Here is a 45,832-nt window from a genome sequence, read left to right as displayed (position 1 = left end):
ACACCTTCAATTGGCTGGACTTGGTTGGGGATAGTCCTGCTCCAATTGATTTACATGGACATGGTACACATGTGACAGGGACCATGGTTGGTTATGACCCGGAAACAGGCACGCGTACCGGAGTGGCTCCGGGGGCACGCTGGATCGCAGTTAACGCATTTTCAGAAAACGGCGCGCTGGATACAGACTTGCTAAAAGCAGGAGAATGGCTTCTCGCCCCACGGGATGAAAAGGGAACTCCTCATCCAGAGATGGCACCGGACATTATTAATAACTCATGGAGTAGCAGTTCTACCTTGAATGACTGGTTTCGATCGGTTGTGAAGGCATGGGAGGCTGCCGGCATTACACCGGTTTTTGCCGCAGGAAACGACAGCGAATGGACGCCCGTCGGGCCAGGTTCTATAACCAATCCAGCTAATTACCCTGAAGCCATTGCAGTTGGCTCAACGGATACAGCCAACCGAATCTCATGGTTTTCCTTAAGGGGGCCTTCTCCGTATGGCGGCAGTGAAATAAAGCCGGATTTGGTCGCACCGGGGGAAGCGATTCTGTCAACCCTCCCAAATAACGAATACGGGTTGTCATCGGGGACCTCCATGGCTGCACCACATGTATCAGGCGCCATTGCCATCTTAAAGCAAATGCAGCCAAACATGCCGATCGACAAGCTGAAAGAAAAATTATATGCCGGATTGATTCCGTTATCTGATTCAGAGTATCCATCTTCCCCAAATGACGCTTATGGGAGAGGGATTCTTGACCTGACAGGTATGGTTAAGAGCGGTTCTAACGGCGTCGGCAGTCTAGCAGGAACAGTAGGTTATAAAGCTGTCGATAAAAAGAAACCAGCAGCCAGCCATGAGCCTCTTCCCTATGCTTATGCGAATGCGCCTTTAAAACTCTCTGTACAAGCCTCTGACGATTTTGCCGTTTCCGCGGTGGAACTTCATTACCAAATCGACAGAGCACCCGCGCAAACATCAACAGGCACACTTTTTCAAGGCACCTTTAAAAGCGGTTCCTATTCAAGTGAACTCCCTTTAGAACAAGTAAGGGGGAAAGAAATGACGTATTACTGGAAAATTACGGACTATGCCGGAAACAGTACGAAAACCGTCCCTGTTCGTCTACCCCTGAAGGAAGGGCTGTCGGTCGGGTATGCAACAGACTTTGAAACAACACCTGTAGGATGGTACAGTACCGGTAGAAGCAGTTCGTGGAATTGGGGGAAGGTCATGACACCAGTCCTGAAAGTGCCTTCCGGGACCAAAGCGTACGCTACCTCGATCCCGGACTGGAGAGATAGCATCGATAATTACTGGAGTTATAACTATAACGAGGAATCCATGCTAACTATGCCTCCGATCCAAGTCAAGGAAGGAGAAGCGGTATTCCTTAACTTTAAACAGACCTTTGGATTTCCATCATGGCCCGTTCGAGGGACGGATGATTGGGGCCAAATTCTCGTTTCTGAAGACATGAAGAACTGGCATGTGGTGAAAACAAACGAAGGACATTTAGAGACAAAATGGGAAGCCATTTCTGTCGACTTGTCTTCCTTCTCAGGGAAAACTGTTTATGTAGCTTACCGTTTCCATTCCGACAGTAGTGGAAAAAATTTAGGGTGGTACTTAGATGATGTGGCCGTAGAAGCCAAGCCTTCCGGCGACGTCTATCAACCCTCCCAATCAACGACTGCATTTGAACCATTAGGGGAGGCTTCAAGGGTACAAGGCACCCATGAAAAACAAGTTCTCATCCCACTTAGCGCGCACATACAGATTGTTGAAAATGGAAGGCTTTTAGCGACTGATCCAACGGATGGCAGCTTCCGCATGAAACTGCCAGCAGATGAATACCACCTACAAGCCGAGGCCTATGGCTTTAAGCAAAAGATTCAAATGGCGAGAGTAACGAAAGATGCATCGACCAACGTAGATATACAGTTATCCCCATTAGAAAAAGGCATCGTCAAGGGAACAGTCAAGAACATCGAATCCAAAAAAACGATTAAGGGAGCCACGGTGAAACTCACTGAAGACGCCGCTGTCGCCCCGGTAAAAACAGGTGCAAACGGCAAATACTCGCTTAACCCTTTTATAGGAACATATACGCTTGAAGTGAGTGCCCCCTATTTTCATACCTACCGGGAACGGATTGAAATTAAGGGCAATTCCATCCATTCAATTGATATACACTTAAAGCCTTATATCGGTACAGAAGGTGAAATCAGCTATGATGATGGCTCGGCTGAAAATGTCTTGTTGATCTCTGGTGCGGACGAGGCCGCAGTAAAAATGTCTTTGAAGGATGGACAGGAACAAGCATTACTGACTGCCGGCCTGTTTTATATCGACCCACGCTGGTGGAATCCGGGCGGGGAAAATTTTCAAGTGGATGTATATGATGCGACTGGGCCTGAAGGAGGGCCTGGAAAGAAATTAACGGAATCCATTCCTGCAAAATCGGATGTCGTTCCTGGCTGGGTCAGAGTAGATCTTAGCCCTTACTCCATTTATGTACCGAAGGAATATTTCCTTGTATACAGCACCCAAGGTCCAGACCCATATGTGCCGACCCTTGGTTTTGATCTGAGCAGCCAGTTCTCAGACCGCTTTTGGAAGCTTTACAAAGGCGAGTGGTTAAAAGTAGAGGGAGGGTCGGTGATTGGACCATTTGCAGCAGGTTTAGATGCAGCCAATCCGATGATTCGCTCCGTCGTTTCATATGAAAACAAATAAAAATCTATAAAGGGGGAAACATGGAAAGAAAAACGATTCACTTTCAAATCAAATAGATTGTTGTGCAGTTTGAAATTTATTAAGTCAAAAGGAAAGTTATAGTTTGATTTGGGACAGTTCACGTATTTAAGAATAGGTGAACTGTCTCTTTAATTAGAAATCAGATTGTTAGTTTTTGTTTAAACTTTTCTATTATCTTCTTTACTATCAATGAGCTCTTTAAATCCTTGTTATGGAATATAAAAAGAATTTAATAGAAGTTTTGTAAAATATTTTTAATAGTATATTATATGAGTTTAATTTTAAAATGGATTTACAGATATCTAAGGGGTGTGTGGGGAATATTGGAATTGAGACAATTAGAACATTTTATGGCTCTTTGTGAAGAAATGCAATTTACAAAGACTGCTGAAAAATTAAGAATTGGGCAACCTACTTTAAGCTACCAAATGAAAGCATTAGAAGTCGAACTTGGTGTTCGTTTATTTGATCGTTTAGGGAAGAAAATAGCAATTACAGAAGCTGGAAAAATCCTTCATGAACACTGCAAAAAGGTATTCGCTAATTTAGAAAGTGCTAAAGAACAGATAGAAGAACTTCAAAATGTAAAAAGAGGAAAACTAGTAATAGGAGCCTTGTCAGGAGATTTAAATCATATTGCATCCACAGTATTATTGGAATTCCATTCCAAATATCCAGATGTACAAATACAGATTTTCTCTTTAGATGATGTGGTTGAAAAGGTTATACAGAATGAATTTAATTTAGCCTTGACGCTTATGCCAGGAAAAGATGAAAGGTTAACAAATATTTCATTATACGAAGAAGAATTTTTCTTAGCTGTACCAAGGGATCATGTTTGGTCAGATAGAAATGCTATAGATTTTAAAGAGATTCAGCACATACCCTTAATATTAAATCCTAAAGGTCACTGTTTTAGGAAATCACTTGATGCTGCATGTAGTGCTGCAGGAATTCATATTCAACCAATCATTGAATCAACTGATTCAAAGTCAATATTGAATCTAGTAAAGAAAGGGATAGGTGCTACTATTATATCTAGTACACTTTTTACTCTGGAAAATGAAGGGGTATTGAAGGCAATAAAGATTAAAAATCCAGCTATTATTAGGGAAGTCACCATTGTGCACCATAAACAAAAATACATTGGGACAGCCGCAAAAGGTTTTATTGAATTATTGATTGCTCATGTGAATAAATGCAATGTGGGTGTCTTTAATGAATTATTAGGTATTAAATAATGAAATGTTGTTATCCAACATAATCTCTTATAATGAAAATTGGTTATCTTCTTTTTTTCGGAACTAAATAAATTATTTCAGCTCACCTGCGAACTTTTACCTTGACACTTACCTATTAGTAAGTTAATATGTGGATATGGAAAATAGAAAAAATCAAATCTTAGACTTAGCAATAAAGTTAGTACAACAAAAAGGATATGTAGGGTTTAGCTATGATGATATATCTAAACAATTAGGCGTGACCAAGGCAAGTATCCATTATCATTTTGAGAAAAAGGAGGATTTAGGGGTTGCCATTACCGAACGGATTACTATTCGCTTGCAAAACTCCTTGTTGTCAATTAAAAATTCTTCCGTTTCAGCAGAAGAGAAGTTGAAAAAATTCATTCTACAACAGGCTGAACGGTTCGAGTGGACTGAAATATGTCCGATTTCATCTTTACAGACTGATTATGAATCTCTGCCATATATTGTTCAAAATAAAATTAAGGAAGTCAGTAAATTAGAACTCTCAATTCTTAAAGAAATTGTTGCAGAGGCGCAAAAAGAAAAAAGCATAAATGATTCTGAAGACCTTCAGTTTTTAGCTGTAACTATATTATCCAGCATTAAGGGAGCATTATTATATCGGCGTGTTCTGGGCGAGGATGTATTAGCCGATGTACTAAACCAGTTAAACCGTTTCTTAAGAAAATCATAAGAACGGTTTATTTTATAAATAAAACTTACCTTCTAGTAAGTAAGTAAAACGAACTTTAATTTTTATGAAGCCTATTCGGTGAGCAAAAGCCGTATGGCTAGAGTATAAAAAAATCCAATATTAAGAGGAGTGTCCTAAAAATGATTAAAATGGAAAAGAAATTGTATACAGCTCTAGTAAACGTTCAAGGCGGAAGAGATGGCAAAGCAGTTTCCAGCGATCAGAATCTTAATGTGGACTTGAGATATCCCAAGGAATTAGGTGGTGACGGAGCTGGAACGAATCCGGAGCAATTGTTCGCTGCAGGATTTGCGGCATGCTTCGAAGGTGCGATGGGTACTATTCTTAGAAAAAGGAATATAAAAACCGAAGGTGTAAAAATTGCTTCTCAAGTTACGCTCGGCAAGGATGCGGACGACGGCTATGTCCTAGCAATTACTATGGACATCACTATTAAAGGCGTAGAAACTAGCGTAGCTGAGGAAATCGTTGCGGAAGCTCATAGAGTTTGTCCATATGCCAAAGCAACTCGTGGCAATATCGAAGTAATATCGAACGTTGTTGGTTAATCAGGACACAAAGCGTATAAAATAATCCAATATTAAAAGGAGAGTCCAAAAAATGATTAAGTTGGAAAAGAAATTGAACACGGCTACTGTTCGAGGAAGCCCATCAGGTTTGCCCTTATGCGAATGCAACTCGTGGCAATATCGAACGTTGTTGGTTAATCAGCGCACAAAGAGTACAAAATAATCCAGTATTAAAAGGAGAGTTCTAAAAATGATAAAAATGGAAAAGAAATTGTACACGGCTACTGTAAACGTTCAAGGCGGAAGAGAAGGCAAAGCGGTTTCCAGCGATGAAAATCTTAATGTGGACTTGAGATATCCCAAGGAATTAGGTGGTAACGGAGCTGGAACCAATCCGGAGCAACTGTTCGCTGCAGGATTTGCCGCATGCTTCGAAGGTGCGATGGGTACTATTCTTAGAAAAAGGAATATTAAAACCGAAGGTATAAAAATTGCTTCTCAAGTTACGCTCGGCAAGGATGCGGACGACGGCTATGTCCTAGCAATTACTATGGACATCACTATTAAAGGAGTAGAAACTAGCGTGGCTGAGGAAATCGTTGCAGAAGCTCATAAAGTTTGCCCATATGCCAAAGCAACTCATGGCAATATCGAAGTAATATCGAACGTTGTTGGTTAATTAACTCACAAAGAGTATAAAATAATCCAGTATAAAAAGGAGAGTTCCAAAAATGATTAAAATGGAAAAGAAATTGTATACAGCTCTAGTAAACGTTCAAGGAGGAAGAGAAGGCAAAGCGGTTTCCAGCGATGAAAATCTTAATGTGGACTTGAGATATCCCAAGGTATTAGGTGGTAACGGAGCTGGAACCAATCCGGAGCAACTGTTCGCTGCAGGATTTGCCGCATGCTTCGAAGGTGCGATGGGTACTATTCTTAGAAAAAGAAATATTAAAACCGAAGGTATAAAAATTGCTTCTCAAGTTACGCTCGGCAAGGATGCGGACGACGGCTATGTCCTAGCAATTACTATGGACATCACTATTAAAGGCGTAGAAACTAGCGTGGCTGAGGAAATCGTTGCAGAAGCTCATAAAGTTTGCCCATATGCCAAAGCAACTCGTGGCAATATCGAAGTAATATCGAACGTTGTTGGTTAATCAGCGCACAAAGAGTATAAAATAATCCAGTATAAAAAGGAGAGTTCTAAAAATGATTAAAATGGAAAAGAAATTATACACGGCTACTGTAAACGTTCAAGGCGGAAGAGAAGGCAAAGCGGTTTCCAGTGATGAGAATCTTAATGTGGACTTGAGATATCCCAAGGAATTAGGTGGTAACGGAGCTGGAACGAATCCCGAGCAATTGTTCGCTGCAGGATTTGCGGCATGCTTCGAAGGTGCGATGGGTACTATTCTTAGAAAAAGGAATATTAAAACCGAAGGTATAAAAATTGCTTCTCAAGTTACGCTCGGCAAGGATGCGGACGACGGCTATGTCCTAGCAATTACTATGGACATCACTATTAAAGGAGTAGAAACTAGCGTGGCTGAGGAAATCGTTGCAGAAGCTCATAAAGTTTGCCCATATGCCAAAGCAACTCATGGCAATATCGAAGTAATATCGAACGTTGTTGGTTAATTAGCGCATAGGATTCTTGATCATGCGTGAGTTTCTCTGTGATAAAACTCTTGCATGGTTAGATAAGGGGCTTAACCTTGTTTTACCTGAAAAACTAAGAATAGATACTTGAGAATACTTCAAAAAAAAAAGCTCTAACTAAATCGCCTTGACGAATTTGTTAGAGCTTTTTAGTGATTCTCAAAATAGACTATCGGAGTTTTGTATCGGCTTTACCGTTTAAAAAAGCTAATTTACTCCTTCTTAAATATCCATTAACATCCATTAGTCGCTAAGGTAGCTTAGAATTATGATATAAGTGTTATATAAAAAAGTAAGTAGATAACCTATATTAAGCTACTTACTAAAAGGGGAGAAGGGACCTTGATTAAATCAGCTGTGCTTTTAATACTTCTTACATTTAGTTTCATTTCTTTTCATCCGAAATGGGTAAATGGAGCTGAATTAAAAGTAGCTAATGACTTAATAATCATCAATACAAATAGCAATGAATTAGGCTTTATTAAAAGAGGGGTTTTAGAGAGAACGTTTAAAGTAGCAACAGGGTCTCCTGAAAACCAAACACCCACAGGTACATTTAAAATTGTAAATAAGATAAAGGATAGACCTTATTATAAAAAGAATATTCCTGGAGGATCACCGGATAATCCTTTAGGGGATAGATGGCTCGGTCTTAATATTAATGGTACCTGGGGAACCACATATGCTATTCATGGAAATAATAATGAAAAATCAATAGGTCAGCATATCTCTGAAGGTTGCATTCGGATGTACAACCGAGAAATTCGTTGGCTATTTGACCATATAAGCACAGATACTATTGTAATCATAACGAAAACATCAAAAAGCTTTGCCCAAGTGGCAAATCAAGAAGGTTATCAAATAACAGAATCTGTTAAATCTATGAATGTTTCAAAAAAGAAAGAGCATCATAAGCCGGCCCAGATTAATTCAGAAAAACCAAAAAAGAAGTTGTTTCAAGGACAAATTGTGATAATTAATACCTTTAATCACTCCATAGGTTTCATAAGTGATGCTAAGTTATTGTATAGGGACTATGGTACCCAATGGAATATAATGAGAAATCTTCCCAATGATCGATACCTTTTAAAAACATTGAAGAGAAATGAATATTCTCTTTATTCTTTTAATGAGACGCCATTAATTGTGAGTGCAAGTACCACACTTAATAAAATATCAAATGATGAATTCAAACAACTTTCTGTCATTGAAGTTAGTTTCAGTAATCCATATAACAAGTCTGGTGGAAATAACACATTCAACTGGAAACGAAGTGCAACACAGTTTAATACGAGAATTTTTAGTCAAAAATAATCCTTTGTCTTTTGTTCTTGAAAGGGGGACAGAGAAGGGCGAATTCACAAATGCTCGTACTCCAGAAGATCTCGGGGAGAATATTCATAATACGATGCGGGACTGACGGTCCTTGCACGAACGTCGACTGACAGAGAAAAGCTTCACTGTATAGCCAATTCCGCCGTAACCACGCTTGAATTTTAATTGGAATGGAAATTTATAAATATTTTAGAACAATCGTTCTTTATTGGAGAATAAATGATTGGAAGGAGGTACTGCCTATGAGTATAGGTTAGGATGCTGAGCCCCTTTTCTTGAAGCTTTTTGCACAGCTGCAACCGGTCCAATCCCCATAATGCTCGGATCTACGCCAGCGTTGCCGTTGGCTGTAATTTTAACTAGCGGCTGAATGCCAAGCTCTTCCGCTTTTTTCCAGCTTTCCTTGTATTTCTATTATTCGTAAGCCATCATCAAGGAGCATTGTGACACATTGGGGAGATTCAAGAATTATCATTTATAATTATACTTCTACTATACAAAACCTAGTACTAATCTTCTTGGAGAAAGAAATAAAATAATGATGAACGTAGAGAACCCCTTATAAGTATGAGGGGTTCTTTATATATTGCCTATTTGGAAGTTCAGGATGTGTATTTATAGTTATACTTTTCCTGTAACATTTGGAGCTTGTGGAAGATGTTCAGGTTTTATACAACCGAAGCTTACTGTTACAGAAGCTGAATGGGGAGATATAGTTCAACTTGTAAAAAAATTTTTAATTAACTCATTTGGCTGCGGAGACGGTTAAAGAACAGGTTTTCAGAAGTGTATTATCCTTCTCCACTATAGATAGTCTGCGTTAAATTTATTAAAATTCATATAGAACTTTCATCCTTATGTGTTATTGCAAGGAGAAAACATGAGATTCATTTGTAGGTGACCCAAACAATTGTTATATATATAAAGAAAATAAATAATGACTTCGGAAGAAGTACCGAAGTCATTTAGTGATATTAGGAGAGTGATAAAAAACTTTTAGTTTATTGGTTTGCTTTTTTAACCCATTCGGCAACAGTTGCTGTACGTTTAGCTTGATGTTTAACCGCAGCCTGTACATCTTCAACCATTTTTCCGTTTTGATCAACGGTTACACTTGTTCCATATGGATTTCCACCTGCTGAAAATGCTACGGGATCAGTGTAGCCTGGTGAAGCAACTATAGCTCCCCAATGATACATGGTTGTATATAAGGATAATATAGTCGCTTCTTGTCCTCCATGTGGATTTTGTGCAGAAGTCATTGCACTCACTACCTTATTCGCAAGCTTTCCACTAAACCAGAGTCCGCCAGTTGTATCCAAAAATTGCTTAACCTGACCTGGTACATTCCCAAATCGTGTTGGAACACTGAATATAATGGCATCTGCCCACTCCAAATCAACTAATGAAACAGGCGGAACACAGGTGGCTTCCTCTACATGAGCTGCCCAAGCAGGATTTGAGGCAATTGCCGATTCAGAGGCAAGTTCTGGTATTTTTAATATTTTTACATCTGCTCCTGCTTCTTTGCCACCTTCAGCTGCCCATTTTGCCAGCTGGTAATTTGTTCCGGTGGAACTATAATAGATTACGGCAAGATTAACGTTTGACATATTGCAACTCCTTAATTATCAAATTTGTTTTAATAATTAAAACTAAAATTCCTTATACCATTTATAAGAATCTCCAACACAGCGTCGGTTTATTCTTACTAGGCAGGAAGGCGCATTGGCCAGTAAACAAATAGAATTATCTTAATTTCTTATCGGGAATGAAAGCTAAACATCGAAATTTGTGATCTTACATTTGAGAATTCTTATTCGGTTGTTAAAATATCCCTTGTAGAAAACTCCTTATTTTGTTGATACTAATCACTAATTGGAAAAGGAGGGGTAATGGAATGTTTAATAAGTATGGTCTTGTTATTTTATTTATATTGATTTCACTGTGTTTAGTACTTCCGCAAAAGTTAAATGCTCAAGTTATCCATGAAGTAAAATATGGAGATAGCCTATCCAAAATTTCCTCAAAATATAAAGTTAAAAGCGAGTATCTTGCTAAACTGAACGGTCTTGCAAAAAATTCACAATTAGTAATTGGCCAATCCATTTTAATTCCTGGAACTTCGTATATAGTTCAACCAGGAGAGAGCTTATGGGAGATAGCAAATCGACATTCTATAAAAATAAAATTCATTAATGAACGTGAATCACTTGAAAAATCGCGTCTTATACCCTGGTCAAAAAATTCACATATCTCGACCGCAAAAAATGAATATCTGGACAGGTACTTACTTTGTTCCAAAAGATAAACATACTAATGATTGGATGCTTTCAAATTATAAAAGGACCCTCACTGGAATTTTCGTTTTTGAATATCGATCTGATAACAATGGAAATTTAATAGAAGGCGAAGAGAATCAGGCACATAAGATAGCTTGGAAAGAAAACCTTGCTCCATATGCAACACTTACTAATCTAAGTGAAAAAGGATTTGATCCAGATTTAACACATCGATTGATAAACACTCCTTGGCTACGAAAAAAACTGATAAATAATATCTACTCTCTTTTAGATAGTCATGATTATAAAGGTGTAGTAATTGATTTTGAGCAAGTTAAAAAAGCAGATAGATTAAATCTCAACATGTTTATAAAAGAGTTGTCCGAGAAATTACATCCATCTGGTATGGAAGTATTGATGGCTGTTCCTCCTAAAGAGGGAGCTTCTAACCCAGTTCATTCAATAGCTTATGATTATGCCACACTCGGTAAATATTTAGACAAAATGTTTTTGATGACATATGACTGGCATTGGCCCGGCGGACCTTCTGGACCGATTGCTCCAATTAATAGAGTCCGGGCCACATTAGATTATGCAGTCTCTGTCGTACCAAAATCTAAACTCATGCTTGGAATTCCTCAGTATGCTTATGATTGGACAATTACTGGCGAGAAAAGATCAGGGAAAGCTTATTCCACACAACGTGCTATTGATATTTATACAGGCTACCGAAGTGAAGTTCATTATGATGAAATAGCTGCAGCACCGTGGTTCAGATATGTTGATAAAGATGGAATCCAGCACGAAGTGTGGTTTGAAGATCCTAGGAGTCTTATTAGGAAATTCAAGCTTGTGAGAGAATATGGGTTAGCTGGAATGGGGTGCTGGCATTTAGGTTTAACTATGCCACAGACCGAAGAACTTCTATTAGAAGAGTTTAATGTTCGATAAAACACACTTTTCGATTATGATGAGTAGCAAACAGATGATTGGAATAAGCTTGTCAATATTAATTTAGCATTTCAAAAGCGCAGGAACAGTAGTTACAATAACAGGAGAAGGGTGCAAAAAGCTCTAACTTTTTGGCACCCTGTTTAAAATAAAGGTAGATATAAAAATGGGGTCAATACACCATCCGTTGCAGCATGCTAATAATGGAGATATCTCTCTTTTTGTGTTTAAAAAAGAAGTAAGATTTAATCCAGATAGTTCTTTCTCATATTAAGTGATCCAATAATCTTTTAATTTCATCAGTACAAAAGCATTGCTCTTTCCTGTTCAGAGCTTAGCTGTTTCTTGTTCTCCTTTTTCTTATGATCATATTTTTAATCGTTATCTCAATACTAACTCGTTTTAATATTAACAATAAATCTAGTGTCGTTAATGATTACATCTACTATCTCTGCTGTATTTCTTAGCGTATTATCGTATATAAATTTTTTATTTGAGGGTGCTGATTCCAGTTTGTTTAATAAAAACAAAGAGCGTTCTAATGAATCGTAATCTCCCCTTATACGTAAACGTTCTCTTAGTTTTTCTTTATCTGCTCTTAATACGATATATTTCAATGTTACCTGTAAATCTGATATATGTTTACAAAACCACTCAAGTTCATCTTCTACAACAAAGTCAATCACGACATTGAAGTCATGTTGAATAAAATTCCTCGTTAAAGCAAGGATATTCTCCCAAGTGAGACTTAACCGGTCCTCCCATGATGCTCTTGATCCGTGTTCAAACATATGTAGTATACAGTCACCCTCAAGAAGGACGCACTTTTTAACAGTTTGAGCAAGTTTTTTTGAAGTTGTTGATTTCCCAACCCCGAGCGGACCTGATAAGAGATAAATTATATTTTTTTTGTTTTCGTCTGACAATGGTAACATCCTTCCCAATCCCAAATATTGATTAAAAAATCTTATCGTATATCCCACATAATTATATTACCTCGTTAGATGTTAAATTAACGTATGTTTGACTAACGAGTGCGATTGCTTAACGATGTGTAGCTCTTCCTTTTAAAGTAAAAGGAAGTCTTGTGGAATAAGGATTCAATGTTTAAACTTTTTATTCAGCTATTCAGCAAAAATTATTGTTGGACGATCTTCAATTAAATGGCGGCTTATCTTTAAGTTAAGCGTCTTTACAGCGTTAGCTAAAAAAATTATATAGGTGCGAGCAGCTTTATTTATTTTTCTATACTATAGTATGGGACAAACTTGGCTCGGGGAAGGATAGGAGTAAGGAGGCGATTGATAAATGGCTACTTTCGAAGTTCTGTCCTTGATGCTTAGTTTTGGCATGTTTGTAATCGCTGTTTTGAAATTTCACGATCAAGATAAGGATTCTTGAACACGCTGAAAATGCGTGTTGTTTTTTGTCCAATAAAGGGAGTTGAGAACGAGATTGTGAATTGAGAGTAGAAGGGGTTTGATTATGAAACTACTTTCAGCCATCAGCAACTTCTGAATGACAAGGCCTTAAGGGCAAAGTTTTTCTAAAGGGTGTGTCTTCAAATAATTATATTAAACGTCCTTGCAATTCTTAACATAGGTCATTTTTTTATTAATACGCACTAAGTAAAAGATGGAAAAATAACAGGCTCACTTAGAAACATTACAGCTTAGTTATCAATAGATTCGAACAAGAATCATATTAAAGAAATGCCGCGCATAAAATATATAAACCAATAAGAAAGTGCGGTGTTTTTGTGTTTACTAATGCTGAAATGGTTAAGAGCGAAATAATGCACGGTCAGCTGTATTTGACTATTAAAGGCATATTCCATGCTGTTATGGACGTTGAATGTTATAACTGTAAACTAATCATTCATTTGGATAACAAAAATAATAGAAAAAATTTAACTGATATGATTCTTATTAATGATATTACAGGGTTATATGAATCAGTTAAAGGAATGTATGATGCGGAATTTGAGGAAGCAATAATGGATATTGCTATAAATCACGTATATCTTAAGAAAATTGCTTAACTATACTCATAAACATAGGTACAAATACTTTCATAAGTACTTGTGCATTTTTTTTGCTTTTTTAGTGATTAATAATGGACATGTATCTAACCAAATTCGTTTTAGAGACATGGTAATTGCTGCAAGGCAACAGGAAAAAAGCATACTGAAACTAACAGAAGAAGAACTTGATAATTTTAGAATTGAGTAAATTAGAAAAGAGCAGATCTTTTAAATACTACTCGAATAATGGACACTTAATAAAAAGTGCCCATTATTCGAATTTTTTTATTTTTTCCAATAATCAAGTCAAACTCTCCGATGAGGATTTAATATATAGAAAAAAGTAAACATTATTTTTAAAAATAGGCTTACTTTTTTCAATTTTTATCGTTTTTCCGAAGTAGACTCTCTAATAATTAACTTCGTTGGTAACAAGATCTCCTGAATCGGATCCTCTTTGTTTTCCATTCTCCAACAAAGCTGTTCCACTGCCTTTTTACCATAGTAACTTAAATCAATATCCATTGTTGTAATCTTTGGGGTTAAAATTTGTGATAATTGTCCATTGTCAAAGCTGCATATAGATACATTCTCAGGTATTTTGAATCCTCTTTGCTGTAAAACGGATGAAACAAGAAAACCAAGACCATCGTTCACACAAAACCATGCTGAAGGCTGGTCCTGAAGGTTATCCAGGAATAAACTGATTTCATCTTGATTTTCCTGTACGTTTGTTAACATTAAGTTTTCATTAGGTTTTATCCCATGCTTTTTTAAAGCAAGTAAGTATCCTTCAAATCTTTCTTGATAGCTTGGAGAAATGTCAACATTGCCCACAAACGCTATATCAAGATGTCCTAAATGGATTAAATGTTCTACAGCTGTAAACGCCCCAAAGCGATTGTTTGTTAAAATTGAATCAGCCTTTAGATATGGTGAGTGATGATCAATTAAAACAGTAGGGATGCCTGTACTAATAATTTTCGAAATATATTCTGTACTAATATGAGATAAAATTAAAATTCCATCAATATCGTGATTCGATAATACGGAAGGTAAAGTTAGATTCTTTTTAGATTCATTATCAATCGGTTCAATAAATAAATTCATGCCACGAGCCCGAACTTCTTTTTCACTACTTAGGTATATTTCACCAAAAAAGCTTTTAAGTGAAAAAGCATAATCAGAAGCGATTAACGCGATATTGCTGGACATCTTTTTATCCGCTAGTTTTTGTTTTCGACTATTTGGATAGTCATAACCTAATTCATTTGCTGTATTTTGTACAAGCGTTCTTGTCACTTCGCTAACTCCGGGTTTTCCAGTTAAAGCTTGAGAAACAGAGTTTTTCGAGATGTTTAGGCGATCCGCTATATCCTGCATCGTCACTTTTTTTTTCATATATATTAACGTTCTCCTTTGGACTATTTTCGTACTTATTAAGCAACATTAAGTAGTTTTAGTAATTTTATTGTAACGTTACAAATCAGGAAATGCAATAGCGTCATTTCAAAATATAACAGAAAAATTATATAAATTTGTCGACTTAGTAATTGACATTACCGATATTAGGTGTGATAATCATTTTACAAGGTTAATATAACGTTATTTAACGATTATTATTTGTTTTTGTAATTGTATCTATCATTGTTGAGAGACGGGGGATTAGTAAAAACAACTTTTTTTACATTTAGTTAGATGCATAAATACAATTTTGAAAAGAAATGACAGCGTTACCATTTTTTTTATTAGATTTATATAGTGTTACCCTTTAGGGAAATACTATTTGTTGTGAAGTATGGAAAAGATAATTAGTAATTGGAGGAATTTGGAATGAAGATGAAAAAAGTAGCATCGATCTTGTTTGCAGCTTCACTTACTGTTTCCGGGCTTGCTGCCTGTAGTACAGGTAATAAAGAACAAAACAGCGGCACCAAAGATGGGGTAACAACGATTGAATTTTGGGCTGCTCCAAACCCAACACAGCAAGTGTATTGGAAGGAAGTAGCGGAAGAATTTACAAAAGAAAATCCTGAAATAAAAGTGAATGTTAGTCCAATGAAGGAAAGCCCAACTTCTGAAGCAGGTATTCAATCTGCGATTGCTGGTGATAGTGCACCTACAATGTCGGAAAACATTAACCGTGGTTTTGCAGCTCAGTTAGCAGATAGTAAAGCCCTTGTACCTTTAGATGAATTAGATGGATGGGATAAAGTAAAAGAAAGCCGTAAGATGGATAATACAATGAAGGGCTGGGAATTTGCAGACGGCCACCAATATGTATTACCAATTTACTCAAATGCGATGTTGTTTGGTTGGAGATTAGACATTTTAAAAGAACTTGGATATAACGAACCGCCAAAAACTTACAGTGAAATGTTAGATGTGGCTAAGAAATTAAAAGAAAAATATCCTGATAAGTATGTGTGGGCAAAAGCAGACCTTGCTGATCCAACAGCTTGGAAGAGATGGTTCGACTTCTTCATGTTGTATAATGCGGCATCAGATGGTAACAAGTTTGTTGAAGGTACTAAATTTACAGGCGATGAAAAAGCGGGTATGCAAGTACTAGGATTTATGGATGATTTAAATCAAGCAGACGCTTTATTAACAAGGCAGTCAAAAGACCCGTTTGAATCTGGTTTAGGGATTTTCGTAGATGTTGGTCCTTGGACTATTCCATACTGGGCAGAAAAATTTCCAGAAATGAAATATAACGAAACTTATACATTAACCCCACCTCCTGTTCCAGATGACATGGATCCAAAAGAAGTTAAAACATTTGCTGATACAAAAGGATTAGTTGTTTACGCTTCAGCAACGAAAGAGCAACAAAAGGCAGCTATGAAATTCATTAACTGGGTTTACTCAAACCCTGAAAATGATTTGAAATGGCTTGAAAAGACGAACTTACCGCCAGCACGTGACGATTTAACAACAAATGAAACATTTAAGGCGTTCCTTGATAAAAATCCAGCATTACAACCATATGCAGCAGCCGTTCCAAATGCGATACCGCCAATGGATAACGCTAAATATAATGATATTCAAACGTTTATTGGTCAACATGCTTTCAATCCAGTTGTAAAAGGTGAGAAAGATCCAAAAACTGCTTGGAAGGATATGAAAGAGGCCATTGAGGGGGCTCTGAAATAATGAGCACAAAACAAGGAAGGATGGGCTGGCTTTTTGCCAGTCCTTATCTTTTATATGCAATCGTTTTCTTTCTAATACCTCTCGTGTGGTCACTGTTTTTATCTGTGACTGATTGGAATTTAATTGCACCAACTTTTAGTTTTGTTGGCTTAGAAAATTATGAAGAGGCTTTTCGAAGTGCTGGTGTCCAAAGTGCATTTTTCGTAACCTTTAAATTTATGGCTGTTTTTGTGCCATTAGTTATTGCTTCTTCAATCATTGTTGCCCTTATCGTTCAGGGATTACCTAAATTCAAAGGACTGTTTTTAATTGGATTTTTCCTGCCTTACTTAGCATCAGGGGTTGTTTCCTCACTCATCATAAAAGGTTTATTATCTTACAACAGTCCGATTAATGAATTTTTACGAAACGCCTTTGGCTTAGATATTAACTGGCTTGGTTCACCATTTGGAGCACTCTTTGTTGTAGCGGTGATTATCGCCTGGAAATTTACAGGGTACTATGCACTGATTTTGACTTCCGGGTTTGAGAGCATTAATAAGGAAGTATATGAAGCGGCGATGATTGATGGGGTAAATGGTTGGCAGCGTTTTTGGAAAATTACCTTTCCGCTCCTTTATCCTGCTTTATTTACGGTTTTAATTTTATCGATTGGTGTTACGTTTGGCATTTTCACTGAGGTTTACCAATTAACAGGCGGGGGACCAAATTTTGCAACCAATACATGGCAAATGGAGATTTTTACAAGAGCGTTCTCAAATCTTCAAGCAGGTTATGCTTCAGCGATTGCGATTATTGCTTCCGTTGTAACGTTTATTTCGATTTTTATCATTCGAAAACTCTTAGAAATGTGGGGAAAACGATATGGGTGGAGCTAAGAAGAATGGATTATGGTCACGTTATCTAATTGCCATTGTTCTCTTACTGATTATGATCTTTCCGTATATTTATATGGTGCTAAATTCTTTTGCTGATTGGAATCAAGTAGATAAGAAGCTGATTCCGACAGAATACTCTTTGAAATCGTATCAATGGCTGTTAGGCGGAGGAGAAGCATTAATTCCAAGACCATGGATCAATGCGTTTTTTAACAGTTTTATCGTCTCTACTGGTTCTACTTTGTTAATGATGGTCTCTGCGGTAATGGTTGCATATGCACTAGCGAAAATTCCGTTTAAAGGGAGAGACACCATTAATAACTTTATTTTATTTCAAATGTTCTTTCCGGCGATTATATTGCTAATCCCAACGTTCCTTGTCATTCAAAGAATCGGAATGTATGACTCATATTGGGGAATGATTTTGCCGAAAGCAATGAGTCTATGGGCTGTATTTATGTATACGAACTTTTTCAAGGCGATTCCAGACACGTTTATTGAAGCCGCAAAATTAGATGGTGCAAACGAATGGCAAATTATGTTCAAAGTCGTCCTGCCAATGTCAAAATCGATTACTACTGTTATTTTCTTATTCCTGTTTATGGAAAGATGGACAGAGCTATTGTGGGATATGTTAGTTGCGAAGAGTGACGACATGCTAACGCTGAATGTCCTTTTATCTCAAATGTTCGGTCCATATGGCGGTTATCCAGGCCCGTTGTATGCCGCATCTGTTATATTAACAATGCCAATCTTAATTATTTTCTTGCTTTTCGCGAAAAAGTTCCAAGAAGGTATGCAATTTACACTTAAGTAATCCAAGACTGGAGTTCTTACACAATGGTTAATTGGTGGAAACAATCGACTTTTTATGAAATCTACTTGCCAAGCTTTAAAGATGGAAATGGCGATGGAATTGGTGATTTTGTTGGAATCACCTCCAAACTTGACTATCTAAAAGAGTTAGGGATTGATGGACTGTGGCTCACTCCCTTTTATCCTTCACCAAAGGTCGATAACGGTTATGACATTTCGGAATACAAATCTATTGATCCTGATTATGGAACGATGGAGGATTTTGAGGCCTTCATTAAGGAAGCACATCAGCGTGGTATCCGTGTGATTGCCGATTTAGTTTTGAACCATACCTCAACTGATCATAAATGGTTCCAAGAGTCAAAATCGTCAAAGGATCATCCGAAACGTGAGTGGTATATTTGGAGAGATGAGCCGAACAATTGGGAATCGTTCTTTGGAGGCTCTGCATGGGAATATAATGAAGCGACAAACCAATATTATTACCACGCGTTTGCGAAGGAGCAGGTTGATTTAAATTGGGCCAATCCTGAAGTGAAACAAGCTATGTTTGATGTGATGAAATTTTGGCTTGAAAAGGGAGTCGATGGTTTCCGGCTTGATGTCATCAATTTCTTAAAGGTCAATGATTCTTTCAAAGACAATCCATATGACGTTGAAAAGAATGAACAAAATCACTTATATGATAAAGACCAAGAAGGAATTTTTCCGGTTATTACTGAAATAGCTGAGTTTGTGCATCAGTATCCCGATAAATTCCTTGTTGGTGAGGTTGGTTCCGAGGACCTGAAGATTCTAAAACAATATTCTGGTCTTAACAAATTAGATGTTGTGTTTAATTTTAATATCGGGAGTATTGGGGCGTTTGATTCGGATAAAATTTTTAATCAATTAGCGGAAACGGAGCAAGTTTATCATCCAACTCAAATTCCAACCTTGTTCTTTTCAAGTCATGATATGTCTCGGCATATTTCAAGGTTTGGTGGAGATGAGGACCGAGCCAAACTAGTTGCTGCTTTGATGCTTACGGCGAAGGGTGTTCCTTTCATTTATTATGGAGATGAAATCGGGATGAGGGATTGGGTTACCGATGACATCGCGAAAATGAAGGATGTCCAAGGATTAATGGCTTATGAGCTAGAAATTCAGTCGAAACAGTCGCATGAGAAGGCGTTAGCTGTAGCTAATGAGAAATCGAGGGATAAGTCACGTACCCCGATGCAATGGAATTCACATTCTAATGTAGGGTTTTCAGAGACTCTGCCCTGGATTACGATTCCGACTCATGCTTACAAAATTAATGTTGAAAACCAGCAAAATGATCTGAATTCAATGCTTTCTTTTTATAAAAGGCTGCTGAAGCTGCGAAAAGTACATTCTTCATTAGGTTTAGGGAATTATGAATTTTTACGTAATGAAAACGGAATGATCTACTTCGTCAGAAAAGATCAATTTGAAAAAATATTAGTTATTTTGAATTTTTCTGATCAATCAAAATCTCTCAATATAGCTGCTTGCTTTGCCTCGGATACAGAAATGCTGCTTTCATCAAAGCGAACGAGCTTAGAAGGCGGGAACTTGGTAACAATTTTAGCAAATGAAGCAATGATACTAAAGGGGGATATAGGAGATGAACATGTTAAGTAAAGGGAATGCTCAAACTTGTGAACAGCTATTAGAGGAATTCACTTCAAAAGCTCAACCAACCAATCCTGAAAAAATTGTATTCTCGGGTATTGGTGTAAATGATGTCTATAATATTAGCGCACCGTTTGAAGATGAAGGAGAGCTTGTGATTGCAGGACGAGTTGAATCACGTGACAGTGAACACTCTAATGTTTATTTTTTTGTCAAGAGAAACGGTGAGTGGGTGCCAAGAGAAAATGCACCTGTTCTTGAATTGCAAGATCCTTTTTTCACTAAAATAGCAGGAGAGCTTGTAGTGGGAGGGGTTCAAATTTTCCCTCATCCAACACTAGAAGGAAAACTTGGCTGGCGAACAGTTTTTTATAAAGGTCGATCGATTGCTAACTTAAAACAGTTTGCTAAAGGCCCAGATGGAATGAAAGACCTTCGACTTGTTGAGCTTAAGGATGGAAGTATTGGGATATTAACAAGACCTCAAGGAGAAAAAGGCGGAAGAGGAAAAATTGGCTGGACCCGTATCTCTTCATTATCGGAATTGACAACTGAAGTAATCGACGAAGCGCCTTTACTTGATGACCAGTTTATTGACGAGCAATGGGGCGGTGGGAACGAAGCGCACCTTTTAGCTAATGGTCTCATAGGCGTACTTGGGCATATTGCATCTTTTGATGAGCAAGGAAGCCGCCACTACTATCCAATGGTATTTGTAATTGATCCGGAAACAGGTGCATTTTCTGATATGGAGCTAATCGCAACAAGAAGGCATTTCCTTCCTGGTCCATCGAAGCGCCCAGACTTAGCAGATGTTGTGTTTAGTGGTGGTTTAGTTCGAAAATCAGATGGCACGGCTGATCTTTATGCAGGTATTAGTGATGCTGAAGCTCAAAAAATCACCATAACCGATCCGTTTTTATCATACGAGCAAAAATTCAGCATTAAGGAGAAATCAAAATGAACGTATATAGATATGAAGAGAACCCATTGGTCACACCAGCACATGTAAAACCGCATCGACCTGATTTTGAAGTGATTGGTGCCTTTAATGCAGGGATTGCAACATATAATGATGAAATTATTATGCTGCTTCGTGTTGCTGAACGCCCAATTAGTGAAGACTTAAATATTGTAAAAGCGCCTATATATCGTCCACAAACGAATGAACTAGAGATTTTAGATTTTAATTTAAATGATCCTGCTTATGATTTCTCTGATCCGCGAGTCATTCGGGAAAATGGCGATAAACAAGGTTTTAAGTACTTAACTTCTTTGTCGTATTTACGTATTGCACGAAGCAAAGATGGTCATCAGTTCACCATTGATGATACCCCATTTGTTTACCCATCCAATGAATTAGAAACCTTTGGAATTGAAGACCCGCGGATTACACAAATAGAAGATACCTATTATATTTATTTTAGTGCTATTTCACCAGTTGGCGTTGGAGAATCAATGGTTTCCACTAAAGATTTTGTAACTACTGAACATCATGGGATGATTTTTGCGCCGGAAAACAAAGATGTTTTAATCTTCCCTGAAAAAATAAACGGAAAATATTATGCCATTCATCGTCCAGTACCGAAAAGTGTCGGAGAGCCAGAGATGTGGATTGCTGAATCGACCAATCTCCTACACTGGGGTAATCACAAGCATTTGCTAGGATTACGTGAAGGTATGTGGGATAGCGCACGTATGGGCGGAGGAGCTGTTCCTTTTAAAACGCAAAAGGGCTGGCTTGAGCTTTACCATGGAGCAACCAAAGACCATCGCTATTGTATGGGAGCTGTTTTACTTGATTTAGAAGATCCGACAAAGGTCATTGCTCGCTCCGATCAACCGATTCTAGAACCTGAAGCTGATTATGAAGTAGAAGGGTTCTTTGGAAATGTAGTCTTTTCATGTGGGGCTATCGTTGAAGGGGATGTTGTCAAAATGTTTTACGGTGTTGCAGACACATCGATGGCTTGTGCTGAATTAAGCTTACAGGAAATTCTTGATTCAATGACTTATATTAAATAGTGAGCTTTTGTTGTGAGGATGACTCAAAGCAAAGGGACATACCCCTCAACACACAATATACTGAAATACCACTATATTGTGAATGGTGAGGAGTTGTGCCTTATTGAGACATCCTCCTTTTATTTTAGATGTAAATTAACAAGGCAGGTGACGTTCCTATGAAAATAAATGAAAACTGGAAAATAAGACAATTTGATGTGGGGACTTTTCGTGACCTGGAAGTGGCTTCTCCTGAATATATTGATTATTTTTGGATGACAGCATCTGTACCTGGTGATGTTCATTCAACCTTAATAGACCGAAAATTGATTGAGGACCCTTTTTACGGACATAATGATCTCAAATGTCAGTGGGTAGAAGAAAAGGTGTGGTGGTATCGCAACACTTTTGAGTTCTATGATGATGTTTCGAAAGACGACCGCTATGAGTTGATTTTCGATGGACTTGATACGTTTGCTACGGTTTATTTAAACGGTGTGGAGCTAGGTTCAACAGAAAATATGTTTATTAGTCACACCTTTGAAGTGGCAAGGGAACTAAAGAGAGGGAAAAATTTTCTGGCCATAAAATTTGATCCAGTACATGTTCATGTAAAAGATAAGGTCCAATATTACTGGTCAGGATTTAGCAAGAAACGGATATGGACACGAAAAGCTCAAAGCCACTATGGCTGGGACTGGGGCCCGCGCTTGGTTGCTGCAGGGATTTGGAAAGATGTTCATTTAAAGAAAAGACCCTTTGCCAAAATCGATAATGTGTTTGCGAAAACGAAATTTATATCACAAGACAGAGCGATTGTCGAAGTGGATCTAGAAATCAATTCATTTAGGAGAGAAAAAGATTATGAAGTCTATGTAAACCTTTCGTATGGGGATGAAAGGTTTGCAACTAAAGTTAGAGTGGATCGCAAAAAAGCAACAGCTGTATTGGAAGTGGAAAATCCTAAGCTATGGTGGACACATGACATTGGGACGCCTCATCTTTATCTACTAACTGTTGAGTTGTTTGCAGATGGTGTGAAAGTTGATGATAGACAAGAAGAGTTCGGCATTAGAACCATTGAAGTGCTTCGTAAAGATGAAGAAGGAAATCATTGTTTTACCTTTGTTTTAAATGGAGAAAAGGTATTTGCTAAAGGCGCTAATTGGATTCCGATTGATAGTTTTATTGGAGCAGTCCCGGATTCTCGTTATAAGCATTTAATCAAGATGTCCAAAGACGCGAATATGAATATGCTTCGCGTATGGGGCGGCGGCATCTATGAAAAAGATGTGTTTTATAACGAGTGTAATCGACTTGGCATTTTAGTCTGGCAGGATTTTATGTTTTCATGTGCTCTTTATCCCGATTACAACATGAACTTTATGGCTAATGTCAAAGAGGAAATTATTCATGTTGTTAAAAAGCTTCGGAATCATCCTAGCTTGGCTTTATGGTGCGGTAACAATGAAAATGACTGGCTGTATGAAGCGTTGTTTTCGTCAGGGGAAATTCAACATCCTTTTTACGGTGAAAAAATCTATCATGAATTAATGCCGGAATTGTTAGAAGAACTCGATCCAACTCGCTTGTTTTGGCCAAGTTCCCCATTTGGAGGAAATGACCACAACTCTAGAGACCAGGGAGATACCCATAATTGGCAAGTTTGGCATGGTAATATTGAGCCGAGAACATTTGGTGAGCCGCAGACGGTGGATTACAGTATCGAAGGGTTGTCGTTTAAACATTTTAAAAATGATACCACAACCTTTGCAAGTGAATTTGGTATGCACGCTTCTTCCAATCGCTATACATTAGAGCGAAACATCCCTAAGGATCAATTTTTCTGGGGAAGCGAAGAAATGGCGTACCGCAATAAAGATATCCATCATCCAAAAGGAATTTTGTTAATGGAAGGATATACAGGAGCTCCGAAGGATTTAGATGAATACATTGCTTTTTCGATGTTAACGCAGGCAGAAGGATTGAAATATGGAATAGAACATTATCGACGGAATAAACCACATACAAGCGGCGCGCTATTTTGGCAGCTTAACGACTGCTGGCCTGGTACAAGCTGGTCGGTCATCGACTATTATTTATTGCCAAAGGCTTCCTATCATTATGCTAGAAAATTCTACAGCCCAGTTCTATTGACGGCGGATTATATCCCAGGGAAAGATTTATCTATTTGGATTGTTAATGATCGCTTAGAAACCTATCAGGACGAAATTGAGCTGGCTGTTTATCAATTTAATGGAGAAAAAGTATTTTCAAAGCAATGGATGGTTTCAATTGAGCCAAATGTGTCGAAACAAGTGGCAGCAGTTTTGGAACAGGATGCTTTAGGCAGACTTCAACCAGATGAAGCTGTTTTCGTCATCCGCTCAAAGAATGATAAAACCAATGAAAACATCTATTATTTCCGCGATCAAAAGGATTTGAAACTAGGTGATTCAGAATTAACAGTCACCATAGACCAAGAGAAAAATGAGTTGACTGTTTCCACAAATGTGCTAGCACGGATGGTAACGATTGAAGTGGATATGGAACAATTGGTAATCGAGGATAATTTCTTTGACCTACTTCCACATGAGAGCAGAACTCTTAGGGTCTCGCAGGCAGAGGGAAAAGAAATACCTTGGGAGACTTTGAGAGTCAAGGCTATTAATAGTGTGAAACCAAAGGGGCCGTTATTATGAAAGCAGCGGTTTTACAAGGAACAAAGCAAATAAAAGTGATGGATTGGAACTATCGATCACCATCCCCAAAAGAGGTAATCGTAAGAGTAAAAAGCTGCGGTATTTGTGGAACAGATCAGCATATCTACCATGGCCATCCTGGTTCTGCTGAAGTCAATCCACCGATCGTTCTTGGGCACGAATTAGCTGGAGAAGTGGATGAGGTAGGTACAGAAGTATCTTTCTTGCAAAAAGGCGACCGTGTTTCTATTGATCCGAACATTTATTGCGGGACATGTGAGTATTGTCGCAGCAACCGCGCTCATTTATGTAATCATCTTCAGGCAATAGGTGTAACAAGAGATGGTGGAATGGGAGAGTATTGTGTTGTACCAGGAGCTAATTGTTATAAGATTCCAGACAATATGACGTTTGAAGAGGCTGCTCTTGTTGAGCCATTAGGCTGTGTTTTACATGGTTTTAAGAAAATTCACTTGTCATCCTTAAGTAAGGTACTTCTTATTGGTGGAGGTTTTATTGGACAATTATTTTTACAATTGGTGAAACAGCAAAATGTTCAATCCATCATAATAAGTGAACCTGCTGATTATAAAAGGGAGCTTCTATATGAGTTGGGTGCCGATGAAGTGATCCATCCAATGAATGCTGGAAAGTTAGAGGCAGACGTGGTAATTGAATGTGTGGGCAGACGTGAGAGCATGGAATTGGCTGTCAAATCAGCAGCAAAGGGCGGCCAAGTGTTACTTTTTGGGGTTTCTGCACCGAATACAATGATTTCGGTTTCGCCATTTGACATTTTTTCAAAGGAGCTTTCCATAATGGGCTCGTTCGTGAACCCATTTACGCACGAAGAAGCTATTTCACTTATTGCGAAAAAAGTGGTGGATGTCGGGTCGCTTATTTCTCATCGTTTTACAATTGAAGAGGTTTCAGAAGAAATGGCTAACTTCCCAAATCTTAATGTTTCAAAAGCGATCATTAACCACTAGTTGCAGAAGTTGTCGGCCTAAAGAGCCGACTCTACTGCAAAAGGAGTTTAAAAGGATGTTTCAAATTTTCAAGTCTGATTCCATCACTATATTTTATCTGGAAAAAACCTAAAAAGGGGCTCGTGGTTAGTTCTAGTGAAACGTAGAAAAAAGGAAATCTGGAAGTATAATAGGATATATTTTCATTTGGAGGGATTTGAGTATGTTAGGAGCAATCGAAGCAGGTGGGACAAAGTTTGTTTGTGCTGTTGGTGATGAAAATGGTAAAATTTCAGATCGAATTCAGGTTTCTACCACTGTACCAGCGGAAACTATGCCAAAGGTGTATGACTTTTTTAATAAATATCCTGTTAAAGCGATTGGGATTGGTTCATTTGGGCCAATCGATGTAAACCGAGATAGTTCTACTTACGGATATATTACGTCGACGCCTAAATCGGCGTGGAAAGATTATCCTTTTGTGCAAGCATTAAAAGACTCATTTTCTGTTCCAATTGGATTCAATACAGACGTTAATGCTGCAGCCTTGGGAGAAGCAACCTTTGGCGCTGCTAAAGGATTGGACAGCTGCTTGTACATTACCGTTGGTACAGGAATTGGAGCAGGAGCTATTGTTCAGGGGGAACTACTTCAAGGGCTTTCGCACCCTGAAATGGGACATATCCTTGTGAGGCGTCATCCGGATGATAAGTATCAAGGAAAGTGCCCTTATCATCACGATTGCTTAGAAGGTCTTGCTGCCGGACCTGCTATTGAAGCTCGGTGGGGGGACAAAGGTGTTAACCTTGTTGATCGGATGGAAGTTTGGGAATTGGAAGGCTACTATATTGCCCAAGCTCTCATGCAGTATCTTTTAATTTTATCACCAAAAAGGATTATTCTTGGTGGGGGAGTCATGAACCAGGAGCAAGTATTCACTAATATTTACAAGTATTTAAAAGAACTAGTTAACGAGTATGTTGTTTTACCTGAGCTTTCTGAGTATATTGTTCGTCCAGGTTTAGGGGATAATGCAGGAATTACTGGAGCCCTTATGCTTGCACATCGAGCATTTCTAATGGAAAACCAAAGTTAAAACTACTTCAGGAGGAATTAAAGTGCAACCTTTATTTTTAAAACCAGTTTTTAAAGAACGAATTTGGGGTGGAACAGCCTTACAAACAGAATTTGATTACGATATTCCAAATAATAAAACAGGGGAATGCTGGGCAATTTCCGCTCATCCAAATGGACCTTCTATCATAGAAAATGGTCCATATGCTGGCATGGCGTTGGACGAGCTATGGCGTGAGAACCCAGAGCTTTTTGGTAACCCGAAGGAAGAAGTTTTTCCGCTATTGACGAAGATATTGGATGCAAACATGGATTTATCCGTTCAGGTCCATCCAGAGGATTCCTATGCTAAGGAACACGAAAGTGGAGAACTTGGTAAAACAGAATGCTGGTATATCCTTGACTGCAAAGAAGGAGCCGACATGATCTTCGGCCACAATGCAAAAACAAAAGAAGAATTAATCCAACAAATTAATTTAGGTAATTGGAACGTACTACTGGGCAGAGTGAAAATCAAGCCTGGTGATTTTTTCTATGTACCAAGCGGAACTATCCATGCATTATGTGAAGGCACTCTTGTATTAGAAACACAGCAAAGCTCTGACACAACCTACAGAGTGTACGATTACAATCGTAGAGATACAGAGGGCAAATTGCGAGATCTTCATTTAGAAAAAGCGATTGATGTGACAACTGTGCCACATCACGACTCTGGGGTTGCGCCTAAAGTTCAGAAGCATGAGAATATGACGACTACCACGTTTATAGAATCAGAATTTTTCTCAGTGTACAAGTGGGACATAGAAGGGAAGGTTACTCTTTCATTTAATGATCAATATATGCTTCTAAGTGTGATCAAGGGTGACGGAACCCTAGTTCACAATGGTGAGAAATATTCTCTTAATAAAGGAACACATTTCATAATTCCAGTGGGATTAGGAGAATTTGAATTAGATGGGGATTGTGAATTGATTGTTTCCCATCCGTAAGCATTACAAATGTTGTCGAAGATTGATAAATGGAACCAGAATTAATCGCTCTGGTTCCTTTACTTTTTTTTATTAAGTGTTCGCAAAAATTGTTGTGTTCCGTAGGTTTTCAAAATAAGGCAGGTCAATGAGTGGTTGGCGAAGAGTATAAGAACAGGGCATGGAGCTGACTCTATGTCTGGATAATTATTCAAGATGTATCTGGATTGTCAAAAAGACTAAAGGGTTAAAAGGCTGTGGATTATTGATAATTAATATTTTGGAGGTATTTAATGCATAATATCAACGTCGATTTAGTTATTAAATTAATAAATGAACAATTTCCAGAATGGTCTGATTTAGATATCAGTGCTGTCAAATTTAGTGGTAATGATAATAGAACCTTTCATTTAGGTGATCATATGAGTGTAAGGTTACCATGTGCAGCATCCTATGCTACTCAAGTGGAGAAAGAATTAAGATGGCTACCAATATTAGCTAAAGACCTTTCTTTACCAATATCTACACCCTTAGCTAAAGGTAATCCTAGTGAAGAATATCCCTGGTCTTGGTCTATCAACAAGTGGTTAGAGGGAGAGACATTGTCTCTTAAGAAAATTAATGATCTTAATCAATTTGCAAGAGACTTGGGGACATTTTTAATTAAATTACAGTCTATTGATGCTAGTGGAGGTCCATTAGCTGGAAAGCATAATTTTTATAGAGGTGGACCTATATCTGTATACGATGAAGAGACTAGAGATGCAATTGATAATAATAAAGATTCTTTTAATGAACAATGCTTGAAAGAAATTTGGGAACTGGCATTAGATTCTAAATGGGATTCAGATCCAGTTTGGGTTCATGGTGATATTGCACCAGGAAATATACTGGTTAAAGATGGAAAGCTTTGTGCGGTTATTGATTTCGGAATATTGGGTGTAGGAGACCCTTCTTGTGATGCTGCTATGGCATGGACATTTTTTGATGATCATAGTAGAAAGATATTCAAGAATGTATTAAATATGAACGAAGGAACATGGAACAGAGCAAGAGGATGGGCTGTATGGAAGGCTTTAATAACATACAATGGTAATAAAAATTCTAACAAAGCAATTGCAGATGAATCATATAATATTATTAAAATTATCATGGATGATTACGAATCAGAAAAAACAAAAAAATAATATTCAATTACAAATTCGATTGATTAGATATTTATTATTCAGTTAAGGGGGCTTATAGCTGTTTTCATTAAACATATTTGTTGAACTAAACAATTTAATAGAAGCTTATTCTTATTCCATTAAAGGGTGCATAAGCTGAAGATTAGTGCTGTCTTTAAGGCAGCTTTTCTGTATGCAAATATAGAAAAATGTTAGTATAACAAGAATGTCTATAAAGGAAAGGAATAAATCATCTTTATGGGTGTACAATGTACCTAATCAATACATTTGAGCTATATAATAGTAAGATAAGATAAATCATTGTCATTTGTCCCTGATAGATAACTAAACTTCATTTTATAACATTTACGTAGGTAGCATAGTAACAGAAATTAATCTCATTAGGAGAAATAAGCGATGGCAGTTAAAACAAATTTTTCATCAAATAACTTTAAAAACATTCTTTCAAATTACAACTTGGGTGAACTTGTATACTCTAACCCAATTACCAAGGGTACAGTACAGACTAATTTTTTTATTAAGACAACAACCAATAAACTTGTTTTTAGATATTATGAAAATCGTACAACAGAATCTGTTTTATTTGAAATTAACTTAATAAACTATTTACAAGAGAAAAAATATCCGTGTCCCACTCCATTATGTAATAATTATGGACATTTCATTGGTATCTATAATGATAAGCCTTATGTTGTATTTAGTTTTATTGAGGGTGAGCATATAGATAATCCCACTAATAATCAAAAAAAACAGCTCATAGAAAAAGTTGCTGAATTACACAATATTACTAAAGGGTATAAATCTGATTTAACACAGTATCGATTGAATTACAACGTTGAACAATGTGAAAAGCTAGCTCAGGAAAGTGCTGAAAAGATAAATACATTAAATTCTCAAGAAAAACTTAAGTGGTACAGATATCAACTGAATCAGCTAGTCCTTCCAAGCTCTTTACCAAAGGGTATTTGTCATTGTGACTTTCATATCTCCAATATCCTTTATCATCACGATGAATTCAAGGCTCTTATAGACTTTGATGATGCCAATTATACATTTTTAACATTTGACCTTATGTGTATGTTAGAACCGTTTAAAACTACCTTTGATTGGGATACTTGGGATAAATTCAGTTTAGAAGACGATGTCTTTGATTTTAGTAATGCGAAGACAGTAGTATTAGAATATTCTAAATGTAGACCTCTAAATGAATCTGAAAAAATACATTTATTTGATTTACTGAAATTCGGAATTTTAATTGACTGTATTTGGTACTTTGAAAGAGGTGATGTAAAGGATTTTTTCGAAAAACGAAAAATTGACTATCTTGATAATTTAGGTAGAGAAAATTTTTATAAGAAGCTCTTCGGATAATCAAATGGCTCTTTGCCCCATTTGATTGTTAAGGTCTGTTACGTTTCCCCAACCAAAGCCAGATCCCACGAGCGTAGATCCTTGCACATCGCCAATTTATCCATCCGAAATTAAATCACGGATATAACATAAGTGAATTCCTTCCTACTTAATCCTGACAGGTAGCTTCACATTCTGATTTCTTTTTCCAAACCCTAAAGCAATAGCAGCGCCAATACAGCTAAATAGGGAACCAGCAAATAAATACCATGATGGATCTGACTCACCGATAAAAACAGAGGCAACTCCACCAATAGCTGGGAAAAGAGCGACCATATAGCCGCTTTGAGCTCCTCCAATTTTTTCTACAATCTTTAAATAAAATAACCATGCCGCAAATGAAGCAACCAGAGTTAAATATAACAACGCAGATAAGTATGATACAGATCTTGGAATTATAAATTCTTGTCCTTGGAACAATACAATTGCCCCCATCAATAAACTGCCCACTGTAAATCCAATTGCATTTTCATAAATTGGATCAACCTTTCGATTTGCATTTCTTGCCGAGCTGGCGTCGCCAACTGACGTTAGAAGTGTACCTAGGAAAGCAATCATAATTCCTTTTATGTCATTGAACCCTTGAAAGTTTTCTAAAGTGGATAGATAAGAATACATACGCCCAATACACCTAGAGTTCCTCCAATTAAAAACCTTGAATATAAATTTTCTTTTAAAAAAATTTGGAGAGCTATCGGAGTCAAAATCACTTTTAACGATAAAACAAGTGTTACGATTGCTGCCGTACTCAAAATTGTAGCGTAATAAAGGCACAGATAGCTTAATGCAAAGTTACATATACCAAACACTATTCAGATGGAATATCTTTTCTTGTTGGTCTCCCCATTGGGCGAAGGAACCAAACAAGAACCCAAAATAAAAAGGATGTTATAACTAAACGATAAGTTAAGGATAATTCCAAGCTTACTGGTGTTCCTTGAATTTTTACCGCAATAAAATTAAGTCCCCATACAATCAAACAAAATATGTACATGAATTTTACCAGGGTATTACCTCTTCCTGGTGTCTGGCTAACCATGTTAATGAATGATTACTTTATTTATTTTAATTAATTCTTTAAAAGGAAAGAGATATTAATTCCGGTCTCTCGGCATTTTCTTATTCCCAATATGGCCCTATAAATAAAAAGAGCGCATATCTTTGTTAAAGAATAGCGCCCTTAATGGAATAACTAAAATCTAACCTCACTCATAAAATCACTTAATTCTTATTTAACTAACGTACTCCGTTAGTTAAATAAGAATATCTATGTTTACCTTTTAATTAACGACTTTTTGAATTTCTGACCGAAAGCTCTCAGTTCTTGTACAGGCATCAAGGTTCAACTTTAGAATTTCGAGTGTTACTTCTTCTGATTTTACAAGACCTTCAAAACGTAAGTTCTTAATCCACTCCCAAATATCTTCAAGTTTCCTCTTTAAGTAATAAAATTCAAAGGCATCAAAATCTGGAGACTCATACTTCATATATTTCCTGTATTCATTTAAGAATTGTCCAGCATATGGCTCTGTAATGATTAAAATCAGGTCTTGTTCTTGTGGAGCAAGTTTTAGACATTCCCAGTCAATAAGCATAAGGTATTTCCCTTGCATAACATTCCAATTATGAGCATCTGCGTGGGACAAAACAAACTGGTATGGTTTGCTTTTCAAAGTATTTGATAAATACCTCATCCTGTTAATCTTTTCTAATAAAGTGCTTTTATAAGGCTTCACAATTTCTAAAACGTTATCATCTCTATTATCCAAATCGTTATTAATAAAAGATGATAAGTATTCGCAGAAATCTATGTTAAAACTTTCGTTTACTTGTTGCTGTTTTAATTCATTAGGGATGTTTGAAGTGTTCTTATGAAGTATTCCAAGAATCTTAGCCAGTTCGTTTACTTGATTTTGACTTAGCTGTTTGTCTGCAATTGTAGTTCCCTCAATATATTCTGAAAGCAAATACACGTACTGTTCGTCTTCGCATTTATTACTTTTTAATTTCGTAAAGATTGGATTGACGAGATTGTTTTTTAAATCAGTATGGTGATACAACCACTTTACTAAGGGAGTATATCTATCAATTGCATCAATCCACGGAACAATGGACGGCTTTCTTTTGTTATATACTTTTAAAAAATACTTTTTACATTTATCTTCCACGAAAAATGCTAAAGCCGACCAGCCGCCTGGACGTTGTTCTATTGAAGTTGCTTCAATTCCATAGTTATCATTCAATATAGCAGTAATCCGATTATTAATTTCCATTCAGTTCGCCTTTCCCTTAATAAATTTTTATCATAAGGATACTATCCTCTTGATTAATATTTATTTTCTTCTTGAACTATCCTGCTTTGTTAGCTGAAGAAGAATTGATATGAAATATAGGTATGACCATTATCAACCTGCTATTTCTCCCAGAGCTCGACCAGTCGAACTTCAGGATCTTTAATCCAAATAAACTTTCCAAATTCACTAATCTCTTTTTTCTTTACAAGAGGTACACCAATATGTTCAAGATGCTTAATAGTCTCGTTTAGATTATGTCCTTTTTCCTTTTTCTTTTAGCCAATTAAGCATTTTCTGGTCATTGTTTTTATTCTGTCGCTTGTTCTCTTTCCTGATATAACGAGAGAGGGTGGAGTGCGAGATGCCTATATCCGTGGCAGTCTGACGAATACTCACATTCAGGGTATCTATCATTTCTTTCATTGCCTCTGGGGAAAGGGTAATTTCTTTTTCCTTATCGAGATTATCATCATTGAACTTAAATGCTTGCTGAATAGGTTCGCGATCTGATTTGTTCGGTGAAAATTCAATGTCTTCAGCAGCTGCCGTTTCATTCTGTGCAAGTTCTGTGAAGTGAGAAAATGAAAGTTCAGCTGAACGAGCTGTCGCATTTTCCTGATTCATTTGATACATGCTATTCATAATTTTTTCCTCTATAGTATAGCTAGTATCAGCCAAAAGATTTTTTTGGTTTTCTTGTATCACGATGTCAGTCGGCAAAAGCAGCACGCTAAACTTGGTCCAATAGTTTTTAAGCCATCCCTTTTTGCCAACTTTCTCTTCCTGAATTTCTTCAGTGTACCCCCAGCTTTTTATAACATCATCTTTTTGAAGTTCATCTAATACCGTTTCAAATTTATCCCTTACTTGCACACCATTATAACGGGACGAAATATCCATAACTTTAAGCAATGTAGCCACTTTAAATGGCTGCTGCAGCGAACGTTTAATTGTTCGGATTTTCCACTGCAGGTTCAAATACCTTGTTAATCGCTTTTGTTCCCTCTGCGTATAATGGCTGTATTGAAATACTTTAAGGTCCAGTAATCCGATAGATCGGTTGGGCCCAACCAGGTAAGGGGTAAGAATAGAAGTAGGTTTAACTTGAACCGCATAGATTCCTTTAGCTTCGCCAGATTTTTTGTCATAGGCTACTCTGATTTTTCCGACTTCAAACATTCTTTGGAAATCTTTAAAGTTATAGAGTTCGTTTTCCTTCATTTCCTGAGTATTTAAAACTTTTACTTTTTGATCCCCAAGAGAAATCCAAATACTTGAAAGCGCGGCCACTCGCTTCATTATGTTGAAGCGATCTTCTTCGCGAAAGTCTATTTCTCTTCCGTTAGAGGTCCGTTTCTTTAAGTTCCTTAGTCGCAGGGCATCATTGCTGTGAAACTCAATGTAACCGTCATTGCTTTTTGGTGTAACCATCCATAAATATGTAATAAGGTCAAAAAGGTCGGCCGTCATTTCATCTAATGAGTTTATCGTTGATCCAATCATTTCAAGCCACATGGCCTGCTGATCTGAGGTTACTTCAGTAATATGTGATTCATAGGGTCTGAGTTCTGCCAGCCCTTTCACTTTTCCGCGGTTGTCTATAATCTCAGTTGCCAAGTGACCCGTCTCACTTTCTTTAAACTCTTTTTTCTTGGTAACGATGTCTCTCATTAAATGATAGTCCATATCCATGCTTCCATATATATAATCACGGTTTAACGCTTCATCAATTTTTTCTTCGTTCACACTGCGTTTTATTTCGTCATTAGGATATTCATTTATGAAATGGCCGGCTAAAAGTATTTTAATTGTATCTTTATATTTAGCCACCGCATCTTTAATCATCTTTTTTGTTATGTGTTTTTCAGAATACAATGTTTGAGTAAATAAGAAGAAGAGTGCTCGGAAACTGTGTCTCATCTTTTCGCAAGGAGCTTGCCGCCTTAATTCTTCATCACTCATTTTATAGGCTTCCATTTTCCAATCTTCCAAAATATACGGCCGATCTTCAAATAAGTACTTTGATTCTTCGAATATAACAATTTTTAATAATCCATAGTTCAGGATTAAACGGTCCGATATGTCATCATAATTCATTAAAAGAACCATCCTTTCTCTTAAATGTGTAAGACCAAAAGTATGAACAACCACTTTAAAATGCACCAGTTAAGTTTTTATGTATACATCCTATCTTTAATAGATAATAAAAAACGGGTCTAATCAGTATAACCCGACCGCTCTAAGGAAAATGCACCACTTGACTAGTATTATAACAAGTAAAAAATTCTTTTTGTATATAAAATGCACCAAATACCATACAGGTTCCGAAAAGCGAGGCAAGAAATGCACCAATCCTTTTTATTTTGGAACAGTTATTACCATGTATAGTAGTTTTGTAGAAACACATAATGCTTCTCAATGGAATTCGTAAGAGAAATGCACCAGTTCCTATACAGGTTCCGCCATTGTGCAAAATACACCTAAAGAAATATTGGATAAATAGTGAGGACTCAAAAGAATACATGTTGTATACATTCAGAAAATGCACCAATAGCCTTTTTAGTGCGTTTAACAGGTAATTACTGCCCAATAGCTCCAATGAGATTTTGTCAATTCGTATATAGAAATGATCCAACTGAAGATTTGAGCGGAACCTGTGTACAAAAATTCGTGTATTATGCACCAAAATATAAGCTGTTTACTCATTTTGAGCGGAACCTGTGTAGCAAAAATAACCCTAAAAATCAGTCTTTTTCTTTAAAACCTGAGAAAATACGATTTAAGATGGCGAAAATAGTGGCGTCTTTTAAGGATTTTAGGCGGAACCTGTATAGAATAAATGCACCACCTTCTGTGTAATTTGAGCGGAACTTGTATAGAATTTTCATACTCGAAATTCTACTAGTCGATTGATAGAGTAAGCTTTTATATCAATTCTCTTTAAAGTTAATATCTATATAATTGGTGCATTTGATGTGAAATTGGTGCAAAAGTTGAGCGAAACCTGCATAACAAAAAAAAAAGAACTTTTTTTCAATCCCTTGGGGCTCTAAGCTCCAGGGGTGTTTTTTATTTTGGTGCATTTTGCTTAGAGAGCGCACTTTGGCAAAATTCGATTTCGATATACTTATTACAGCAAAATATTCCAATAAATTTGAGAGTTTTGAAAGGGTGTTAGACATGGGAGAGCGTGAAGTTAATAGAATGACAAAGAGCGTGGTTTCACCAGCTGAGATCATGCAATTTATGACCCATAACAGCCTTCTGCTCTATAAGACGAAAGGTTCCCGTGCCCCATTAGATAGATTAACAGCTTACCAGAAAACAGAAAAAAAGAATCCGTACCGTAAAGGTGCGGTATTTGTGTCTCCAACAAAAGAGGATCTTACGGAAGGCAAAGGTTTTGTCGTCACTTCGTATGAAACGTTAGGGGAGAAGTACAATCAATTATCTCACTGGACACCAAACACGTATCGCGGCGGCACTTATTATGATTTTAAAAAACGAATCATCAAAGGTCATAAGCGCGAAAACTTAAAGCAAATTAATGTGATTGGTTTTGATATTGATACAAAAGAGGTGGATCTCTACGGATTATATTTAGGCTGCGAGGAATTAAAATTGCCGAGACCTAACCTATTACTTGAGACCCCTAGAGGATATCAGTGTTTTTTTGTTTTAGAAACTCCTTTTTATGTACATAACCGAGAAGACTATAAATCTTTAAGAATAGCAGAACGCCTATCTGATAACATCCGCAAAGCCTTATGCAAGTATGTTCCGATAGATATGAACTGTGTTCCCTTTGGCTTTTATCGGATTCCTAAAGAAGACAACATACTAGATTTCTATGAAGAATCAGCTAACACAAGCCTGCTTCTTTCTTGGTCAAAGAATTTTGAGGAACAAGAAAAAAAGAAGTTTCTTCGTGTTGTCTATAACAGCAATCCTTCGTCAATGAACCTTTGTTCATCAGACTGGTACAAAGCTTTAATCCAGGCTACTTATATTAAAACAGGACATAACAGCGCGAGCCGCAACAATGCTTTAATGACTCTTGCACTTGCCAATTACGCAAGTGAGCGCCCATATGAAGAAGCATATGATGAACTCGATCAATTCAACAGCTATTTAGACCATCCGTTAAGCAAAGCTGAATTCGAAAAAACGTTAAAAAGCGCCTACTCAGGAAAATACAAGGGCGTCAAGCGTTCCTATGTAGAAGGATTGCTTGAGTTATGGACTGATGGAAGTGCCAGGTTTCAAGGAAGAGAGGGCTGGTATAAATTCAAAAAGGAACGTGAAGAAAGAGAGCGTTCCCATTATGACGAATGGGAAGAAGATATTTTAAGATACATAGAAATGAATAGAAGCCCAGAAAACCCTTTTTTAGAGGGCTCATTAGTTATGCTTGCAGAAACCTTCGGAATGGCAGTTTCCTCTTTAAAAGAGGTGTTAAACCGATCCAGCAAGCTTATTAAGCGAACCGTTGGCCGCGGCCGTGCGGCTGTTACGAAACTCAGCAGCAGGAGCATGCTGTTTAAAGGATTGCTGCATATGCGCAAAAAGCAATTAAACCTGAATCAATCGAATCATGTATCACCGGTCAGTAATACATTCACACTTAGAAGAGAGATCCAGCTAGTTATCAGTATGTTCGACATGCCGTTTTCCTCGCAGGAAGAGATAGACATATTTAATGATTCTGGACCAATTCCAACAATCAAGAATACCAGTTGAATAATAATAAGCCAGTCTGCCAATACATATCTATATTCTCCTGTTGCTTAGTTTCGCTATTTACTGTTTATGTAAGTATCTAGCTATTTCCAGGGATGTTCCAGATTATAGTAATTACAAATTGATTCTTAAAGAACATGTGAACATGATTTATTATTTTGGATGTTATATAATTCATTGTTTTTGTTAGGTAGGGAACAAAGTTGTGCAGAAGATATATTGCCTTAATATGGAGGATCAATTGGAGTAAGTAAATTACTTTGCTAAGAAATACTTTAAATGCTGAAATCCGTTGAGTGAAAAAATGGGAGAAATTTCATAGCGTTTACATGAAAATAAGAACATTTGCTCTCTAAACAGGAAGAAAGCCTCTTTCCATATATTTACCAAGATGGTAGCGTTAACTAGTAATAACTCTTGTAATTGCTGTAGTAAAAGCTGTTATCTGTATATGCAACATCTAATACAACTGGTGATGTACCTAAAGTCAAGTGCAGTCCTGCTAAATGGTCACGGCATGATGGAGAGTTATTCCGTGACCATTTAGCAGGACCTTAGATATCTAATCCACTTACCCATCTAAGATAGATATAGTGTGTAAGTGTAAGGTGGGTGGTGGTGGTGAGTAGTTAGGAGAGAGAGAGTAAGAGTTAGAGTAAGTAGTGTAGTAGTTAGGAGGAGGAGAGAGAGTGAGTGAGAGTGTAGTGTGTGTAGTAAGTGAGTAAGAGAGTGAGTGAGAGTAGTTCAAGGGAGGTAGTTCAAGAGAGTAAAAGATTAAGTTCAAGTGCAGAAAGTTCAGGTGCAGCAGGATAAGGATGGAGTGGTTTATAGGGTTTATGATCAGTGGGATTGTTTTGGGTGAGTTTGTTGAGATGGATGCAAGTGAGAAATTGTTGGTTTAATTGAGAAACTTTGAGGTTGGTTTTAAAGGGGTGAATGAGTGTGAGGTTTCATTTGTTGCCGTTTTTGATTCCGAGAGAAGGTAAGGTTTATGAGTTAAGGACAACGATGGATGCGAAGATTTTGTATTTCAAGGATGAGACAGCCTGGACGACAATGATGAGTTTTATGACGCGACCATGGTACCGCCGGTGGGTTAAGCAGGAATGGATCAGCTGGGAGATTGCTGCAACGAAAGAGGAGATCAGGTATTATGTCTGGGTGCCTGATGAACATATTGGCAGAGCGTTCAAAGCCAAGTTTTATGCCGAACATTCGGATGTTGAAATTGTGGATATCGATCATTACTCCGTTGATTTTAGCCGTCCTCACGCAGGTACTAAGCTATTCACCGAGAGCCACTGGACGATTCCTATTAAAACGTATCATAACGAAGTAGTTGATACTCAGGCTGAACTTGTAGAGTTTTTAGATGATTTAGCTGAAGGCCAGGAGATACACATGCAATTTCTTGTGCAGCCTGCTTATCGCACTGAAAAGAGCTTCAGGGGAATTGTCCGTCAGTTTCATAAACAGGGTGAGTATGATGAGACGCTCGAGAAGGATAATGAACTGTACTTATCAGCGATCGAGGGTAAGTCAACGAGGGTTCTTTCAAGGATAGGCGTTAAAGTTGTTGCATTTGGACGTGACAAACGCGATTCGAAAGAGCTGATTAAGAGTGCAAAAGGTTCGATCGGTACATTCTCAAGCGGACGATTAAATCAGCTTAAGGGGCGGGAATGGTGGTGGTTTCGTACGATTCGGCCACTCTTTCGCTGGGAATTCAACAACCGCATTTATCCGATGGAGACGATGAAAAAGCGAGTGATTTTAGGGTCTGAAGAGATGGCAGCTATGATGAGGCTACCAAGTGAAAGAGTTCACAGCACTAAACTCAACCGGCTTAAAATGAGGTCCACGCCACTGCCGAAGGAGTTAAAGAATGTGGAGTTTGATCCTTCTTTATCCGTAACACTTGGAGAACACCGATATCACGGCAAAAAGATGGATGTTATGTATGATCTTGCTACTTTGCGTTATCATGCTGCTTTTATTGGCATGTCGGGCATGGGGAAATCGACTGCGATGTATAACCTCGTTGAAGATTTAATTAACCTTGAAGGTGCGGGCACTACTATAGGTGGTACCATCATTGATCCGCATGGTGACCTGTGTCAGGATATCGCTGCCAGAATTCCGCCAGATAAGCAGCATCTTGTCAGATACATTAAGTTTTCTGAAGGTGAGATTCCGTTTAACGTGTATGATGTTGATTTTCAGGCAGCTGAAGATAAAATTGCCCAAACGGTTGCGGATGTACTGAAGAGAACCTGGAAGGATTTTTGGGGTCCGAATATTGACGATAATTTCTTAAACGGGGGCATTGTACTGCAGAAGCTAGGCGAAGCGAGTCTTCCGAATTTGCAAAAGCTTTTGAGCGATCCTGACTACCGTGAAAATGTCCTGGAACGCCTAAATCGTGATGACGCAATCGAGAATGACCTTTATCTGTACTTTGCAAATCTGCAAGGGCTTCAAGATCGCGAACTGCAGGCAAAAACGAATTCCACACTCAATAAGCTTCGGAAAATTACCTTATCCGGAGTGCTTGGGAAAATGCTTCGTGCTAAAACCAACGGACTGTGCTTTCGTGAGAGCATGGATCAGGGAATGATCAATCTGCTGGATTTGTCCGAACTTACTAGTGACGAGAAGAAGCTCATCGGTTCGATGTGTTTGACGTATGCGGAGCTTGCCGGTAAAAGCAGGGCTGACACACCAGTATCTGAACGTCACAAACTTCCTTATCATTTTGTAATGGTGGATGAGGCTCCAACTCTGATGGAACACAGCATAGATGCAATTGAATCTTTTGCATCTGAGCTTCGGAAATACAAAACATCGATTATATTAGGCATGCAGGGCATCAAAGATCAATTGCCTAGAGAAGTTGCGTCTGCTATATTCAGAAACTTCGGAACATTCGTCTCTTTTCGGCTGGGGGAGCCTGATGACGCTCAATATGTGAATCGTTCCATGTCATCTGAAGTGCTGCAAGAAACTGATTATCTACAAATAGAGCCTTTTAACGCTTATATGAGAATGCAGGTTGGAAACGAACGGACCCGGCCATTCTTAATCCGCATGAAGGCACCTGGACCGGCCCTGTACGCAGATTCAATTCCAGAGCTTAAGAAGAGAACAATTAAAGACGCGATGGAAATTGAAAAGAAGGCTAGTTTTGCTTCCATGTTCCAGGAGCAGCAAATTGAAGACGAAGAAAAAGCAGCATATGAATCATACCTTGCTGAAGAAGACATGCAAGATACCAAGTATCCTGAATGCCTCACAGACGAGGTCGCTGCAGCAGTAGAGAGTCCTTTGCAAGGTACAGACAGCAAAGCCGTTGAAAATAATCCATTAGATCATCTCACAAAAGATCATGAAGATATAGATGATGGAGTAAAAGTTTTGCAGCAAGAAGAAAAAAATATAGATCCTGATTCTGAGCACTTAGATTCTGAAGGATCTTCTAGTGAAAAGGTAGACCGAGAGAAAGAGAAAAAACAGGAAGATAAAAAAGTCATCAGCAATGATGACTTATGGGTGTAGCAGGAGGAGCGAATATGGCCAAAAGAATAACCGATTTAGAAGAAGAATTGTTTGTATCACTGCATGATTTAGTCTTTGTGGATGTTCAGTATTTAGAAAAATATATATATGTTCATGAGGACCGGAAGCCTTACAGTAAATACTGGATTTCAAAGCAAATGAGAGCGATGGAAGCAGAAGGGTACATTAAGTCATTTCCAGTCGCCAAAGCATCCGTTCAGGGACGGGACCGGCTCGTTTATACGCTTGATTCAAAAGGCGTTCAGGAAGTAAAGGAAATATTGGGTGAAGCTGACTGGGATACAAGGTGGACACAGCGAACGCCGACTTATGTTTTTCATTCATTGAGAATGTCTCATATCCAGGCTGCCTATGCCTCGCAAAAAGATAGTCAATTTACATTTAAAGAGTTTTTTTCAGAACGAAGGGCTTTTCGTAATTATGGTGAGGTCTTGATTGACAAGGAAGGAAAGAAAAAACAGTCTTCTACAACCGTAATTCGTCCTGATGGGGCGTTTACACTTGAGAGAGAAATAAACGGCCAGAAAGTGAAGTTTTTGTTTTTCGTGGAACTCGAGAGAAGCAGGCAGCGAGTGGATGTCACGTTAAACAAGATCAGGCGCTATAACGAATATGTCCGAAAACGATCATTTGAGAATGACGGGGTTTTTGGAGATGGTGTTCGAGTAGTCCGTGTGTTATTTGTCTCCAATAACGATACTGAGCGCAATAAGATCATGGAGAACTCACATAAAGCTGATTCCCGTGAAATTGAAAAAATAGGCGGCAGTTTATTGTTTGGAACGTATGAAGATGTTATCACAGATCCATTCGGTCAGATCTGGAAAGCGAAAGATTCAACAGATTCTAGTAAATTATATAGTTTATATAAAAAGGTTGAATAATTTGTAATATTCTGACACCATATAAATAAATAACATGATTAAGGGAGGTGATGCTTGTTGGGATATAAGGTGAAACGCGGTTCGACTCCTACCGACAGCTCGATTAAAGAGATGTTTTTAAGCTTTATGAGAAGGCTTGCGGCAACTGTGATTATTATGGCCGTGATGGCGGCTATTGGGTATTTTCTCTACCAATTTGCGTATAATGCGTTTCCGGTGTTCGCTATAGCAGCTGATGATGTCGCAAAATTTGTAAAAGGATTCTATCATGAGCACGGTGTTTGGGCCACAATCGGAATGGCTGGATTTATCTGTTTAGCCGTTTGGGCCTTTGGTGAAGAAGCAAAGAGGAAAGACCGTCAAAAGCAAGCCATGAATGAAATGATGAAATAGGATACGGATCCGGATACACACTTGTTTGAATTGAGGGTGCTCCATAGATTTTATGACATATAAGAATTTTTATCAGATTGATAGTTTTGAAAGGAGGCACTATGAGAAAAAGAGAATATCCCAAAACTGTGTTACGGAAAAAAATGATCAAAGGAACATTTTGGACCGCCTTTGCCCTGGTGCTGTTTCTGTCAGTCGTTGCCATTGTGCGTGTAGGAAACGCCGGTGCTGATGCAGCAGAAGAAAAACAGATTGAAGAAGTGAAAGAGGAAGATAATCCTGCTCTGGGCGTCGGTGCACAGTCTTTTGCAGAAAACTTTGCTTCTGAGTACTTCAAATGGGAAAACACCGATGAGGAAATAAAAAAACGAGCCGATCGTCTTCAGCCCTTCCTTGCCAACGGACTTGATCAGCAGGCAGGACTTGCTTTTGAAGGAATGGAACACGGCAGCGAAATTACGGAATCACAAGTTTGGAATGTTGAAGAAAAAGCAGAGAATACAGCGTTAATTACCCTTCAAGTACAACACACCTTAAAGAAATCCACACCGCCTGACGCCAAAGCCGTCGAACAAGCAAAGAAAGATAAAAAACCACTCCCTAAGGTTAAAGAAGAAAAATCAGAACCCTATGAAAAGTATATTGTGGTTCCGGTCAAAAGTGACGGAAGCTCATATGTTGTTCATAAGGTCCCATATTTCGTCCCTCCAGCCAAGAAACCAGAAATCACATCAGACACTTCGGTCAGCGAAGAAGGAAAAATCCAGGATTCAAAACTTCAAGAAGAAATTAATTCAGGACTCACTACATTTTTCAAAGTATATACCACGGGAACTCAGGAAGAATTATCTTATTATACGAAAAGCGATGAAATCAAAGCCATGACCGGCATTACAACTTTTAAGGAAGTAAAGGAGACCATTATTAAACAGGGTGATGGTAAAAATGAATATAAAATCCATGCGACGGTGACTTTTGAAGAAAATCAATCAAAAGCACAAGTTACTTACCCTTATGAGTTAACTCTTGTAAAAGAAGAGAATCGTTTGTTCGTTAAAGAGATGAAAAACCAATAAGAATTAGCAGGAGGATGAAAAACTATGAACTTTGGAGAAAATATTCAAAACTGGTTTTCTACGCAGGTAGGAGCGTTATTCCTTGTGATTATCGGGGCTATTGCCATTTACTTTTTAGTCAGACGCGAGTTTTCCAGATTTGTAGGCTTTGCGATATTCGCCATGATTGTAGGAGTGTTTGTCTTTACACCGGACAGCGTAAAAGATCTGGGCACTAAACTATGGGCTACTGTTTTCGGAAGTTAAAGGACAGATGAAAGTGAGGCAATACCATGAAGCCTAAAATCTTGCGCACCTATAACAGTGTCTGGAAAGTAGAAAAGGTCTTATACGGGATTCAGGATATCCCACTGCCGATACCTCTGACGTATCGGCAGATAGGATTTTTCGGGGGTGGAGTGTTCCTTGTGTGGATACTCAACCATTTTCCCCCTCTCGGTTTACTTGAACTTGGGTTGGTTGAATATATCTTTTTGCCGGGCCTTTTCGCGTGGTTTTTCACAAAACAGCTTCTCGACGGGAAAGCTCCGCACCGGTTTTTCATAAGCGCCGGGCGCTTTCACTTATCACCACATCAAATGAATCGCTACATGGAAGTATCTGATATAAAAAAGCCTTATAAATATGCTGGTAAAGTCGGGTACCGAAAGCTCAGCTATTATGAGAGGGGTGAAGACCTTGACCATCGAATTTCCGATTAAATACTTTGAAGGCAATCTAGTATTCTCACAGGACGGAGCTTGCTGGGCCTATTATCAGCTAGCCGGATACAATTATGACTTTTTAGCAGATGATGAAAAAGAGATTATCTTTACAAAAATCAAGCAGTTCTTTTGGCAGATCAATCTGGATACGCATCTACTCGTTGTTCCGAATTTCCAATCAATTGAAGAAAAACATGATCGCTTTAAACATAAATTAACCGGTCCCCTTAAAAGTGCGGCCCTGAAACATACGGATGATGCTGCCGTTCAGCTTGAGAAGATGTTAGGTAAAGAAGGAACAGAATATCGTTTTTTTATCGGTGTGAGACTTCAAAAGGCCGAGGGAAAGAAGCAAAAAACCTCTCTATTTCAGGACATAAAAGAAGCGTGGAAGGAATTTATCAGTGGAGTTAATGAAGCATCCGGCCTTGATGCTCCTGAGATCATTGAAGATGAAATTGACCGGTACCGTAAAGCTGAGCGACGTGTTTATAACAAGGTATCTACACGGCTCCAAGCTGAGCCTGTCAATGAAGAAGACATTCAATGGCTGGTGCGCCGAAACTGGTACCGTTCAATCGGGAAAGCACCCATCATTAAGAATTGGAGCCCTGATTACAGCGTTCACTATAAAGAGTATGAAGAGGGAGAAATAAAGGTACGCCGCCCCTTATATCATGATGTGCTGCGCTTATCAGAAGGATTTGTTGATGATTCGCCAAAGAGAAGCATCATTTTAAAGCAAATGCACGAAGGTGAAGAAGTGGAAGGTCATGTGGCTTTCCTCGCCATCGCCAATGTCCCATATGAAATAGAGTTTCCCGGTGAGGAATGGATGTATGTCATTCAAAACCTTGATTTTCCTGTAGAAATCAGTGTTCGGACTGAAATGATGGATAACCGAAAAGCGTTATCTTCTGTTCGCAACGCGCAGAAAGACTTGAAAGACCAAGACCGGCATGCGAGGGAGACCGGGAATGATACCGGGCTTAATGTGCTTGACGGCAGAGCAGAAGCCCATGAACTTGAAGCGCATCTTCAGAAATCCCGTATGCCTTTAATTAAAACATCCATCATATTAGCTGTGTCAGCCACGAATGAAGATGAATTAAAACGACGCTGCGATACGGTCAAAGACCTGTATCAGGACATGATGTTTCAGGTTGAACAGCCATACGGGGATCAGTGGCTTGCTTTCAATGAATTTCTGCCTGGTGCGAAGCGCTACATCAAGGATTATGTTCACTTTATGGAACCGGCAACCGTTGCCGGCAGCATGTTTGGAGCAACAAAGCAGCTTGGCGATGGTGAAGGGTTCTTTATTGGAAGTACAGGGATCCTTGATCAGCCCGTATATATTATGCCAAACCGGGCTGCGCAGGGGATTCGGGGAACAAAGACAAATGCCCTTTCCGCAGCGTTCCTCGGGTCACTCGGCGGAGGTAAATCCTTCAGTTCAAACCTCATCACCTACCTGTCTGTTTTATCCGGGGGTAAAGCGCTTGTCATAGACCCTAAGGGTGAGCGCGGAAACTGGAAACAGGATTTATATGAGCTGGGTGATGAGGTCAATATCATTTCCCTTTCAACAAAGGCAGAGGATAAAGGAAGATTAGATCCGTTTTCCATTCACGATGATATTAAAGAAGCTGAAACGCTTGCGCTTGATATCCTGACGTTTTTAACGGGGGTACGACTTGATGATTCAGAACGTTTTCCAAAGCTCACCCGGGCGGTCAGGAGTGTTGCTGAAGCGGAGAAGCCGTGTCTTGGCAAAGTGGTTAATAATCTTTTAGGAAGCAAAGATAAAACAGCCAAGCAGTTAGGTGAACATATCCGTTCTTTTAAAGAGTTATCCTTTGCGCAGCTGCTTTT

37 protein-coding genes and 4 pseudogenes (1 of these 41 only partly in view) are annotated in these 45,832 nt (G+C 38.1%); 33 read left to right on the top strand and 8 right to left on the bottom strand.

From position 1 onward, the window contains the following. Window positions 1–20 precede the first annotated feature (20 nt). The 9 genes and pseudogenes from E2R53_RS21200 (at window position 21) to E2R53_RS21160 (ending at window position 8,212) form a co-directional block, all read left to right on the top strand. Entirely contained in the window at window positions 21–2,744 is a 2,724-nt protein-coding gene (locus tag E2R53_RS21200) for a S8 family serine peptidase (RefSeq protein WP_165971065.1), read from the top strand. Window positions 2,745–3,094: 350 nt separating this feature from the next. Continuing rightward, entirely contained in the window at window positions 3,095–4,006 is a 912-nt protein-coding gene (locus E2R53_RS21195; protein WP_286166362.1) for a LysR family transcriptional regulator, read from the top strand. 136 nt (window positions 4,007–4,142) lie between these two features. Then, a complete protein-coding gene (locus E2R53_RS21190) occupies window positions 4,143–4,706 on the top strand; it encodes a TetR/AcrR family transcriptional regulator (RefSeq protein WP_133313700.1) in 564 nt (187 codons plus the stop codon). A gap of 140 nt (window positions 4,707–4,846) precedes the next feature. Beyond that, window positions 4,847–5,275, top strand: coding sequence for an organic hydroperoxide resistance protein (locus tag E2R53_RS21185; RefSeq protein ID WP_133313699.1), 429 nt, complete (start codon window positions 4,847–4,849; stop codon window positions 5,273–5,275). 211 nt (window positions 5,276–5,486) lie between these two features. Next, complete coding sequence (locus tag E2R53_RS21180) at window positions 5,487–5,915, top strand: organic hydroperoxide resistance protein (RefSeq protein WP_133313697.1); 429 nt, start codon at window positions 5,487–5,489, stop codon at window positions 5,913–5,915. Window positions 5,916–5,967: 52 nt separating this feature from the next. Then, window positions 5,968–6,396: an organic hydroperoxide resistance protein gene (locus E2R53_RS21175; protein WP_133313698.1), complete on the top strand. Its 429-nt coding sequence runs from the start codon at window positions 5,968–5,970 to the stop codon at window positions 6,394–6,396. A gap of 52 nt (window positions 6,397–6,448) precedes the next feature. Continuing rightward, the gene (locus E2R53_RS21170) at window positions 6,449–6,877 is read left to right on the top strand and encodes an organic hydroperoxide resistance protein (RefSeq protein WP_133313697.1); all 429 of its coding nucleotides are present in this window, start codon (window positions 6,449–6,451) and stop codon (window positions 6,875–6,877) included. 22 nt (window positions 6,878–6,899) lie between these two features. Next, a pseudogene (locus E2R53_RS21165) lies at window positions 6,900–6,989 on the top strand (Rrf2 family transcriptional regulator); the annotation flags it as partial. Window positions 6,990–7,240: 251 nt separating this feature from the next. Further along, window positions 7,241–8,212 carry a L,D-transpeptidase gene (locus E2R53_RS21160; RefSeq protein WP_133313696.1) on the top strand — a complete coding sequence of 324 codons (972 nt, stop codon included), beginning with the start codon at window positions 7,241–7,243 and terminating at the stop codon, window positions 8,210–8,212. A 285-nt stretch (window positions 8,213–8,497) separates the two neighbouring features. On the opposite strand, the pseudogene E2R53_RS23725 reads toward E2R53_RS21160, so the two are convergent. Together E2R53_RS23725 and wrbA are read right to left on the bottom strand one after the other, a co-directional pair. Beyond that, a pseudogene (locus tag E2R53_RS23725) lies at window positions 8,498–8,632 on the bottom strand (acetyl-CoA C-acyltransferase); the annotation flags it as partial. Window positions 8,633–9,234: 602 nt separating this feature from the next. After that, entirely contained in the window at window positions 9,235–9,846 is a 612-nt protein-coding gene (wrbA, locus tag E2R53_RS21150) for an NAD(P)H:quinone oxidoreductase (RefSeq protein ID WP_133313695.1), read from the bottom strand. A gap of 287 nt (window positions 9,847–10,133) precedes the next feature. On the opposite strand from wrbA, the gene E2R53_RS23720 reads away from it, so the two are divergent. Beyond that, window positions 10,134–10,544, top strand: coding sequence for a LysM peptidoglycan-binding domain-containing protein (locus tag E2R53_RS23720; RefSeq protein ID WP_286166361.1), 411 nt, complete (start codon window positions 10,134–10,136; stop codon window positions 10,542–10,544). Then, entirely contained in the window at window positions 10,504–11,466 is a 963-nt protein-coding gene (locus E2R53_RS21145) for a glycosyl hydrolase family 18 protein (protein WP_286166360.1), read from the top strand. Before E2R53_RS23720 ends, E2R53_RS21145 begins: the two co-directional genes overlap by 41 nt. A gap of 392 nt (window positions 11,467–11,858) precedes the next feature. Here E2R53_RS21145 and E2R53_RS21140 read toward each other — a convergent pair whose 3' ends face one another. Beyond that, complete coding sequence (locus tag E2R53_RS21140; protein WP_206197419.1) at window positions 11,859–12,401, bottom strand: AAA family ATPase; 543 nt, start codon at window positions 12,399–12,401, stop codon at window positions 11,859–11,861. 373 nt (window positions 12,402–12,774) lie between these two features. Between E2R53_RS21140 and E2R53_RS23715 the strand changes: the two genes are divergently transcribed. Both E2R53_RS23715 and E2R53_RS21135 read left to right on the top strand, forming a co-directional pair. After that, the gene (locus E2R53_RS23715) at window positions 12,775–12,867 is read left to right on the top strand and encodes a putative holin-like toxin (protein WP_243551443.1); all 93 of its coding nucleotides are present in this window, start codon (window positions 12,775–12,777) and stop codon (window positions 12,865–12,867) included. Window positions 12,868–13,261: 394 nt separating this feature from the next. Beyond that, window positions 13,262–13,507 carry a hypothetical protein gene (locus E2R53_RS21135; RefSeq protein WP_133313693.1) on the top strand — a complete coding sequence of 82 codons (246 nt, stop codon included), beginning with the start codon at window positions 13,262–13,264 and terminating at the stop codon, window positions 13,505–13,507. Between the two features lie 366 nt (window positions 13,508–13,873). Here E2R53_RS21135 and E2R53_RS21130 read toward each other — a convergent pair whose 3' ends face one another. Further along, complete coding sequence (locus tag E2R53_RS21130; protein WP_133313692.1) at window positions 13,874–14,890, bottom strand: substrate-binding domain-containing protein; 1,017 nt, start codon at window positions 14,888–14,890, stop codon at window positions 13,874–13,876. A gap of 438 nt (window positions 14,891–15,328) precedes the next feature. Here E2R53_RS21130 and E2R53_RS21125 point away from each other — a divergent pair, with 438 nt between their 5' ends. The 12 genes from E2R53_RS21125 to E2R53_RS21070 all read left to right on the top strand — a co-directional run bounded on the left by E2R53_RS21125 (window position 15,329) and on the right by E2R53_RS21070 (window position 30,251). Continuing rightward, window positions 15,329–16,645 (top strand): extracellular solute-binding protein, encoded by a 1,317-nt coding sequence (locus E2R53_RS21125; protein WP_133313714.1) that lies wholly within the window; start codon window positions 15,329–15,331, stop codon window positions 16,643–16,645. After that, the gene (locus E2R53_RS21120) at window positions 16,645–17,523 is read left to right on the top strand and encodes a carbohydrate ABC transporter permease (protein ID WP_133313691.1); all 879 of its coding nucleotides are present in this window, start codon (window positions 16,645–16,647) and stop codon (window positions 17,521–17,523) included. Before E2R53_RS21125 ends, E2R53_RS21120 begins: the two co-directional genes overlap by 1 nt. After that, complete coding sequence (locus tag E2R53_RS21115) at window positions 17,510–18,340, top strand: carbohydrate ABC transporter permease (RefSeq protein WP_133313690.1); 831 nt, start codon at window positions 17,510–17,512, stop codon at window positions 18,338–18,340. Before E2R53_RS21120 ends, E2R53_RS21115 begins: the two co-directional genes overlap by 14 nt. Before the next feature lie 23 nt (window positions 18,341–18,363). Further along, window positions 18,364–19,986 carry a glycoside hydrolase family 13 protein gene (locus E2R53_RS21110; protein WP_133313689.1) on the top strand — a complete coding sequence of 541 codons (1,623 nt, stop codon included), beginning with the start codon at window positions 18,364–18,366 and terminating at the stop codon, window positions 19,984–19,986. Then, on the top strand, window positions 19,976–20,941 hold the full coding sequence (locus tag E2R53_RS21105) for an MTP-1 family protein (RefSeq protein ID WP_133313713.1): 966 nt from the start codon (window positions 19,976–19,978) through the stop codon (window positions 20,939–20,941). Before E2R53_RS21110 ends, E2R53_RS21105 begins: the two co-directional genes overlap by 11 nt. Beyond that, window positions 20,938–22,002 carry a BtaManbiosPhlase gene (locus tag E2R53_RS21100; protein ID WP_133313688.1) on the top strand — a complete coding sequence of 355 codons (1,065 nt, stop codon included), beginning with the start codon at window positions 20,938–20,940 and terminating at the stop codon, window positions 22,000–22,002. Before E2R53_RS21105 ends, E2R53_RS21100 begins: the two co-directional genes overlap by 4 nt. A 158-nt stretch (window positions 22,003–22,160) precedes the next feature. Next, complete coding sequence (locus E2R53_RS21095) at window positions 22,161–24,683, top strand: beta-mannosidase (protein WP_133313687.1); 2,523 nt, start codon at window positions 22,161–22,163, stop codon at window positions 24,681–24,683. Next, window positions 24,680–25,672 (top strand): zinc-dependent alcohol dehydrogenase family protein, encoded by a 993-nt coding sequence (locus E2R53_RS21090; protein WP_133313686.1) that lies wholly within the window; start codon window positions 24,680–24,682, stop codon window positions 25,670–25,672. The genes E2R53_RS21095 and E2R53_RS21090 overlap by 4 nt, the downstream gene beginning before the upstream one ends. 202 nt (window positions 25,673–25,874) lie before the next feature. Next, window positions 25,875–26,747, top strand: coding sequence for an ROK family protein (locus tag E2R53_RS21085; protein WP_133313685.1), 873 nt, complete (start codon window positions 25,875–25,877; stop codon window positions 26,745–26,747). A 16-nt stretch (window positions 26,748–26,763) separates the two neighbouring features. After that, window positions 26,764–27,714 (top strand): mannose-6-phosphate isomerase, class I, encoded by a 951-nt coding sequence (gene manA, locus E2R53_RS21080; RefSeq protein WP_165971066.1) that lies wholly within the window; start codon window positions 26,764–26,766, stop codon window positions 27,712–27,714. Window positions 27,715–27,986: 272 nt separating this feature from the next. Then, window positions 27,987–28,880, top strand: a complete 894-nt coding sequence (locus E2R53_RS21075) for an aminoglycoside phosphotransferase family protein (RefSeq protein ID WP_133313683.1) — start codon at window positions 27,987–27,989, stop codon at window positions 28,878–28,880. A gap of 396 nt (window positions 28,881–29,276) precedes the next feature. Then, window positions 29,277–30,251: a homoserine kinase gene (locus E2R53_RS21070; protein ID WP_133313682.1), complete on the top strand. Its 975-nt coding sequence runs from the start codon at window positions 29,277–29,279 to the stop codon at window positions 30,249–30,251. Window positions 30,252–30,395: 144 nt separating this feature from the next. Here the strand turns inward: E2R53_RS21070 and E2R53_RS21065 are convergent. The 4 genes and pseudogenes from E2R53_RS21065 to E2R53_RS21050 form a co-directional block, all read right to left on the bottom strand. Further along, window positions 30,396–31,296 (bottom strand): annotated as a pseudogene (locus tag E2R53_RS21065) (DMT family transporter). A 274-nt stretch (window positions 31,297–31,570) separates the two neighbouring features. Continuing rightward, the gene (locus E2R53_RS21060) at window positions 31,571–32,563 is read right to left on the bottom strand and encodes an aminoglycoside phosphotransferase family protein (protein WP_133313681.1); all 993 of its coding nucleotides are present in this window, start codon (window positions 32,561–32,563) and stop codon (window positions 31,571–31,573) included. Between the two features lie 140 nt (window positions 32,564–32,703). Beyond that, window positions 32,704–32,841, bottom strand: a pseudogene (locus E2R53_RS21055) (VOC family protein); the annotation flags it as partial. Next, complete coding sequence (locus E2R53_RS21050) at window positions 32,837–34,681, bottom strand: hypothetical protein (protein ID WP_133313680.1); 1,845 nt, start codon at window positions 34,679–34,681, stop codon at window positions 32,837–32,839. The gene E2R53_RS21050 and the pseudogene E2R53_RS21055, both read right to left, overlap by 5 nt. A 1,083-nt stretch (window positions 34,682–35,764) precedes the next feature. On the opposite strand from E2R53_RS21050, the gene E2R53_RS21045 reads away from it, so the two are divergent. The 8 genes from E2R53_RS21045 to E2R53_RS21010 form a co-directional block, all read left to right on the top strand. Continuing rightward, a complete protein-coding gene (locus E2R53_RS21045; RefSeq protein ID WP_133313679.1) occupies window positions 35,765–37,324 on the top strand; it encodes a primase C-terminal domain-containing protein in 1,560 nt (519 codons plus the stop codon). Between the two features lie 942 nt (window positions 37,325–38,266). Further along, complete coding sequence (locus tag E2R53_RS21040) at window positions 38,267–40,879, top strand: ATP-binding protein (RefSeq protein WP_435796809.1); 2,613 nt, start codon at window positions 38,267–38,269, stop codon at window positions 40,877–40,879. 14 nt (window positions 40,880–40,893) lie between these two features. After that, window positions 40,894–41,784, top strand: coding sequence for a replication-relaxation family protein (locus E2R53_RS21035; RefSeq protein WP_133313678.1), 891 nt, complete (start codon window positions 40,894–40,896; stop codon window positions 41,782–41,784). Between the two features lie 57 nt (window positions 41,785–41,841). Continuing rightward, a complete protein-coding gene (locus E2R53_RS21030) occupies window positions 41,842–42,177 on the top strand; it encodes a hypothetical protein (RefSeq protein ID WP_133313677.1) in 336 nt (111 codons plus the stop codon). A gap of 101 nt (window positions 42,178–42,278) precedes the next feature. Then, a complete protein-coding gene (locus E2R53_RS21025; RefSeq protein ID WP_133313676.1) occupies window positions 42,279–43,253 on the top strand; it encodes a conjugal transfer protein in 975 nt (324 codons plus the stop codon). Window positions 43,254–43,277: 24 nt separating this feature from the next. Beyond that, a complete protein-coding gene (locus E2R53_RS21020; protein WP_070874648.1) occupies window positions 43,278–43,499 on the top strand; it encodes a hypothetical protein in 222 nt (73 codons plus the stop codon). A 26-nt stretch (window positions 43,500–43,525) separates the two neighbouring features. Further along, window positions 43,526–43,954 carry a TcpE family conjugal transfer membrane protein gene (locus E2R53_RS21015; RefSeq protein WP_133313675.1) on the top strand — a complete coding sequence of 143 codons (429 nt, stop codon included), beginning with the start codon at window positions 43,526–43,528 and terminating at the stop codon, window positions 43,952–43,954. Further along, window positions 43,932–45,832, top strand: partial view of an ATP-binding protein gene (locus E2R53_RS21010; protein WP_133313674.1) — the 5' portion only. The gene runs 676 nt beyond the window's last position; 1,901 of the gene's 2,577 nt are visible here — the first part of the coding sequence; its start codon is at window positions 43,932–43,934; its stop codon lies beyond the right edge, outside the window. Before E2R53_RS21015 ends, E2R53_RS21010 begins: the two co-directional genes overlap by 23 nt.

The sequence above is a fragment of the Peribacillus frigoritolerans genome, from assembly GCF_004358755.1.
In the GTDB taxonomy this organism is placed as follows: Bacteria; Bacillota; Bacilli; order Bacillales; family Bacillaceae; genus Bacillus_P.
The sequence above is the reverse complement of the archived record's forward strand: the minus strand, read 5'-3'. Positions and strand labels throughout refer to the sequence as shown.

What these genes read in the sequence shown, in the direction of transcription:
- E2R53_RS21190 (WP_133313700.1), top strand. Translation starts at nt 4,143, where the DNA reads ATGGAAAATAGAAAAAATCAAATCTTAGACTTAGCAATAAAGTTAGTA.
- E2R53_RS21185 (WP_133313699.1), top strand. Translation starts at nt 4,847, where the DNA reads ATGATTAAAATGGAAAAGAAATTGTATACAGCTCTAGTAAACGTTCAA.
- E2R53_RS21180 (WP_133313697.1), top strand. Translation starts at nt 5,487, where the DNA reads ATGATAAAAATGGAAAAGAAATTGTACACGGCTACTGTAAACGTTCAA.
- E2R53_RS21175 (WP_133313698.1), top strand. Translation starts at nt 5,968, where the DNA reads ATGATTAAAATGGAAAAGAAATTGTATACAGCTCTAGTAAACGTTCAA.
- E2R53_RS21170 (WP_133313697.1), top strand. Translation starts at nt 6,449, where the DNA reads ATGATTAAAATGGAAAAGAAATTATACACGGCTACTGTAAACGTTCAA.
- wrbA (WP_133313695.1), bottom strand. Translation starts at nt 9,846, where the DNA reads ATGTCAAACGTTAATCTTGCCGTAATCTATTATAGTTCCACCGGAACA.
- E2R53_RS23720 (WP_286166361.1), top strand. Translation starts at nt 10,134, where the DNA reads ATGTTTAATAAGTATGGTCTTGTTATTTTATTTATATTGATTTCACTG.
- E2R53_RS21145 (WP_286166360.1), top strand. Translation starts at nt 10,504, where the DNA reads ATGAATATCTGGACAGGTACTTACTTTGTTCCAAAAGATAAACATACT.
- E2R53_RS21140 (WP_206197419.1), bottom strand. Translation starts at nt 12,401, where the DNA reads ATGTTACCATTGTCAGACGAAAACAAAAAAAATATAATTTATCTCTTA.
- E2R53_RS23715 (WP_243551443.1), top strand. Translation starts at nt 12,775, where the DNA reads ATGGCTACTTTCGAAGTTCTGTCCTTGATGCTTAGTTTTGGCATGTTT.
- E2R53_RS21135 (WP_133313693.1), top strand. Translation starts at nt 13,262, where the DNA reads ATGCACGGTCAGCTGTATTTGACTATTAAAGGCATATTCCATGCTGTT.
- E2R53_RS21130 (WP_133313692.1), bottom strand. Translation starts at nt 14,890, where the DNA reads ATGAAAAAAAAAGTGACGATGCAGGATATAGCGGATCGCCTAAACATC.
- E2R53_RS21125 (WP_133313714.1), top strand. Translation starts at nt 15,329, where the DNA reads ATGAAAAAAGTAGCATCGATCTTGTTTGCAGCTTCACTTACTGTTTCC.
- E2R53_RS21120 (WP_133313691.1), top strand. Translation starts at nt 16,645, where the DNA reads ATGAGCACAAAACAAGGAAGGATGGGCTGGCTTTTTGCCAGTCCTTAT.
- E2R53_RS21115 (WP_133313690.1), top strand. Translation starts at nt 17,510, where the DNA reads ATGGGTGGAGCTAAGAAGAATGGATTATGGTCACGTTATCTAATTGCC.
- E2R53_RS21110 (WP_133313689.1), top strand. Translation starts at nt 18,364, where the DNA reads ATGGTTAATTGGTGGAAACAATCGACTTTTTATGAAATCTACTTGCCA.
- E2R53_RS21105 (WP_133313713.1), top strand. Translation starts at nt 19,976, where the DNA reads ATGTTAAGTAAAGGGAATGCTCAAACTTGTGAACAGCTATTAGAGGAA.
- E2R53_RS21100 (WP_133313688.1), top strand. Translation starts at nt 20,938, where the DNA reads ATGAACGTATATAGATATGAAGAGAACCCATTGGTCACACCAGCACAT.
- E2R53_RS21095 (WP_133313687.1), top strand. Translation starts at nt 22,161, where the DNA reads ATGAAAATAAATGAAAACTGGAAAATAAGACAATTTGATGTGGGGACT.
- E2R53_RS21090 (WP_133313686.1), top strand. Translation starts at nt 24,680, where the DNA reads ATGAAAGCAGCGGTTTTACAAGGAACAAAGCAAATAAAAGTGATGGAT.
- E2R53_RS21085 (WP_133313685.1), top strand. Translation starts at nt 25,875, where the DNA reads ATGTTAGGAGCAATCGAAGCAGGTGGGACAAAGTTTGTTTGTGCTGTT.
- E2R53_RS21075 (WP_133313683.1), top strand. Translation starts at nt 27,987, where the DNA reads ATGCATAATATCAACGTCGATTTAGTTATTAAATTAATAAATGAACAA.
- E2R53_RS21070 (WP_133313682.1), top strand. Translation starts at nt 29,277, where the DNA reads ATGGCAGTTAAAACAAATTTTTCATCAAATAACTTTAAAAACATTCTT.
- E2R53_RS21060 (WP_133313681.1), bottom strand. Translation starts at nt 32,563, where the DNA reads ATGGAAATTAATAATCGGATTACTGCTATATTGAATGATAACTATGGA.
- E2R53_RS21050 (WP_133313680.1), bottom strand. Translation starts at nt 34,681, where the DNA reads ATGAATTATGATGACATATCGGACCGTTTAATCCTGAACTATGGATTA.
- E2R53_RS21045 (WP_133313679.1), top strand. Translation starts at nt 35,765, where the DNA reads ATGGGAGAGCGTGAAGTTAATAGAATGACAAAGAGCGTGGTTTCACCA.
- E2R53_RS21035 (WP_133313678.1), top strand. Translation starts at nt 40,894, where the DNA reads ATGGCCAAAAGAATAACCGATTTAGAAGAAGAATTGTTTGTATCACTG.
- E2R53_RS21025 (WP_133313676.1), top strand. Translation starts at nt 42,279, where the DNA reads ATGAGAAAAAGAGAATATCCCAAAACTGTGTTACGGAAAAAAATGATC.
- E2R53_RS21020 (WP_070874648.1), top strand. Translation starts at nt 43,278, where the DNA reads ATGAACTTTGGAGAAAATATTCAAAACTGGTTTTCTACGCAGGTAGGA.
- E2R53_RS21015 (WP_133313675.1), top strand. Translation starts at nt 43,526, where the DNA reads ATGAAGCCTAAAATCTTGCGCACCTATAACAGTGTCTGGAAAGTAGAA.